The organism is Vibrio limimangrovi (genome assembly GCF_054064025.1).
The window spans coordinates 1-49,227 of sequence record NZ_JBSUGF010000020.1 but is presented as its reverse complement, the minus strand read 5'-3'; the positions used below and the strand labels follow the sequence as shown (position 1 = coordinate 49,227).

Annotated in this window: 50 protein-coding genes, 1 pseudogene and 1 riboswitch; of the genes and pseudogenes, 17 read left to right on the top strand and 34 right to left on the bottom strand. The window is 45.8% G+C overall.

What is annotated here, in order from left to right; genetic code table 11:
* The first annotated feature begins 465 nt into the window (after positions 1 to 465).
* Positions 466 to 921, top strand: coding sequence for an RNA recognition motif domain-containing protein (locus ACWYU8_RS20900; protein WP_457521668.1), 456 nt, complete (start codon positions 466 to 468; stop codon positions 919 to 921).
* Here the strand turns inward: ACWYU8_RS20900 and murI are convergent.
* From murI to btuB, 3 genes are all read right to left on the bottom strand, one after another.
* Complete coding sequence (murI, locus tag ACWYU8_RS20895; protein ID WP_457521667.1) at positions 884 to 1,690, bottom strand: glutamate racemase; 807 nt, start codon at positions 1,688 to 1,690, stop codon at positions 884 to 886. The genes ACWYU8_RS20900 and murI overlap by 38 nt on opposite strands.
* Positions 1,691 to 1,721: 31 nt before the next feature.
* Positions 1,722 to 2,414 carry a Dph6-related ATP pyrophosphatase gene (locus ACWYU8_RS20890; RefSeq protein WP_457521666.1) on the bottom strand — a complete coding sequence of 231 codons (693 nt, stop codon included), beginning with the start codon at positions 2,412 to 2,414 and terminating at the stop codon, positions 1,722 to 1,724.
* A 65-nt stretch (positions 2,415 to 2,479) separates the two neighbouring features.
* Positions 2,480 to 4,315, bottom strand: coding sequence for a TonB-dependent vitamin B12 receptor (gene btuB, locus ACWYU8_RS20885; protein ID WP_457521665.1), 1,836 nt, complete (start codon positions 4,313 to 4,315; stop codon positions 2,480 to 2,482).
* Positions 4,316 to 4,372: 57 nt separating this feature from the next.
* Positions 4,373 to 4,574: riboswitch (cobalamin riboswitch) on the bottom strand.
* A 183-nt stretch (positions 4,575 to 4,757) separates the two neighbouring features.
* Between btuB and trmA the strand changes: the two genes are divergently transcribed.
* A complete protein-coding gene (gene trmA, locus ACWYU8_RS20880; RefSeq protein WP_457521664.1) occupies positions 4,758 to 5,864 on the top strand; it encodes a tRNA (uridine(54)-C5)-methyltransferase TrmA in 1,107 nt (368 codons plus the stop codon).
* 55 nt (positions 5,865 to 5,919) lie between these two features.
* Here the strand turns inward: trmA and ACWYU8_RS20875 are convergent, their stop codons facing one another.
* Positions 5,920 to 6,291, bottom strand: coding sequence for a YijD family membrane protein (locus ACWYU8_RS20875; protein WP_457521663.1), 372 nt, complete (start codon positions 6,289 to 6,291; stop codon positions 5,920 to 5,922).
* Entirely contained in the window at positions 6,291 to 6,932 is a 642-nt protein-coding gene (gene fabR / locus ACWYU8_RS20870; RefSeq protein ID WP_457521662.1) for an HTH-type transcriptional repressor FabR, read from the bottom strand. Before fabR ends, ACWYU8_RS20875 begins: the two co-directional genes overlap by 1 nt.
* A 294-nt stretch (positions 6,933 to 7,226) precedes the next feature.
* Between fabR and sthA the strand changes: the two genes are divergently transcribed.
* Positions 7,227 to 8,627: a Si-specific NAD(P)(+) transhydrogenase gene (sthA, locus tag ACWYU8_RS20865; RefSeq protein ID WP_457521661.1), complete on the top strand. Its 1,401-nt coding sequence runs from the start codon at positions 7,227 to 7,229 to the stop codon at positions 8,625 to 8,627.
* 67 nt (positions 8,628 to 8,694) lie between these two features.
* On the opposite strand, the gene dinF is transcribed toward sthA, so the two are convergent.
* The 3 genes from dinF to lexA all read right to left on the bottom strand — a co-directional run bounded on the left by dinF (position 8,695) and on the right by lexA (position 11,685).
* Positions 8,695 to 10,038 (bottom strand): MATE family efflux transporter DinF, encoded by a 1,344-nt coding sequence (gene dinF, locus ACWYU8_RS20860; RefSeq protein ID WP_457521660.1) that lies wholly within the window; start codon positions 10,036 to 10,038, stop codon positions 8,695 to 8,697.
* Between the two features lie 55 nt (positions 10,039 to 10,093).
* Positions 10,094 to 10,888 (bottom strand): class I SAM-dependent methyltransferase, encoded by a 795-nt coding sequence (locus ACWYU8_RS20855; RefSeq protein ID WP_457521659.1) that lies wholly within the window; start codon positions 10,886 to 10,888, stop codon positions 10,094 to 10,096.
* A gap of 176 nt (positions 10,889 to 11,064) precedes the next feature.
* On the bottom strand, positions 11,065 to 11,685 hold the full coding sequence (gene lexA, locus ACWYU8_RS20850) for a transcriptional repressor LexA (RefSeq protein WP_444496483.1): 621 nt from the start codon (positions 11,683 to 11,685) through the stop codon (positions 11,065 to 11,067).
* Positions 11,686 to 12,049: 364 nt separating this feature from the next.
* Between lexA and plsB the strand changes: the two genes are divergently transcribed.
* A complete protein-coding gene (gene plsB / locus ACWYU8_RS20845; protein ID WP_457521658.1) occupies positions 12,050 to 14,476 on the top strand; it encodes a glycerol-3-phosphate 1-O-acyltransferase PlsB in 2,427 nt (808 codons plus the stop codon).
* A gap of 57 nt (positions 14,477 to 14,533) precedes the next feature.
* On the opposite strand, the gene ubiA is transcribed toward plsB, so the two are convergent.
* The gene (gene ubiA, locus ACWYU8_RS20840) at positions 14,534 to 15,388 is read right to left on the bottom strand and encodes a 4-hydroxybenzoate octaprenyltransferase (RefSeq protein ID WP_457521657.1); all 855 of its coding nucleotides are present in this window, start codon (positions 15,386 to 15,388) and stop codon (positions 14,534 to 14,536) included.
* On the bottom strand, positions 15,389 to 15,928 hold the full coding sequence (locus ACWYU8_RS20835) for a chorismate lyase (protein WP_457521656.1): 540 nt from the start codon (positions 15,926 to 15,928) through the stop codon (positions 15,389 to 15,391).
* 153 nt (positions 15,929 to 16,081) lie between these two features.
* Between ACWYU8_RS20835 and ACWYU8_RS20830 the strand changes: the two genes are divergently transcribed.
* Positions 16,082 to 16,492, top strand: a complete 411-nt coding sequence (locus ACWYU8_RS20830) for a flagellar basal body-associated protein FliL (protein ID WP_457521655.1) — start codon at positions 16,082 to 16,084, stop codon at positions 16,490 to 16,492.
* Positions 16,493 to 16,546: 54 nt separating this feature from the next.
* Here ACWYU8_RS20830 and glpG read toward each other — a convergent pair whose 3' ends face one another.
* The 6 genes from glpG to ftsY all read right to left on the bottom strand — a co-directional run bounded on the left by glpG (position 16,547) and on the right by ftsY (position 22,131).
* Positions 16,547 to 17,389: a rhomboid family intramembrane serine protease GlpG gene (glpG, locus tag ACWYU8_RS20825; RefSeq protein WP_457521654.1), complete on the bottom strand. Its 843-nt coding sequence runs from the start codon at positions 17,387 to 17,389 to the stop codon at positions 16,547 to 16,549.
* Positions 17,389 to 17,709 carry a thiosulfate sulfurtransferase GlpE gene (glpE, locus tag ACWYU8_RS20820; RefSeq protein WP_457521653.1) on the bottom strand — a complete coding sequence of 107 codons (321 nt, stop codon included), beginning with the start codon at positions 17,707 to 17,709 and terminating at the stop codon, positions 17,389 to 17,391. Before glpE ends, glpG begins: the two co-directional genes overlap by 1 nt.
* A gap of 491 nt (positions 17,710 to 18,200) precedes the next feature.
* Positions 18,201 to 19,058, bottom strand: coding sequence for an RNA polymerase sigma factor RpoH (gene rpoH, locus ACWYU8_RS20815; protein ID WP_457521652.1), 858 nt, complete (start codon positions 19,056 to 19,058; stop codon positions 18,201 to 18,203).
* Positions 19,059 to 19,234: 176 nt separating this feature from the next.
* Complete coding sequence (ftsX, locus tag ACWYU8_RS20810; RefSeq protein WP_457521651.1) at positions 19,235 to 20,203, bottom strand: permease-like cell division protein FtsX; 969 nt, start codon at positions 20,201 to 20,203, stop codon at positions 19,235 to 19,237.
* Positions 20,193 to 20,867 carry a cell division ATP-binding protein FtsE gene (gene ftsE / locus ACWYU8_RS20805; RefSeq protein ID WP_457521650.1) on the bottom strand — a complete coding sequence of 225 codons (675 nt, stop codon included), beginning with the start codon at positions 20,865 to 20,867 and terminating at the stop codon, positions 20,193 to 20,195. Before ftsE ends, ftsX begins: the two co-directional genes overlap by 11 nt.
* A gap of 22 nt (positions 20,868 to 20,889) precedes the next feature.
* Complete coding sequence (gene ftsY / locus ACWYU8_RS20800) at positions 20,890 to 22,131, bottom strand: signal recognition particle-docking protein FtsY (RefSeq protein ID WP_457521649.1); 1,242 nt, start codon at positions 22,129 to 22,131, stop codon at positions 20,890 to 20,892.
* A gap of 223 nt (positions 22,132 to 22,354) precedes the next feature.
* Between ftsY and rsmD the strand changes: the two genes are divergently transcribed.
* Positions 22,355 to 22,954, top strand: a complete 600-nt coding sequence (rsmD, locus tag ACWYU8_RS20795; protein WP_457521648.1) for a 16S rRNA (guanine(966)-N(2))-methyltransferase RsmD — start codon at positions 22,355 to 22,357, stop codon at positions 22,952 to 22,954.
* A gap of 25 nt (positions 22,955 to 22,979) precedes the next feature.
* Positions 22,980 to 23,246: a DUF1145 domain-containing protein gene (locus tag ACWYU8_RS20790; RefSeq protein ID WP_457521647.1), complete on the top strand. Its 267-nt coding sequence runs from the start codon at positions 22,980 to 22,982 to the stop codon at positions 23,244 to 23,246.
* 90 nt (positions 23,247 to 23,336) lie between these two features.
* On the opposite strand, the gene ACWYU8_RS20785 is transcribed toward ACWYU8_RS20790, so the two are convergent.
* From ACWYU8_RS20785 to ACWYU8_RS20775, 3 genes are all read right to left on the bottom strand, one after another.
* Positions 23,337 to 23,558, bottom strand: a complete 222-nt coding sequence (locus tag ACWYU8_RS20785; protein WP_457521646.1) for a YecH family metal-binding protein — start codon at positions 23,556 to 23,558, stop codon at positions 23,337 to 23,339.
* 69 nt (positions 23,559 to 23,627) lie between these two features.
* Positions 23,628 to 24,248 carry a lysoplasmalogenase gene (locus ACWYU8_RS20780; protein WP_457521645.1) on the bottom strand — a complete coding sequence of 207 codons (621 nt, stop codon included), beginning with the start codon at positions 24,246 to 24,248 and terminating at the stop codon, positions 23,628 to 23,630.
* 970 nt (positions 24,249 to 25,218) lie between these two features.
* Complete coding sequence (locus ACWYU8_RS20775) at positions 25,219 to 25,587, bottom strand: DUF4145 domain-containing protein (protein WP_457521644.1); 369 nt, start codon at positions 25,585 to 25,587, stop codon at positions 25,219 to 25,221.
* Positions 25,588 to 25,830: 243 nt separating this feature from the next.
* Here ACWYU8_RS20775 and ACWYU8_RS20770 point away from each other — a divergent pair, with 243 nt between their 5' ends.
* Positions 25,831 to 26,160 carry a DUF2500 domain-containing protein gene (locus ACWYU8_RS20770; protein WP_457521643.1) on the top strand — a complete coding sequence of 110 codons (330 nt, stop codon included), beginning with the start codon at positions 25,831 to 25,833 and terminating at the stop codon, positions 26,158 to 26,160.
* A 1-nt stretch (position 26,161) separates the two neighbouring features.
* Here ACWYU8_RS20770 and ACWYU8_RS20765 read toward each other — a convergent pair whose 3' ends face one another.
* The 7 genes from ACWYU8_RS20765 to rhtB all read right to left on the bottom strand — a co-directional run bounded on the left by ACWYU8_RS20765 (position 26,162) and on the right by rhtB (position 32,742).
* Positions 26,162 to 27,175: an acyltransferase gene (locus ACWYU8_RS20765; protein WP_457521642.1), complete on the bottom strand. Its 1,014-nt coding sequence runs from the start codon at positions 27,173 to 27,175 to the stop codon at positions 26,162 to 26,164.
* 228 nt (positions 27,176 to 27,403) lie between these two features.
* Entirely contained in the window at positions 27,404 to 28,621 is a 1,218-nt protein-coding gene (gene arsJ / locus ACWYU8_RS20760; protein WP_457521641.1) for an organoarsenical effux MFS transporter ArsJ, read from the bottom strand.
* Positions 28,622 to 28,876: 255 nt separating this feature from the next.
* Entirely contained in the window at positions 28,877 to 29,371 is a 495-nt protein-coding gene (locus tag ACWYU8_RS20755; RefSeq protein ID WP_457521640.1) for a cyclin-dependent kinase inhibitor 3 family protein, read from the bottom strand.
* 12 nt (positions 29,372 to 29,383) lie between these two features.
* On the bottom strand, positions 29,384 to 30,385 hold the full coding sequence (locus tag ACWYU8_RS20750) for an ArsJ-associated glyceraldehyde-3-phosphate dehydrogenase (protein ID WP_457521639.1): 1,002 nt from the start codon (positions 30,383 to 30,385) through the stop codon (positions 29,384 to 29,386).
* A gap of 50 nt (positions 30,386 to 30,435) precedes the next feature.
* A complete protein-coding gene (locus ACWYU8_RS20745) occupies positions 30,436 to 30,771 on the bottom strand; it encodes a metalloregulator ArsR/SmtB family transcription factor (protein WP_014233324.1) in 336 nt (111 codons plus the stop codon).
* A 102-nt stretch (positions 30,772 to 30,873) separates the two neighbouring features.
* A complete protein-coding gene (locus tag ACWYU8_RS20740) occupies positions 30,874 to 32,097 on the bottom strand; it encodes an EAL and HDOD domain-containing protein (protein WP_457521638.1) in 1,224 nt (407 codons plus the stop codon).
* A 27-nt stretch (positions 32,098 to 32,124) separates the two neighbouring features.
* Positions 32,125 to 32,742: a homoserine/homoserine lactone efflux protein gene (gene rhtB / locus ACWYU8_RS20735; RefSeq protein WP_457521637.1), complete on the bottom strand. Its 618-nt coding sequence runs from the start codon at positions 32,740 to 32,742 to the stop codon at positions 32,125 to 32,127.
* Positions 32,743 to 32,807: 65 nt separating this feature from the next.
* Here rhtB and ACWYU8_RS20730 point away from each other — a divergent pair, with 65 nt between their 5' ends.
* The gene (locus ACWYU8_RS20730) at positions 32,808 to 33,809 is read left to right on the top strand and encodes an alpha/beta fold hydrolase (RefSeq protein ID WP_457521636.1); all 1,002 of its coding nucleotides are present in this window, start codon (positions 32,808 to 32,810) and stop codon (positions 33,807 to 33,809) included.
* Positions 33,810 to 34,002: 193 nt separating this feature from the next.
* Positions 34,003 to 34,839, top strand: a complete 837-nt coding sequence (locus ACWYU8_RS20725) for a Cof-type HAD-IIB family hydrolase (protein ID WP_457521635.1) — start codon at positions 34,003 to 34,005, stop codon at positions 34,837 to 34,839.
* 44 nt (positions 34,840 to 34,883) lie between these two features.
* Here the strand turns inward: ACWYU8_RS20725 and ACWYU8_RS20720 are convergent, their stop codons facing one another.
* A complete protein-coding gene (locus tag ACWYU8_RS20720; RefSeq protein ID WP_457521634.1) occupies positions 34,884 to 35,363 on the bottom strand; it encodes an EVE domain-containing protein in 480 nt (159 codons plus the stop codon).
* A gap of 124 nt (positions 35,364 to 35,487) precedes the next feature.
* Between ACWYU8_RS20720 and ACWYU8_RS20715 the strand changes: the two genes are divergently transcribed.
* Positions 35,488 to 36,084: a tRNA-uridine aminocarboxypropyltransferase gene (locus ACWYU8_RS20715; protein WP_457521633.1), complete on the top strand. Its 597-nt coding sequence runs from the start codon at positions 35,488 to 35,490 to the stop codon at positions 36,082 to 36,084.
* Between the two features lie 310 nt (positions 36,085 to 36,394).
* Here the strand turns inward: ACWYU8_RS20715 and yigB are convergent, their stop codons facing one another.
* From yigB to lptM, 6 genes are all read right to left on the bottom strand, one after another.
* Positions 36,395 to 37,111 carry a 5-amino-6-(5-phospho-D-ribitylamino)uracil phosphatase YigB gene (gene yigB / locus ACWYU8_RS20710; RefSeq protein WP_457521632.1) on the bottom strand — a complete coding sequence of 239 codons (717 nt, stop codon included), beginning with the start codon at positions 37,109 to 37,111 and terminating at the stop codon, positions 36,395 to 36,397.
* 9 nt (positions 37,112 to 37,120) lie between these two features.
* The gene (xerC, locus tag ACWYU8_RS20705) at positions 37,121 to 38,053 is read right to left on the bottom strand and encodes a tyrosine recombinase XerC (RefSeq protein WP_457521631.1); all 933 of its coding nucleotides are present in this window, start codon (positions 38,051 to 38,053) and stop codon (positions 37,121 to 37,123) included.
* Positions 38,019 to 38,750: a DUF484 family protein gene (locus ACWYU8_RS20700; protein WP_457521630.1), complete on the bottom strand. Its 732-nt coding sequence runs from the start codon at positions 38,748 to 38,750 to the stop codon at positions 38,019 to 38,021. The genes xerC and ACWYU8_RS20700 overlap by 35 nt, the downstream gene beginning before the upstream one ends.
* Positions 38,744 to 39,574, bottom strand: coding sequence for a diaminopimelate epimerase (gene dapF / locus ACWYU8_RS20695; RefSeq protein ID WP_457521629.1), 831 nt, complete (start codon positions 39,572 to 39,574; stop codon positions 38,744 to 38,746). The genes ACWYU8_RS20700 and dapF overlap by 7 nt, the downstream gene beginning before the upstream one ends.
* Positions 39,575 to 39,584: 10 nt before the next feature.
* On the bottom strand, positions 39,585 to 40,838 hold the full coding sequence (gene lysA / locus ACWYU8_RS20690; protein WP_457521628.1) for a diaminopimelate decarboxylase: 1,254 nt from the start codon (positions 40,836 to 40,838) through the stop codon (positions 39,585 to 39,587).
* A gap of 61 nt (positions 40,839 to 40,899) precedes the next feature.
* A complete protein-coding gene (lptM, locus tag ACWYU8_RS20685) occupies positions 40,900 to 41,016 on the bottom strand; it encodes an LPS translocon maturation chaperone LptM (protein WP_457521627.1) in 117 nt (38 codons plus the stop codon).
* 74 nt (positions 41,017 to 41,090) lie between these two features.
* On the opposite strand from lptM, the gene cyaY reads away from it, so the two are divergent.
* Positions 41,091 to 41,405, top strand: a complete 315-nt coding sequence (gene cyaY / locus ACWYU8_RS20680; RefSeq protein WP_457521626.1) for an iron donor protein CyaY — start codon at positions 41,091 to 41,093, stop codon at positions 41,403 to 41,405.
* Between the two features lie 73 nt (positions 41,406 to 41,478).
* Here cyaY and ACWYU8_RS20675 read toward each other — a convergent pair whose 3' ends face one another.
* Positions 41,479 to 44,004 (bottom strand): class I adenylate cyclase, encoded by a 2,526-nt coding sequence (locus tag ACWYU8_RS20675; protein ID WP_457521625.1) that lies wholly within the window; start codon positions 44,002 to 44,004, stop codon positions 41,479 to 41,481.
* A gap of 347 nt (positions 44,005 to 44,351) precedes the next feature.
* On the opposite strand from ACWYU8_RS20675, the gene hemC reads away from it, so the two are divergent.
* The 5 genes and pseudogenes from hemC to ACWYU8_RS20650 form a co-directional block, all read left to right on the top strand.
* Positions 44,352 to 45,290, top strand: coding sequence for a hydroxymethylbilane synthase (hemC, locus tag ACWYU8_RS20670; protein ID WP_457521624.1), 939 nt, complete (start codon positions 44,352 to 44,354; stop codon positions 45,288 to 45,290).
* Between the two features lie 2 nt (positions 45,291 to 45,292).
* Positions 45,293 to 46,021, top strand: a complete 729-nt coding sequence (locus ACWYU8_RS20665) for a uroporphyrinogen-III synthase (RefSeq protein WP_457521623.1) — start codon at positions 45,293 to 45,295, stop codon at positions 46,019 to 46,021.
* A gap of 17 nt (positions 46,022 to 46,038) precedes the next feature.
* Complete coding sequence (locus ACWYU8_RS20660; protein WP_457521622.1) at positions 46,039 to 47,253, top strand: uroporphyrinogen-III C-methyltransferase; 1,215 nt, start codon at positions 46,039 to 46,041, stop codon at positions 47,251 to 47,253.
* Positions 47,253 to 48,434 carry a heme biosynthesis HemY N-terminal domain-containing protein gene (locus tag ACWYU8_RS20655; RefSeq protein ID WP_457521621.1) on the top strand — a complete coding sequence of 394 codons (1,182 nt, stop codon included), beginning with the start codon at positions 47,253 to 47,255 and terminating at the stop codon, positions 48,432 to 48,434. The genes ACWYU8_RS20660 and ACWYU8_RS20655 overlap by 1 nt, the downstream gene beginning before the upstream one ends.
* A gap of 175 nt (positions 48,435 to 48,609) precedes the next feature.
* A pseudogene (locus tag ACWYU8_RS20650) lies at positions 48,610 to 48,763 on the top strand (IS630 family transposase); the annotation flags it as partial.
* Positions 48,764 to 49,227: the final 464 nt, after the last annotated feature.

The following is a 49,227-nucleotide window of genomic DNA, read 5'->3' as shown; positions in this document are numbered from 1 at the left end:
AGTTCATTGAAACCTAATTTGAAACCGAAGTTTCTAATTGGATTATCATCAACGAGTGCCCACACAGATTGATAGGTTCTTATTTTTAAAGAGCTATTCTGACTCGCTCGCCGCTTTCGCGTCTCGGTGTCAGGGGTGCGTATCTTACGCTTCCCGATTTGAGAGTCAAGCATTTTTTCAAACTTCTTTTTCTCTCGTTTCCGACTCGCTGCGTGACTTTCGTCTCACTCCGTGTCGGTGGATGCGCAGTATAGGGAGTTGAGAAATTAGCACAACCTTTTTTTTAAAAAAAACTTTCAAACGGTCACTTGTTAATCAATACGATAAAAATCGCATATTTCTTCGTCACATTTGAGACATATCACAGCAATTGGTTGGAAAAACACCAACCATATACGTAAGATTCATGTGTCTATTATGTTAATAGGCAAACGATCTCTTTATCATCTATGTGTAGTAATCAAAATGACGTCTAAAAAAAATCTGATTTCATGTGCCGGATTGGCCGTCATTGGGGGAGTGATATTCTCTCAATTCGCCATTTCACCCGCGCTAAGCTTTCTTATCGGTGTTGTCGCTACTGCTTTTCTGTTTTCATTTTCTAGCCAAACACCAACCGATCAATCAACCGACGCTGAACCGTCAACGAAAACTTTGTATGTAGGCAACCTACCTTATAAAGCCAATGAAAATCACGTGCGCGACTTATTTGCAGAATATGGGCAGGTCTATGCTGTGCGCCTGATGAAGGATAAACGCACCGGTAAAAGAAGAGGATTTGGCTTTGTTGTAATGGCAGCGGAAGATGCTAAGCCTGCCATCTCTAAGCTAAATGAAAGAGTCTACCTGGACAGAACGCTTAAAGTCCGTATTGCTAACGATCCTAAACATCCTGAAGACGATAAACTTGAACAGGACTAAATCCTAACTTCGCCAGACAGGTATTCAGTGCATCTTCTTGCCAAGGAGGTGCACTGGCATAAATTTGCTTTTCCCCTTCTTCGAACGTTTCGTTCATTTGTTCACTGCACAGTAATGCTTTCACTCGGCGTGCAATTGCCTCCCCTGAATCAACTAATGCAACGTTTCCACCCAGAGCCTGATGGATCTCTTCTTTAATAAGAGGAAAGTGTGTACAGCCTAGTACCGCGACATCGACTTTATACCGTAGTGGTTCGAGGATACTTTCCAGCTCTGAAATACAAACTTCTTTACCACGTAGCTTTTCTTCGGCGATGTCGACTAAACGGGTTGAGCCAAGTAGCTCCACAGATTTACCCTGAGCATAATCTCGAATCAATTTGTGGGTATATTGCCTAGTGACAGTGGCAGGTGTCGCTATTAATCCCACCCCTTTGGAGGCAAGTAATGATGCAGGCTTAATGGCTGGCACGACACCGACGACAGGGATAGACAGCTTTTCACGCAATGATGGCAGAACGATGGTACTCGCGGTATTACAAGCTATAACGACGATATCAACCTTATACTCATCGACTAACGCAGAGACGAACTGGTTCACACGCGAGATAAGAACACTCTGTTCCAGCTCACCATATGGGTAAGCCTGATTGTCGAATATATAGAGATAGTCCAGTTGAGGCAAAAGGCGATGTATTTCTTTAAATACAGATAGCCCGCCAACACCAGAGTCAAACACTAGAACTTTTTTCTTATCCGCTACTCGCACGAGTCTTACCTAAACAATACAAACGCTGCGATCATACTCTCTGGATTTGTTTTGGCAATGCATTGGCTTGGTATCTTTGATGACTGAACCTCTCCCCTATCTCGACGCCTAACTTAACCAGTTCTATATGACCTTGAAATGAAGGGGTGGATGTCACTAAGGTATGGAACTCGCCATCTTCCCCACAGGGATCGACATGACTTGGTAGCGACTCGACTAACGTTTTGTCATACCAACGACCGCACCAATCTGATGATAGTACTTGACCATCCGTCGTTATCAGCATGGTTTGAATACCGCGAACAATGATTTCCAACGCCAATGCTTTGCTGTCTTCCCCCATCAAAGGAAAGACACATTCCCACCCTGCTGGCTCAATGTAGCTACGTCGATAGTCGGCGATACCATTACAGAACATATCTCCAAAAGCGACTGCTTCTATGTTTAGCCCACTCTCAGTCAATGCATTAACAATGGTGGATTGATACACCTGATTGCTTGGAAAGACTTCGGGTAGCTCGATTTTGATAAGAGGTAAGTGCAATAAGTCAGCTTGCATCTGCACAACTTCAAGAGGTGTCGCTTGAAAGGGAACTTCGTCGTCGACATAAGTTGTGTAGAGTCCAACAACCTTATAATTGGGGTTTTCTTGCAACCTTTCTAACGTCAATGTGGAATCCTTGCCACTCGACCAGCTAATCATGACTCGTTTAGGTTTACACATGATGTCTCCATACCGATTAGAGATAGAAAAAACCGCCCGAAGGCGGTTTTAGTACATCAATACGGTTAGAATTGGTAACCGATGTTTAAGTAGTAAGCACGTTCTGCTGCTGGATAACCCAACGCCATTTCATACTCTTCATCAAACAAGTTATCGATTCGCGCACTAATGGTTGTTGACTCATTTGGGTAGTAAGTGACAGCCGTATCCACCAGTGAGTAAGAAGGCATGTACACGTCCTGAGACGGCCAAGAGTTGTAGTCAACATCTGGGCGCTTGCCTACGTATAGATAGCTAATTGCCCAATCAACTTTGTCAAAGTTCACAACCGCGTTCCACTTATACATTTCTTTGGCACGACGTTGCAGCTGCTCACCATTATCATCTTCGGCGTCTTTGTAATCCGCACTCAATTGATGCTGCACAATACCAGTTTCGAACTCAGCAACCAACTCAACGCCTTGAATGTGAGTTTCACCGTCAACATTCAGATACTTGTATGTCGTTGGATGGTAGTCAATAAGATCAGTGATCTTATAGTCATAACCCGTTAGTGACCAGAAAACGCCTTGTACATCACCACTAAAGCTGATTTCCCATGCATCAGATTCTTCCGGCTTAAGGTCTGCTTCACCGTAAGTTGGGTCGTATTGCTGATAAAGGTTAGGCGCTTTAAATGCGGTACCGAAAGAGGCTTTAGCACCAAACTCTGGAAGGAACTGGTAACCTGCTGCCAGACTGTAAGTAAACTCACTGCCGTACTCTTCGTTATCATCGATACGGGCACTACCTTCGAACATAGCATTTTCAATAGTGGTTGTTGCCATGCCAAATAATGCGCCATTGGTGCGATCGAACGTTTTATTTGCGTTCTTATCAACATAAGACTCGTCACGCCAATCAATACCACCAGCAAACGTTGTATTGGTGTTTAGAAGATAACTGTTAGTCCACTGCACATTTTGCTGCTCTAGCTCGTCTTCTGAACCCGAGTGCTTACCTGACGCTTGCTCGTAGTCCCATGACTTCTGCTTTTGAGCCGTAACTTGTAACTCGGACATCAGGTTGTCAGATTGGTATTTACCTCCAATCGTTGCTGAGAAGTCAGCTTTCTCTGCTTCATAGTAACCACGACTGCCGTAGCTACTGTCATACTGATAGACATTCTCGTACGCACGAAGGTTACCAAATGCAGACCACTGTTCATCAAAGTTATGTACGTAGCCAATCAGGCCATTCTTACTTTCAAAACCATGGCGGTCACCATCGTTTATCCCAGCGACAGGACGAACGTTGTAGCCTTCGTCGCTTTCTGTCCCCAATGCAAGATTTAACTGGCCACTGTCACCGACTTTAATACCAGATGCGACACTAAGCTCCTGATAATCCAGACTGCCGAGGCCTGCGCTCAACTTAGTTCCTTCATCTTCAGTACGAGCCACCGTGATGATATTAATAACACCGCCAATCGCCTCGGAGCCGTACAACGACGCCCGCGCACCGCGCACATACTCAATGCGCTGAACATAAGTCAGAGGGATCTGGTTGAAATCAACCGCACCTTTTGCTGCACGCGCAAAACGAACTCCATCCACCAGTACCAAAACTTGGTCTGAACTAGTACCACGTACATACAGAGAGGCCAACTGACCACGTCCACCATTTTGTGATACCTGAATACCCGTAAGTCGACGCAGTACATCTGGAAGCGTCTTCGCTTGGATACGGTCTATATCCTGACGGGTCACCACTTCCACGTCGGCAAGCGTATTGCTTTGCGCTTGCTCAAAACGGTTAGCAGTAACAACGATGGTTTCGTCAGCGGAGGTTTCTTGGGCCTGTAGAGAAGAAACAGGTGAAAGCAGCGATGCCAGAGTGATCGCCAATGCAGATTTTTTCATTGTATTGTCCTAAATCGCGTAATTACATCTGAGCCCTACCGTTGTCGGCAGTCCAGTGCTATGGCTCAGTTGCTGGCAAGTATTCGGACTTAAGAGCCTGGCTTTTACCCCACCTACTCGCTCGACTTCCCACATCAAACCATGCAGTGTCTAAATAAGCTTTCGTTCTCTTTTACCGCTGCGCGTCAGTTCTGGACTCTCACCAGATTCCCATTTCAGCCATCTAGATTGCTAGATAGCACCAGCTTGAGGCAAATACTATTCAGCTATGGATTATTTGTCCAGCCAATATTGCCCTTAGTAATATTAATGTTTTCTGATTGGTTTTCTCACAGCGTTATACGCACTATCTTTAAACCAATTCCGGTACAAAGCTGGACATAACGATGAGATTGAATAAAATCTGCGCTCTTAAATTGAATGCACCATAAAAGGTAAGATCATGGCGACTCTTGATGTAAACCCACAACGCTACCAAGAACAACTGGCTGAAAAAGTCGAACGTCTCACTGATATGTTCACGCAATACAACGTGCCAGAGCTGGAAGTGTTTGAATCACCAGAGCAGCATTACCGTATGCGTGCTGAGTTTCGTGTCTGGCATGAAGGTGAAGACCTGTACTACATCATGTTTAATCAGGAAACTCGTGAAAAATACCGAGTTGACCAGTTCCCTGCAGCCAGTCGCCTGATTAATGACTTAATGCCTCTATTAATTGAAGCGATGAAAGACAATGATTCACTGCGTCGTAAGTTATTTCAGGTGGATTTTCTTTCTACGCTTAGCGGCGAGATTCTGGTTTCTCTGCTTTACCACCGTCAGCTTGATGATGAGTGGATTGAAAATGCCAAAGCGATGAAGCAACGCCTGAATGATGAAGGATTCAACCTCAACATCATCGGCCGCGCACGTAAGATGAAAATCATCCTCGATCAGGACTACGTAGTTGAGAAGCTGGACGTTAACGGCCAAACCTACATTTACCAACAAGTTGAAAATAGCTTTACGCAACCAAACGGTAAGGTAGCTGAAAAAATGCTGGAATGGGCGGTAGACTGTACCCAAGACAGCACGGGCGACCTACTTGAACTTTACTGCGGTAACGGCAACTTCTCACTGGCATTGGCGCAAAACTTCGATCGCGTGTTGGCAACCGAATTAGCGAAACCTTCGGTACATTCTGCACAGTACAATATCGCTGCCAATAAAATCGACAACGTGCAAATCATTCGTATGTCGGCAGAAGAGTTTACTGAAGCGATGGAAGGTAAACGCGAATTCAATCGTCTGAAAGAAGCGGGTATCGATTTAAAGAGCTACAACTGCAACACGATTTTTGTTGATCCACCTCGTTCAGGTATGGATATGGATACCTGCAAAATGGTGCAAGGTTACGAGCGCATCATGTACATTTCTTGCAATCCTGACACTCTGAAAGAGAACTTAGACATCTTGAGCGAAACACACAAAATCACGCGTTTTGCTCTGTTTGATCAGTTCCCATACACCCACCATATGGAAGCTGGTGTACTGCTGGAGCGCAAGTAAGCGATGTAAAAAAAGCGAGCTCAACAGCTCGCTTTTTTATTTAACCTCTGCGGTGTTATTCCGCTGAAGTTTTGCTTTTGTGTTCCATAAAGCCAAGCTTCTTACCGATCCATACAAGTAGGAGCATAGAAACCATGATGGCAAAGAAGTTTGAACCTGCTTCTGGGTATTGCGCTTTAACAAACGCTGAGTGACCAAATGCACCTACAAAGAAACACGCCAGTCCAACCAATGGGATATCTTCCGATACCGGGTTGTTAAGGTATTCTTGGTAAAGCGCCTGTACTGCCAGCACAAGTGCAATCAATGGGAAGATTGAGAAAGAGACTTCGCTCATCGTCAACCATGACAACAGAGCATCACCACACACACCTGCAACCAACGCTAAAATCAGCGTTTTCTTTTCAGATTTATTTCCATTCGACATTATTCTATCCTGCCTTTTAATCGGTTACGTTCACGTTCTTTGCGATACCAATAAGCCCCTTTGGCTATCATTCGCAATTGCATAATCAATCGTTCCGCGAGTTCATCTCGCTCACGTCGATCTAAATCTAAAGCTTCAGCACCCGAGCTGAATACCAAAGTCACCGACGCCTCTGCTTGAGTATACGCCTCGTCTCTGGTCACGCCGGAGCTCATTAAGTACTCGGTTAATTCTGCCGCAAAATGCTGAATTTCTCGAGCGACGGCAGTCCGAAATTCAGAGGAAGTGCCAGAACGCTCACGCAGCAATAAGCGAAATACGTTTGGACTACTTTCAATGAATTCCATAAAGGTTTCAACCGAAGTTCGAATCACACTCCCTTCTTTGACAATCCGCTGACGCGCCTGGCGCATCAATTGGCGTAACAGCAACCCCCCTTCATCGACCATCGTTAAGCCTAGCTCGTCCATGTCTTTGAAGTGGCGATAAAAAGAAGTGGGGGCAATTCCGGCCTCTCGGGCAACTTCTCGCAAGCTGAGACTGGAAAAACTGCGATCCGCACTTAATTGACTAAATGCCGCATCGATCAGTGATCGACGTGTCTTCTCTTTCTGCTGTGCGCGGATTCCCATCGATTTCATTCTTAACTTGCTCTTTTTCTGTAGGGTACAAGAGCCTCAATATAACGCAATTCTCCCCTACGGAGAAAGAGATGTTGCCTCGACTGGAGTGAGTCGCGCAAACGTTACTATTGGCAAGCATCGAATTGCAATATTCTTACTGCAATTTATAGACATCCAACAAGCCATTTCGTTCTTTTGATTGTTTCTGCGTGATCACTTCCACTCTCTAGTGGCCATTAGCTGTACCTATAGCGCAAATGGGTTAAAATTGCGCTAAAGCAATGTTAAGCAAATATAACAAGGAAATACATCATGGCGCATGTTAATCACTTTGACGTGATCGTAATTGGTAGTGGCCCAGGTGGAGAAGGGGCTGCGATGGGATTAACCAAAGCAGGACTGAATGTCGCCATCATCGAAAAAGAGAGTAGCGTAGGTGGTGGCTGCACGCATTGGGGGACCATTCCATCAAAAGCACTGCGTCATGCGGTTAGCCGTATCATTGAATTCAACAGCAATCCGTTGTTCTGCCGCAATAACACCAGCCTGCATGCAACATTTTCTGACATTTTGGGCCATGCAAAGTCAGTTATCGACAAGCAAACGCGTCTGCGCCAGGGTTTCTACGACCGTAACCAATGTACGCTGCTTTTTGGTACCGCGCGTTTTATCGACTGTTATTCTGTCGCGGTGATGCAAAGTGATGGCACCGAAGAAATCTACTCAGCAGATAAATTTGTCATTGCGACTGGTTCACGCCCCTACCAACCAGATGATGTCGATTTCCTGCATGAGCGCATTTATGACAGCGACTCAATCCTGAGCCTGAAGCACGACCCTCGTCATATCATTATTTATGGTGCTGGCGTCATTGGTTGTGAATACGCATCAATCTTCCGCGGGCTTGGTGTGAAAACCGACCTTATCAATACCCGTGACCGCCTGTTGTCATTCTTAGATAACGAAGTTTCTGATGCGCTGTCATACCATTTCTGGAATAGCGGTGTCGTGATTCGCAATGATGAAACTTACGAGAAAATTGAAGGCACTGAAGACGGTGTAATTATCCACCTGAAATCCGGCAAGAAGATGCTCGCCGATTGTCTGCTGTACGCAAACGGCCGAACAGGTAACACGGACAAACTCAACCTGGGTGCAGTTGGTCTGGAAGCAGACTCTCGTGGACAATTAAAAGTAAACCGCAACTACCAAACGGTAGTTGAAAACATTTACGCAGTTGGTGATGTAATTGGTTACCCAAGTCTGGCAAGCGCAGCCTATGATCAGGGACGCTTTGTGGCCCAAGCCATTACTAAAGGTCAGGCAGATAATTACCTGATCGAAGATATCCCGACGGGCATCTACACCATTCCGGAAATCAGTTCAGTTGGTAAGACAGAGCAAGAATTGACGGCTGCGAAAGTGCCTTACGAGGTCGGTCGCTCTTCCTTCAAACATCTGGCACGTGCACAGATCGCAGGAAAAGACATTGGCAGTTTGAAGATTTTGTTCCATCGCGAAACCAAAGAGATCCTTGGCATCCACTGTTTTGGTCAACGTGCAGCGGAAATCATCCACATCGGTCAAGCCATTATGGAACAGAAAGGTGAAGCGAATACCATCGAATACTTCGTTAACACAACATTTAACTACCCGACCATGGCCGAAGCCTACCGCGTAGCAGCGTTGAATGGATTGAACCGACTGTTCTGATTCGACGAACAACAGTAACTAACAAAACAGCAGACATCATGTCTGCTGTTTTTGTTTGCAGTAAGCGTTAAGCGAGAAATGTTCCCTTGCGCCACTGATTGACAAAAATCACCCCAAGTCCGATGCCGCGCATTACCATAAAACTGGTCATCGCCAGCCAAAGTGCATGATTTTCCAATCCCGAGAAAAGATAAAAGATAACAAAGAAGCTGCAAGTTGCCACAAACATGCTATTGCGCATGTCTTTGCCCTTGGTCGCTCCGACAAATATCCCGTCTAACAAAAAGCACCACATTGAAGCCAGCGGCATCACTACCAACCATGGCAGATACATAGCAGCTTGCTGCTGCACTGCATCTATCGAGGTGATCGTGGCGATCAAGTACGATCCTGAAAAAGCAAAGACTGCGGTTAAAGCCAAGCAGATAAGAAGACTCCAAAAGAAGGTGCCAATCAATGAGGCACTCAGCTGCTGTCTGTCTTTCGCCCCGATGGCTTTGCCTACCATGGCTTCCATAGCGTACGCAAAACCATCCATACCGTAAGATATAATCATCAGAAAGCTCATCAGCACCGCATTCGCTGCCACGACATCATCACCAAAGCTCGCCCCCTGAAACGTCATAAAGCTAAATGCCGCTTGCAGACATAACGAGCGTAAGAAGATATCGCGATTGAGTTTTACAAAGCGCCCCAGCCCATGCTGAGTCTCTCCAAGTAAACTCTTCGGTATTGGAAGCTGCCGCTCTTGCCACGTTTTCCACACACAGACTAAGCCAAACGCCATGCCTGAGTAGTCGGCAATCACAGACGCTAATGCTACCCCTTCTACTTTCCAGTCAAAACCAATGACGAACAAAACATCCAGTGCAATGTTAGTGAGGTTAGTAATGATCACCATCCACATCGGCGCTTTGGCGTTTTGTGTACCCAACAACCATCCCAGCAGCACGAAGTTCATCAATGCCGCCGGTGCACTCCAGACTCGAATAGAGAAATACTGCATGCCGTAATGTTTGACTTGGGTACTAGCTTCACTCCAGCCAAAAATAAGATCGCCAATTGCGCTATGAGCTAATAAAAACAGCAGCGCAAACAGCAACGCCATCAAAGCCCCTTGCATGAAGACTAAGGCCAACTGCTTTCGGTCATCACCACCATAAGATTGCGCGGCTAATCCGGTTGTCGACATGCGTAAAAAGCCGAGCAGCCAGAAGGTCACGCTAATCATCGTGCTACCTAAAGCGACACCGCCCAAATACCAAGCATGTTCAAGATGGCCAATCACAGCCGCATCAACCAGACCAAGCAGCGGAACGGTAATATTCGACAGCACCATAGGAATGGCAAGCGCCAAGACCTGACGGTGCACCTGAGGATTAGATAAAGGAGAGAAAATAGAGTTTGTCACAGGCACCTCGTTAGCTAGGCTAACGAGTGTACCTGAGTGCTGAATGACTAGCCAATCACCACTTGATATGCACGAGAACGGGCGTAAGTCGATGCTTCAATAAGGGGATCTTATTGAGCCAGCGTTGCCAGGCTTTCCAGCGTGAGCAAAAGCGGTCAAAAGGCGAAAACACTTTTACCCATTGTGCCCAGGGCAGCCATTGCAGGATCTGTTCTGCAGGAGCTTCAAAACCATGCGCATAACAATCAGAGCCGAGTTTCTGTCCCCACTTGCTTTCGGTCAGATCCCCAGCCAGAACCATACACACTTCAGCGGACACAAAGTAGCGGCCGAGAGTTTGAATAAAACGGGCAATAAGCGATGCTGAACAATCCAGTAATGCCATTTCACAGACAACCAGAACAGGTGCTTTGTCTGGAATAGCAAGAGAGTCAAGCCAACACATATCTTCCACATTGCCTATGTGGTGCTCGTAACGTTCGTTTTTATGGAACAGTCGCTGGCGCCAAACCAGATTCTCCGTAACATCGAGCTCAATCCAATGGCAACGTCCATTATCCAAACGGTAGAAACGAGTGTCGAGACCTGCGCCAACGTTGATGACCCATGCATCAGGATGTTGCTGCAAAAACTGATTGACCTGTTGGTCACAGAGCTGCGTTAACGTCACATGCAACAACTGCTTTTGTGCCACATCACCACTCAGGCAATCTGGCGCCATTTTACAACTCAGGCAGGCTTTCGCAGCAATGGGATCATAGACCAATCCATTGTCGACCATACTTTCACGGCTACGTAACAACAAAGGTTTCAACAAATGATTGGGAACTTGATGTTTAAACTTAGACATGGCATTTCCTGCGCCAATGGAAATAATGGTTATGGAATCAAATGATAATGAATATCAATTACAGTATCAAGCAGGAATGCTATTGAGCAACAAGGAAGTGTGAAATGGGGCAAGATATAAAACAGAAAGACGATCAGACACAACAGCCCAGTATGTCTGGGCTGTTGTTAAAAAGTTTACATCCAGTCGGTATTACGAATGATGCCGACCGCTAAACCTTCAATCGTCAGGTGTTGAGATGTCAGATCCACCTGAATAGGTGCAAACTCTTCATTCTCAGCGTGCAGTAATACAGTAGAACCTTTACGTTCCAAGCGTTTTACCGTCACATCGTCATCGACTCGGGCAACGACAACCTGACCATCACGTACATCTTGGGTTTTATGTACAGCCAGCAAGTCACCATCCATAATACCGATGTTTTTCATACTTTCGCCATTTACGCGCAGCAAGAAATCAGCTTGTGGCTTAAACATCGCTGGATCGACTTGGTAATGGGCTTCCACATGCTCTTGAGCCAAAATCGGCTCACCTGCCGCAACCTGACCAATCAGAGGCAAGCCCTGATCATCATTTGCAGCGTCTTCAAGCAGAATGCGAATCCCGCGAGATGCACCTGGAATAATTTCAATCGCTTGCTTACGAGCAAGTGCTTTTAGGTGTTCCTCTGCAGCATTTGCAGAGCGGAAGCCAAGCTCACGCGCAATCTCTGCACGGGTTGGTGGCATTCCGGTGTCATCGATTTTACTTTTGATCAAATCGAAGACTTGTTGTTGGCGTGGCGTTAACGGCTTCATGTCTCACCTGTCTTTTTATACAGTTAACTGTGAGTATATCCAGTAAATGGTTAAATGGAAACCCAATTGGTTGTTTTTTAATTTATTTGCCTAACTTCCTGACGTTCTCCACAATCCTTCATGTCATAAGTGTTTAAAACAGCACGCTTAAAGTTAACTAAACTAAAGCACGGCTTGGCCTTTTGACCAAAATCCATTCAATAAAATTAAAAGGTTCGACCAGTTTCTGTTATCCTTGCTGCGCTTAAAATTTATTGTCTGGGCTTATTTCTATTGCTGTACTCATCTTCTAAAAAAGATGGGGTAACGCGGACAAAGAAATAAGCCGGGGCCTGTTTGAATACCTATCGAGGCTGTGAACTTTATGTCTTCTGGACAATCATTTTCACGTTCATTACTAAAACTACCTTTATCGGTACTGGTAAAGGGCACCACAATCCCATCGAATCCAATTGAAGATCTCAATATCGATCTGGCAAAACCGATTGTGTATGCCTTACCGTTCCGCTCGAACGTGGATTTGCTGACACTGCAAAAACAAGCCATGAGCCTTGGTCTGCCTGATCCGCTCAGTCCACTGGAAATCAATGGCAAAACGTTAAACCGTTACGTCTTTATTGCTGCCCGCCCAACGGTGATGGGGAACGATAATGATGTACCGACGGAATCTGATTCTCTGTTCACTCAGTTATTAGAGCTGCACAAAACGGACAGCGGTCTCGACGTACAGATGATCCCAGCGACTGTTCTGTGGGGGCGTAAACCAGGTAAAGAGGCAAGCAGCAAACCTTACCTGCAACCTATGAATGGTGTGCAAAAAGCCCAAGCGGTTGTGGCGTCAGGTCGTGACTGTTTAGTTCGCTTTAGCCCAGTGGTATCTTTGCGCTACATGGCAGATTCTCATGGCACCGATAGTGCTATTGCCCACAAACTGGCGCGTGTGGCTCGTATCCACTTCTCTCGTCAAAAGTTGGCAGCATCGGGACCGAACCTTCCGCAACGTCAGGTTTTGTTTGCGCGCTTAATGAAGTCACCTGCTATCGAACAAGCGATTGAAGATGAAGCAAAGAGCAAAAACATCTCGATCGAAAAAGCGCGCAAAGAGGCCCATGACATCATGGACGAAATTGCGGCGAACTTCTCTTATGGGTTGGTGAAAAATGGCGACCGTATTCTCGGCTGGCTGTGGAATAAACTTTACCAAGGTCTGCACATAAACAACGCTTCGACGGTCCGCCGTCTGGCACAAGATGGCCACGAAATCGTCTACGTACCCTGCCATCGCAGCCACATGGATTATCTGCTGCTTTCTTACGTTCTTTACCATGAAGGTATGGTGCCACCGCACATTGCTGCAGGTATTAACCTTAACTTCTTCCCGGCAGGCCCTATTTTCCGCCGTGGTGGTGCGTTCTTTATCCGTCGTAGCTTTAAAGGCAATAAACTCTACTCAACGATTTTCCGTGAGTATCTGGCCGAGCTATTTGCCAAGGGTTACTCCGTTGAGTACTTCAGTGAAGGTGGTCGCTCTCGAACTGGTCGTTTGCTGCAAGCAAAAACAGGTATGTTGGCGATGACTATTCAGGCAATGCTGCGTGGTCTAAACCGTCCGGTAACTCTTGTGCCGGTGTATATCGGCTATGAGCATGTAATGGAAGTAAGCACTTACGCTAAAGAACTGCGTGGCAAGCGCAAGGAGAAAGAAAACGCCGGTCTGGTATTGCGTACTCTGCGTAAACTTCGCAACTTTGGTTTGGGCTACGTAAACTTTGGTGAGCCAATTCAGCTCAACCAATACCTCAACGAGCATGCACCTGAGTGGACTAAAGACATCGACCCGATGGGTGGCAGCAAACCACAGTGGATGAACCCGGTAGTAAACGGGCTAGCCAATAAGATGATGACACACATTAACGATGCGGCAGCGGCCAACGCGCTGACACTCTGTGCCACCGCTCTGCTGGCTTCCCGTCAGCGCGCTTTGTCTCGTGATTCTCTGATCAGTCAGATTGAATGTTACCTGAAGCTGCTGAAGAACAATCCATATTCAAGCACTTCGACCATTCCAAGCGAAAGTGCTGAAGAGTTGGTTGATCACGCCATCGCACTCGATAAGTTTGTGATTGAAACAGACAGCATGGGTGACATCATTTCACTGGACCGCAACCAGTCGATTCTGATGACTTACTACCGTAACAACATCATTCACTTGTTTGCGCTTCCTTCACTGATTGCTCAGATGATCATTCGTCAGCGCAACTTAACGGTTGAAAAGGTTCAGCAGAACGTCGCACACATCTATCCATTCCTGAAAAAAGAGCTGTTCTTAAGCTATCAGGAAGACGATTTGAATAAACTGGTTGAGAAAATTCTTAGTGAGTTTGCCGAGCAGAAAATGATCTGTCTGGATGGCAACAAGCTGGAGATCAACCAGTCCAACAACCAGCCGTTGGTTCTGTTAGGTCGCACGATTACTGAGACGCTGCAGCGATACTCGATCGCGATGAATTTGCTGGTTGCCTATCCTGAACTGGGCAAGTCAGATCTGGAACAGAAGAGCCAAGATATCGCACAGCGTTTGGGACGTTTGCACGGCATTAACGCGCCAGAATTCTTTGATAAAGGCGTGTTTACCGCAATGTTCAATACTTTGAAACAGCAAGCGTATCTGGACAAAGATGGTAACTGCGATACCGAAAAGACAGAAAAATTCGCCAAACTGTTGTTTGCTTTACTTTACCCGGAAGTAAAACTGACCATCGAAGAAAGTATTCATCAGCTTCACGCGTAACAAAGCGTAAAAAGCAAAAAGGCATCCAATCGGATGCCTTTTTCATATTTCGAGTTTCTACCAAAACGCCACTAACAAACCAATGGCGATTACCATGCCGACATAGTTGTTGTTCAAAAACGCTCTAAAACACAAGTCGCGCTCACGATGACGAATCAGATGCTGCTGATAAACAAACAGCGAAGCGGCAACCAGAATCGTCCAGTAATAACTCTGGCCCAGCTGATAAAACTGCCCTAACCCAACCAGCATCGCTAAGGTTATCAGCTGCAAAATGCCGATGATTAACTTGTCATGACGGCCAAACAAAATCGCCGTCGATTTAATACCAATTTTTAAGTCATCATCACGGTCAACCATAGCGTACTGGGTATCGTATGCAATCGTCCACAAAGCATTAATGACAAAAACAAACCACACGATCAGTGGCAACTCACCAGTTTGCGCAGCCCAGGCCATCGGAATTGCCCAGCTAAAGGCCAGCCCAAGAAACAGTTGTGGCAGATGGGTATACCGCTTCATGAACGGATAGATAAAGGCGAGCACAACACCCGCGAATGAGAGCTGAATCGTCAACGGATTCATTGTCAGAACCAGTAAAAACGAGCTTACGGCTAACACCAGGAACAGACCTATCGCTTCTTTCGCTGTAACTTTACCCGATGGCAGTGGACGCTGTTTGGTGCGCTTTACGTGGCCATCGACCTTACGATCGGCAAAATCATTGATAACACACCCTGCACTTCGCATTAGGAACACACCCAACACAAACACGAGCAACACATTCCAATTCGGCATTCCCTGAGCTGCAATCACAAGTGCCCAAACGGTTGGCCACAATAGCAATAGTGAACCAATAGGCCGGTCCATTCGCGTCAGTTGCCAATATGCTCTGGCTTTCTCTGCAGACATTTACACCCTCTCCTTAGCGTAAATCGGTGAATGAGGTAAGAATAACTCGGCAACTAACATGGGTTTGTGATTCATCCACAACCTTGAACGTCGCGCTAAAAAACGGCCTTGTGGCAGCGCCACCCACCCAATTTGCAGTGAGTCACGCTCTACGTTATCCGCGCTAAATACCGTCAGCCCCAAAGGGATATCCCCTTGCTCTGCCAGATCGTATTGCTGGTCCACCAGCGTGGAGCGCGGGATCAAGGTACGACCGACAATCCAGGGACAGTCATCACCGGACAAGACAACCTCCCGCAACAGACAGTCTTGCTCAGACAATAACTCACTTTCATCGAGATTTAATGTCTTGGCAGTGACGATTTGATTTTGTAGCAATTCCACTGTCAATTCCTGACAGTGCTGCTTTAAACGACGTGACAAAGACCCTTGTTCTTCAAGCCAATGCTTGACAAATTCATCAGGAAATTCAAATTCTTCGGGCTTTTGCCACGCAACTTCCAATAAAGAAGCAAGATAGAGTGATGTTGACTGATTCATACTAGTATTCAATTGGAGGCTTTATGCATACAATAAAGCCACAACTTACCGTCTTATTAAAACCGTAAGTTCTGTTATTTGTTATAGACGGTCTATTGTACCAAGACTGAAGCGATTCGAATATCGCGATCCAGAGAAAGAAAAGTTAGAAATATGTACAAACGTTATATAGCCCAAACTATTTTTGCCTTCACCATGCTTATTTCCACACCAATTTGGGCTGAAACGGAACAAGCAGAACCTCAACTGGCATACTTCACTCTAGAGCCAGACCTGACAACCAACTTTTACACCAAAGGGAAAAAGCTAGGGTACGTACAGGCTCGTATCGATATTATGGTCATGAGCCAGCAAGATTTGGCGATTGTTGAACATCATCAACCTTTGATTCGCGACGCCGTCATCGAATTACTAGGCAGACAGACAGAAGACACCATCAAGTCCCTATCTGGTCGGGAAGAATTACGCAAGACGTTAGTGAAGACATTAAACGAAACACTCCTACCAGAAACCGGGAAAACCGTAATTTCAGATTTGTTGTTTACCAAGTATCTCTATCAATAGAACGGATAGAAACAAAAAGACCGCTTAGTAAGCGGTCTTTTTTCATCTTAGATCTTAGGCTTTTTGCTGGTACTTCATCTTTCCGGAGTCAAATAACGCTATCGCCATTCCCGCTAGCAATCCCACTAAGTGCGCAGTATTAGCAATCGCCATAAACGGTTGGACAAAACCAAGCACTAACCACACCAACATAAACACGATAATTGGCTTTGGTAACGTCAGACCTAAATGTGGTAAGCGATATCCTAAGACCCACAAGTAACCAAGTAGCGCATAAACAACCCCAGACAACCCGCCGAAGTTTGCTCCTTCAACATAGAACTGACCTGCGCCAGACAAAGCTGCTGAAACAACAAAGAGTTGAAGTAACTTTCTGGATCCAAGACGACGCTCGATGTCGCCACCAAGTTGCCACCACCACAGTAAGTTAAAGATGATATGGGTGGCGGAAAAGTGCAGCACAGCATGGCTAAGCCAACGCCACAATTGCCATTGTTGACCTTCAAACGCAGGGAAATGCAATAACGCAAACACCCCTCGGCCAAAACCTATCATCTGTAAACCATAGATAACCGCACACACGATCATGATCAATAGGGTCACAGGACCCGCTTTAGACTTGATCATGCTAATGATGCTCGGGCTTGAGTAATGAAATTGACTCTTTCGAGTGTCGGCAACGTTCCACGATGCGGCGCTGTATTTAGAATCCGAAGGGTTAGCCAGAAAATGTTTCAGCTCTGCCTCTGCTTCGACTTCATACTGGCTGTCTGTCAGCCAAAGCGCAAACTGCCCCTGACCTTCTGGCATCACCTGAATGTCTATCTGACGAGAAGCCATATAGTCGATGAAGGCCTGTGCCATGCGTGGGTTGTTTAACGTTACCAATCTTTTCATTAACTTCTCACTATCGGTAATTGTGCTCGCTGCCAGGCTTCAAAGCCACCATCTACACTGTACACCTGCTCAAAGCCTTGGTTTAACAGGTATTGCGCCGCCCCCTGACTACTAATCCCGTGATAGCACATAACAAGAACTGGTTGTTCGAACTCTGCATCATCCATAAAAGAGACGATAGAATCGTTAGTTAAGTGAAATGCTGACTCTGCATGCGCAACGGCAAACGATTGAGGGTCACGGATATCTACAAGCTTTGCTTCGCCCCGCTCAAGCAGTGCTTGGGCACCTTGTACATCGATATGCTGAAACTGGTCCATTTACTTTCCCATTGTCTTATTAATATACCCAAATAACCTAAAGGTGCTTGATGGAAGCAGCGCCAGCCACTGGCTGATAAGCAGCATCATAAGTCACTTGGGTATATGCTGCCATTGTAACCTATCCAACGCCAAATTTAGACACAAGAATAATCAGGGAATTTAAAAGTGTACACAATACAACCAGATGTAGATAAATCTGTGGATTGCGTTGATAAAGTATTTTTTGATCTTTTGATCCACAATATGTAGTGATGATCTTGATCTAACTGTGTGTATATTTCTAACTATCCCCAAAGACAAAAACGCTCAGACGCCTTATTTTGCCCCGCTTTCGAACAGCTGATAAATAATTACTTCACAGAGTTATGCACAGGTAGCACATAAATTTAAGATCGCAAACGCTATCGATTTTCGTTCGACAATAAAAAAGCCGAGATCACATGATCTCGGCTTTCTATGAAAATTTTACTTTCGCCTAGAAGTGGGAGTTAGAACTCACCAACAGCAAGTTTCAGTTTCTTCATTGCGTTCTTTTCTAGCTGGCGAATACGCTCGGCGGAAACGCCAAATTCATCAGCCAAATCCTGCAATGTTGCTTTCTCATCATCTAACCAGCGAGAACGCACAATACGTTGACTACGCTCATCCAGACTTGCCAGTGCATGACCAAGACGATTGTTGGTATGCATTTCCCAGTTAGCCGCTTCAATGTTATCTGCAACATCTGACGATTTGTCTTCCAGATACAGCATCGGAGCTGTGTAAGCGTTTGAGCTATCGTCTTCGTCAGTAGGCATATCGAAAGTAGAATCTACTGCCGCCAGACGGGACTCCATCTCACGCACTTCTGAAGGTTCTACTCCTAACTCACGAGCAACTGTTTCGACTTCACCGTTGTTAAACCAACCCAAGCGCTTTTTCGACTTACGTAAGTTAAAGAACAATTTACGTTGTGCTTTGGTTGTTGCGATCTTAACAATACGCCAGTTACGCAGCACGTATTCATGGATCTCAGCTTTGATCCAGTGAACCGCAAAAGAGACAAGACGCACACCCACTTCTGGGTTAAATCGTTTAACGGCTTTCATTAGACCGATGTTACCCTCTTGCACTAGATCTGCCATTGGCAAACCGTAGCCTGAGTAACCTCGAGCAACGTGAACAACGAATCTCAGGTGCGACAGGATCAGCCCTTTCGCGGCTTCAATCTCACCTTTGTAGTGTAATCGTTCTGCTAGTTCACGCTCTTCGTCTACCGTCAGCATTGGATAGCTGTTAACGGAGCGAATATAGCTATCAAGGCTATCTTGCGTGACTAGAGCCATCGGATACGCTTCTTTTGTCATTCAATTCCTCATCAATCTCTGATCTGGAGCATTACATTGCAATTTAGCTTCGATATCTTGAACTCAAAATGAACAAGTTTCAAGAAGGGGGGAGCAATTATCCATAAACAATCGGTCTATACAAGGGCTAAAAATTAGCTTGTACTAATAAATTCCAAGTATAAGACCGCTATCACTTAAACTGGTTCAATTTCTTTTAAATGACGCTGTGCAGAAATACGCGCAGCGATACAACCTATCAAGCTGCCAGTAATGATAAGCAGCAGAGATTCATCCCAGTTTAGGCCATTCAAACGGAACTGGCTGTCGTACAATGCCGCCAAATCTTCCACTGCACTGTTCATTACATAGGTCATGACCGTTGTAACTAACCAGGCCACGGCGGCACCCAACACTCCAAACCACATTCCGGTATATAAGTACGGGCGCAGAATGAAGCTGTCTGTCGCACCGATCAGTTTCATGGTTTGAATCTCTTCTTTATTCGCCAATACATTGAAACGTAATGTATTACCAACAATGAGAAATACCGCGCACAACATGAGTACAGACAAGGTGACAACGACAATACCAGCTAGAGTTTTAATCGCATCAAGACGAGCCAGCCAGTCTTCATCGAGCCTGACATCGGTTACGTCTTGCTGCTCGCGAACTTCTTTGGCAATCGACTGAATAGCGCTTTTTAATTCAGATTCCGGAGTAATCACCAGCACGCCAGGAAGCGCGTAACCACTCAATAAGCTCAGCGCTTTATCAAAACCAGCATATTGGCTGAGATCGGCCAATCCTTGCTGTGGAGAAATATATTCTACTTCTTTCACCAGAGGCCAGGTTTCAATTTCATCCTTTAGTACCATAACACGCGCATCAGGCATGTTTTCGACTAAGTAAGCACTTACTTGAGAGGGTGAGGCCACCTCTTCCGCTGCGCCCGCGACGTTTTTACCTAATAAGTACAAGCAAGCGGGCATCGCAAGAGCGATTGAAACCACGGCAAGAGTAAGAATGTTCCCTAAAGGTCGTTGCCACAGCGCAGAAAACGAGGACTTTGCCTGTTTAACATGCACGGAGAAAAAGCCATCGGTATTAACTCTCTTGACACTGCCGCCTTTGTCTTTCTTTTGCGAGTGCTTTTTACCTACCATAGTCTTCTACCTCGCTCAGGAAGCCTTGATTCAATTCAAAATGACGATACTGTGGGCGAGTGTTTACTAACCCGATATCGTGCGTTGCAAGAAGGATCGTCACACCAGCACGATTAAATTCTTCAAACAGGCGCAGCACACGGTTGGACAATTCAGGATCGAGGTTACCCGTTGGTTCATCCGCCACCAGCAAAGTTGGCCTGTTCACCACTGCACGGGCAATCCCAACGCGTTGCTGTTCACCGCCCGATAACTGACTTGGTAGACTGCGAGCTTTATCGAGCAATCCCGTTTTATCTAACGCTGCAGAAACACGACGTTTAATTTCATTTTCAGAAATTGATTCGATGCGCATCGGCAGTGCGACATTATCGTACACACTGCGATCCATCAGTAAACGGTGATCCTGAAATACAATTCCGATATTGCGACGCAGGAATGGAATGTCTTTGTTCGCAATGCGAGTGATGTCATGACCGTTAAAATGGATTTTTCCGTCGGTCGGACGCTCAATCGCACAGATCAATTTCAGCAAGGTACTTTTACCAGCGCCGGAATGCCCGCCCAAAAACGCCATCTCTCCACGCCTCAGGTGAAAATCGACTTTTTGCAGTGCTTGTCGACCACCTCGGTAAGCTTTACTCACTTGCTGAAATTTGATCACCGTTGATTTCCTCTAACTTAAATTACTCTTCACGGCTGAACAGTGCGTCAATGAACTCTTGAGTTTCAAACGGACGCAAATCTTCGATGCCTTCGCCTACGCCAATGTAACGAATTGGAATCCCAAACTGATCAGCAATAGCGAAGATTACGCCGCCTTTCGCTGTACCATCCAGCTTAGTTAATGTAATACCAGTAATAGGTGAAACATCACTGAAAAGTTTCGCCTGACTGATCGCATTTTGACCAGTTCCGGCATCAAGCGTCAGCATGATCTCGTGTGGTGCAGAATCATCAATCTTCTTCATCACACGTATAATCTTGCGTAACTCTTCCATCAGGTTCGCTTTGTTTTGCAGACGGCCAGCGGTATCGGCAATCACCACATCTACACCACGCGCTTTTGCCGCTTCAATCGCATCATAGATAACTGAAGCGCTGTCAGCACCAGTATGCTGAGCAATCACAGGGACGTTGTTACGCTCACCCCATACTTGCAGCTGTTCTACCGCTGCGGCACGGAAAGTATCACCAGCTGCCAGCATCACTTTCTTACCCTGATTCTGGAACTGCTTCGCCAGCTTACCGATTGTCGTGGTTTTGCCCACACCGTTTACGCCAACCATCAGGATAACGTAAGGCGTTTTGCTGCTGTCGATTTCAAGTGGCTGCTCAACTTTAGACAGAATCTCAGCCATCTCTTCTTTCAACAAGCCGTAAAGGGCTTCGCCATTCTTAAGATCGCCACGCGTAGCTTTCTCAGTCAGGTTGTTGATGATTTTCGTTGTGGTGTTCATGCCCACATCGGCGATAAGCAGTTGCTCTTCCAGCTCTTCAAACAGGTCATCATCGATCTTTTTACCACTGAACAGGCCAAAGAAGCCTGCGCCGATGTTTGCTTTGGTTCGGCTTAAGCTGCGTTTAAGACGTGCGAAGAAGCTTTCGGTCGGTTTTTCCTGCTCTTGAATACGAGGTACAACTGGGGCTTCTGCTTCTGCTTCTGCTTCTGCTTCTGCTTCTGCTTCTGCTTCTGCTTCTGCTTCTGCTTCTGCTTCTGCTTCTGCTGGAGCAGCTTCGGCCTTCTCTGACTCTTCTTCAACTACTGATTGCTCTTCTTGTTCCGCAACCTGTTCTACATGCTGCTCTTCAGAAGGCGCATCCACTGCTTCTTCTTTAACTGTTTCTTCTGTTTTTGGTTGTGAGCTTTGCTCTTCATCACCAAAACCTAGCCACGAAAGTAATCCGCGCTTCTTTTTTTCCGTCATCTGGGGCTATCCTAGATTATCTTTTTATCTATTAATGACTCTTTTTTGACAAGATTATTATCCGTCTAAAAAAGGCTAATGACAAAGATGTGAAAACTTTTCAATTAGGTGAATCTAATCTTATTAGTGTTACACTCTGTCATCTTGAATATTCTGGGCTGTATCCAAGCTCAACGCCTGGGCGATTGGATATAGTATCACTTTATTAGCGGTCAAAAAATCTATGGTAAGACGTCGCCAGCAAAACTCATCACAAAAAAAGCCAACAACGGGCTTCGTTCGTATTATTAGTGGCTTATGGAGAGGCCGAAAACTCCCGGTTCACGACGCTGAAGGATTACGTCCAACCACTGACCGCGTGAAAGAAACGCTGTTTAACTGGCTGGCACAAGATGTGCCACAAGCAAAATGTCTCGACTTGTTCGCCGGTTCCGGTGGTTTAGGTTTTGAATCTGCCTCGCGCCAGGCTGAGCAAGTGACGATGGTTGAACTAAACCCACAAGCCTTTCAGCAGTTACAAAAAAACGTGGCGTCGTTAAACGCAAGCAACATCCAGATAGTGAATACCGATGCGCTAAGCTTCTTAAAGCAACCCGGTAGCCCATACCATGTGGTGTTTATTGATCCGCCATTTCGTAAGGGCTTACTGGATGAAACCGTGACCTTACTAGAACAAAACGGCTGGCTTGCTGAAGATGCGATGATTTATATTGAAACCGAAAAAGAACTGAATATCATCGACCTGCCAGAGAGCTGGCGGCTATACCGAGAAAAAACGGCTGGTCAGGTTAGTTATCGTCTGTATGAACGCACATCAGCGTAATGCTTCTATATAAAAGGATACCAAAATGAAAGCACTACTCATCTTAGCGAAAGCGGCCATCGCTTTTGTTTGGTTGGTATTAATCATCAATATTATTATGCCGTTCCCGGGCAATGCCACCATCGCACTTTACATCATGACCGCATTCCTGTTCATCATGCACGGTCTGCAAATGGCCATTTTCATCGGTGCATTTGGCGATAAGATAAAAATGAGTAGCTGGGAGAAGTACTCCATCCTTATTTTTGGCATCTTTGCCCTGCTCGACATTCGTCGCAAGCATATGATGTAAACGCCAGATAATAAAACAGCCGCTCACAAGAGCGGCTGTTTTGTATTGGTCATCAGTAGTTATCTGGGAGCGTGTTATGCTCTTCGCGACTTAGTGGTTGCAAATACGTTCCATGTTAACGACAAGCTTGCCGTCTAGTTCACTTACTTTTTTATTTTTTAGCAAAAACTCAAGTAATGAATCTAAATCTAGATCATTCAGTTTGCAGGTGTGAAAGCGTGTTTCTAACCCGAAATGGGCTGCAAGCTCATCACGATTCATCGGGGTTTCATGAAGCAGGTTTAGTAGGTCATGGCCATGAATGTTACTCATCATCAACTCCAGTCATCATATTGAATACGGCCAGTTTACAGAAATCTTCCCGGACTGCTTTGACCTAGATTAGTAAATAATAGAAGCCACAATGAGCGCATGCGCCATGAAATAGCTGCCACTGACCCATACATAGGCGCGCTTCATAGGTTTACGATAACCGTGAATCGCATATGCAAGCGCTGAATAGGTCATTATCAAGGTCCCGCAGAACCCGATAGCATTCGCGTAACTTGGTGACTGTAACCATACTTCTCCGGCAGCCCAAGCCATTTGCACCAGCATCATACCCATGATGACAACTGGAAAAACCAAAGAGTCGAGTTGCGGTAACAACAAAAAGAACGCCACGATACTGGCCGCTAACAGCAAAGCCAGAAGCCACCAAATAATTTCTCCGTTAAACTGCATCCAGAATGACTTGCTATAGCAAACCTGAGCCACTAAGTAACCGCAGAAATAAATCAGTTTACGAGTGCGCAACGAATGCAACGTATCTGCAAGTATGGAAACACCCAGTCCAGCAGCAATCCAATAGGAAGAGGCTGCAGGCGCTCCCTGAGTTAATACCAGGACGAGAAGGAGTAACAGAGTAAAGATTTTAAATACGAGAGATTGTGTCGGATTGGCTTGTTTCGCCCCCAACACGGAATACACACCTGATAGCCCAATAGCCAGCCAACTCCACATGCTGTACATACCTTTTACTTAAACTCGCCGCTAGTCTAGGTAGACCAGTTTTGATGTAAAGACGTAATCTACGAAAGTTGGATCTCGCTAGCGATTCGAGTCACTTAACCACCACTTAAAATCAACCAAATACACAAATAAACAAATAAACAAAACTCAACTTGATACATCGAAAGTGATAAGTAAAAAGCCAACTTGCTTGCTCATCCATCGATACGAGCAAAGAACCATCACAAACACAAGATGAGCCTACTTACGGCATAAAATAGCATAAACCCAGCAACTATATTAAAGAAAAATCTTGAATAAGCGCTATATCGTAGATAATAAAATTATCAATCAATCTCAGTAACATAATGATATAAAAGAACATAAACATCACCAAACCAGTAAATTCAGAGTTAATGCACTCCACACTTGCAAACCCCTTTTCTCACTGCCATTTTCTCATCATATAAGAAATTCTCTTTTTAAAACTACCACCTCCGTAGCTAGATAACGGAAACGAAGCGAATTTTCTCAGTTTTTGAGAAACACAATCCAAATGCCCAACGAACCCTAACCCAGACACAAAAAACAATAATTAAACAATATGTAATCCATTTCTTACACATAAAAATCAACAGGTTATAAAAATTAAGAATAATAAAGGAACAAACAGGACACTTTCAATACAGCTCAAAAAACACTGTTTCTTTAGTCAAATCCACGCAAAATAGGTTAGTTAACTGTGAGTTTTAAAAACTTATCATAAGATGCGTTGATCAAACCCAAAAAAGAGTGCTATATTAACTTCATCGCGTTCATCAAGATTAAGGGGTAGTGTTATGATTTCGTCTTCTCAAAAACAAGGGCTGGTAATGATTGCAGTGGTTGTGGGTTTAATGACACTGCCACTGATGTACTAAGCTGCTGATTAAAAATAAAAAAGGACGCAATAGCGTCCTTTTTTATTTTAGTTTTATTAGTACTACTTAATGTGTTTAGACAGTATGTCCCAGTGCATATAGTAAAAACCAAGAGCTGCAAGTGTGATCAGCACCATTAACAAAATTGCAGCCCGCCAAATAAAGCGTGAGCTCCTCGGTGTCAGCTCTTTTTCACAATCATCACACACCGCCATAAAATTCTTTCGATCGTCCAGCTTAAAATCTTCTTCATGGACAATCTTATTGCGTATGGTAGCGATATAACGTAGCTTTGCGATTACGTCATGCGGAAGCCGTTCTTCACAGCTATTGATAAGCTGGTGTAACCCTTTCCCTTCTGCATGATATTGAGTGCGCAGAAGTTTTTCGATCGTTCGGGTACGCATGACTACTTTTTCAATATCCGACATCGTAACCCTCCCCTTACCAGATCCTTTCTTTATTATTCATTTTACTTCCCTATAAATTTAGAGCTTTTTCGACCAGTTAAGTACCATTTTCAATTCAAACTGTGTCCTTGTACGCATATAAACTGTGAAGTGCGCCGAATAAAAAACCATCGTTTTTTGATGAATCGCGAATACTTTACCTTATCTCATTGCTTAATCAGCGAGTACGGTAAAATAGTCGCCACTGAAACATTGGAGGTCCTCATGCCAGTCTCACTCATTTTGGCTCTTTTTGCCCTGATTGCACTTGGCGCCTGGGTATTCTTCCGCTTCTATAGTAAACACTACGTTGGCGAAGATGCCCCCGAGCAACGTGTACAAGTCACCATTTTAGATAAACAAGCAATCGAGATTCCGGATGCCAAGCCGGGACAAGACGATCAAGAGTATTGGATATACGTACAGCGCGGCTCTGTCGGCCCAAAACGCGAGTTCCAAATTGGTGTCCACTATTACCATTCTCTAAACCCGGGAGATAAAGGCACATTGACTTACCGAGGCGATAAGTTTCTACACTTCGCCCTTAAACGCTGATTTATGGTAATAACCAACGAGTCTTGTCTGATCGGGAGAACAAATAACTCATCGTCAAGGCTCCAGCTCCACTCAATAGTATCCACAAAGGGATAACCCATAGCGGATGCCCTTCATACCAGCCGAACTCTTTCATCGGCCATAAGAAAATAGGGTGAAGTAAATAAATGCCTAAGCTGTGCTGGCTAATAACGCTCACCACTTTCTGAACCTTAGCCGATAGCCCTTCGCCAAAATAACGGCCCAACATGAAAATCATCGATGCTGCTAAAATCACGTTAAGCGTTTTGTAAGATAGCCAACGCCCTACGGTGTATTTTTCAGCCTCTAAACTGTTTGTGACTACCATCGCAAAGGTGACCGCCAAGGCGACCAGACCTAAGCAAGTAAATAGAGTGACGCTCGAACGGTTCAGAGGCAGCTTTTGGTACAGTACATAACCCAGAGGTAAGTAGCCCATATAGAGCCAGATTTGATTACTCCAAGGGCCATCTATTTTGAAGAGGAATAACGTACTAGTGAAAAGCCAGAATGCCAGATACGTATAGACAACATTATCGTCAACGTTTCGTACCATCCACTGAAACAACGGAATCACAAAATAAAGCGGGATAAAGTAATAGAAAAAACCTAAGTGGTAATAGGTTTCATGATGAACACTGTTGCTCAGTACCTCTTTGACCGTTTCAAAGTCAAAGCCCTGAGCCGTCCAGCCGGAGAGATAAGCATAAAACACCGACCAAATAAGGAAAGGAATCAAAACCTTACCCAAGCGTCTTTTTATATAGTACTTGCCATCAAACGGCCGGGTATCACTGAGCATTAACGCGCCGGTGATCAGGATAAAAACAGGTACCGCCCATCGGGTAGAACTATTAACGCCAACGGCCGTTAGCCATTGATCGAACGGAATCACACCCAATTCATTACGATAAGGCGCTAAGACATGAATGGCGATCACTGCGACTGCTGCCACGCAGCGTAATAGATCAAAAAACAGAACCCTTTCTCTCATACCTCTCCCTACCTTGAGTCGCTTATCGTTTATAGCATAGGGCAATTTCCAGTGAGTGGAACATTTAACAGACTGTTTTTGCTTATTTTTAACTCAGCCACGCGAAACAACCAATGTTGATCCATCGAGTGACAGCAAAAGAAAATCTGAGAGGAAGAACAGAACGAACAAGACAGGGACAAAAAAGGGCTCCATGTTAGAAGCCCAATGAGAAATGAATGAGTGTATTTAAGCAGTGGCAATCTTGGCTTTAGGCAGCTTGATTGAAATCAGTGTGGTCAAAGCCAGGAACGCGAAAGATACCCACAGACAGGCCGCTAATCCGGCTTCCTGATAAATCCAGCCTGACAGCACTGTGCCGATTAAACGTCCCATTGCGTTGGCCATGTAATAGAAGCCAACATCCAGCGACACCCCGTCCCCTTTGGCGTAACTGACTATCAGGTATGAATGAAGTGAAGAGTTAATCGCAAATACCGCACCAAAAATCATCAAACCAGCCACAATCACAATTTCTGGCTGCCAGCCAACTTGCACTCCGTAAGCAATCCCACCTGTGATGAAAGCCAGTATCCCCGCCCAAATCAGTGCTGCACTGCCATCAGGCACACGACCTTGCGCCTTACCAGTAATACGTGGGGCGAAACCTTGTACGAAGCCATACGCGATCACCCATGTCGCCAAAAAGCCACCAACCCACAAGTGATCCCAACCAAACACACTACCCAGATAGACAGGCAACGCGACAACAAACCAGACATCACGAGCTCCGAACAGGAACATGCGAGCAGCTGATAAAATGTTCACTGACTCTGATTTAGAAAAAATATGGCGAAACTTGGGTTTGCTTTTCGCTTTACCCATATCGGCTTCTAACCAGATCATGCTGCAAACAAACACCACGGTCAGAACGGCAGCCATAAGGAACATGGCATTTTGGAAGCCCACCCAAGACAGCAATAAGCCACCAACAAAGAATCCTGCTCCTTTCAACGCATTCTTCGAACCGGTCAAAATAGCTACCCATTTATACAGCGCCCCTTGCTGCTCATCGGGAACTAAGGTTTTTATCGCACTCTTGGCACTCATCTTGTTCAGATCTTTAGCAATACCTGAAAACGCCTGTGCTGCCATAACCCAAGGGATAGTCAACCAAGCACTTGGCACGGCAAGCATCAACAACGCAAAGACCTGCATGGCAAGACCGATATTCATGGTTTTGTTCAGACCTAATCTCGCCCCTAGCCAACCGCCAATCAGGTTAGTGACCACGCCAAAAAATTCATAGAAAAGGAAAAGAGACGCGATAGCCAGAGTTGAGTAACCCAAATCATGAAAATAAAGCACCACCAGCATGCGTAATGCGCCGTCGGTAACGGTAAAGTTCCAATAATTGAACGTCACCAACATGTACTGACGGATACTTTTGCTCAGTTGTGAAATCATTTTGACCTCAGATGTACAGCAATAAGAGTATTTGGATCATGATGTTCCAAATACTGTATAACCTGAACACCAATCTTTAGCTATTGGAACATTGGTGTACATTCGTAAGTTCAGCAAGACTAAGATAAGTAAATATAATTAAATAAAATCATAAACATAGATTTAATTTTATTTAAATCCACCTATCAGAGTCATGGTCTAAACTGCTAAACAAGAGCTTTTGGATCATGATATTCCAAAAGCTCTATAAGCTGATCAGTCCCCTTGAGCAACACGCTCGATGTACTCAACTTGCACCGGTTTAGTAAATGCGCCAGGACGCAATGCCTGCACTTCACGCACGATATCGTCGAGTGCCCACTCTTTCTCAAGCAACAAGTGCGCAGCCAAAAGACCAGTCCGGCCGGAGCCGCCCATACAGTGCATCGCAACCTTACCGCCCTCGGCAAGAATCGCATGCAGTTCTGGACTTGCCAGCTGCCATTTCGTCATGAATTCAGTGTCAGGCGCGCAGTCGTCTTCAATCTCGATCTGGAACCATTTCATTCCCAACTGTTGAGTGATTGCACCCAGTTCGGCGACGTTTTTGGCCGCCAGCTCTTTATTATCCAATGCAGTCACCACGGCCTGAACGCCCTGCTCTTTCAACTGCTCAAGTGATGCTTGTAGCGCAACATCTTTCGTTCCCGGACAAGGTGTTAATACCAATGCGCCCGACTCTAACTCTAATTGCCATGTAGGATGAGACATGTTCAAACCTCTTTATGCCAGACCAACATTACGTACTAACTCTGCGGTACGTGTTGCGTAACCCATTTCATTGTCGTACCACGCGTAAATCTTCACCATACGTGAACCCACAACCATGGTTGATTGGGCGTCGACAATGGTAGAGCGTTGGTCGCCTTTGTAATCAATCGATACCAATGGGCGCTCTTCAAAACCAAGAATGCCTTTCAGTTCACCTTCAGACGCTTCTTTCAGTAATGCATTCACTTCTTCTGCTGTGGTATCACGCTTAACATCGAAGATGATGTCAGTCAGAGATGCATTCGCTAAAGGAACGCGTACGGCGTGGCCGTTAATTTTGCCTTTCAGGTCAGGGAAAATTTCCACAATCGCAGTCGCACTGCCTGTTGTGGTTGGGATAAGGCTCATGCCACAAGCACGGGCACGACGCAGGTCTTTATGTGGCGCATCCAGAATAGTTTGCGTGTTGGTTAAATCGTGAATAGTGGTGAAAGAAGACTGCTCGATACCAAGCTTTTCATGAATCACTTTCACCACAGGTGCGATACAGTTGGTGGTACACGATGCTGCAGTCACAATACGGTGTTTTTCAGGGTCGAAGATATGGTCGTTCACACCCACAACGATGTTGGCAATGCCTTCTTCTTTTACTGGCGCACTCACAACAACTCGCTTAACGCCTTGGTCAAGGTACTGATCTAAGTACGACGTTTTACGATGTACACCTGTCGCTTCGATCACAACATCACAGCCAGACCAGTTCACTGCGTCAATGTCTCGATGCTGGGTGGTCGCAATACGTTTACCATCAATAATGAGTTCATTGCCTTCGACCTGAACTTCATGGTGCCAACGCCCCTGAACTGAATCGAACTCCAGCAAATGCCCTAGCGTTGCCGCATCACCAGCAACATCATTAATCTGAACAAATTCCAATTCAGGCCAGTCAAACGCCGCACGCAATGCCAAACGGCCAATTCGGCCAAAACCGTTAATTCCTACTTTAATCGTCATAATTTTCCCTTCAAATCTTCTGCGTTGAAATATTTATCCGTTGTGTGCTGTTAGCAGCAGGCCTCACGATTTTTATCGTGCAGGCGCGAAATATCTTGCTGGTACTCTTGCTTCAAACAGTTCGATGCCACTAAATCGTTAATCACTTTTCTCATCCAACCTGGCAACTCTTGTGACAACTGGTAAAACACCCATTGTCCCTGGCGCTTATCAACTAAGATGCCATTGGATCGTAACTGGGCAAGATGACGAGAAACTTTCGGTTGGCTCTCTTGAAGTGCAAACGCTAAATCGCCCACACAAACTTCTCCTTCACGAGCCACCAGCATTAAACAACGCACGCGAGTCTCGTCAGATAAAAGTTTGAAAAACTGATGTGGAAGCATAGTAAACATACCTATATATGGATATGCGTATATGTTTATTTAAAACCACGACAGCGTCAAGCACTCAGCACTTAACGTCACAAAAGTTTAATAATGGAAAAGCTAGGCGTTAGCGACGCTTTGGCTCCAACGAACCGCTTCACCCAAAGAGGCCTGTACTTGCTCGAAACAAAGGCCCAACTGATTAGAAAATTTTTCCACGCCGGGCCAGTCAGCACGCTCGTAGCATTCTTCCAGAGAAATAAGCGCACCATATTCCCCTTTTCGATGCAGCAACGCTTGTTGAACAGGCTCACTGAGCGGTAATTGCTTGATTAATGACTCAGTCGACAGATCGAGAATGGCATCTAGAATCGACAACAAGCCGACCATAAAACCTTGCTCGTTCAAATGAGAGAATGGCTGGTGACGAGACATCAACTGACAAAATTGAGCTCGTTGAAGTGAGAGGTTAAACAGTTCACGTGGTTTGTTAGTCGAGATATAAGACGCCACGACAAGTGAGACGAACTGCTTTAGATTATCCTGCCCCAGGTAAATCAATGCCTGACGAAACGAACGGATCTCCACTTCCAGCTTGGTCGCTTGCATATTGACGAAACGTAGCAGCTTATAAGACAACGCGACATCTTGAGTAATGATGGTTTCGATACGCTGGAAATCAGGTTCAGGCACACACACTTCACGAAATAGCTGCAAAGCCACGACTTGTTCCGGGCTCACATAACGCGTTTTAGAAATCAGAGGCTTACTAAAGAAATATCCCTGAAAGAACTTAAAACCCGCCGCTTTTGCCTGATTAAATTCCTCTTCAGTCTCCACACGCTCAGCAAGAAAATGGTATTTGACCCGTTTTTCAAGCTGTGTTTTGACCAACTCGCAAGCCGTCTCCAAACCCATCGCCATTATATCGAGTTTCACAATATGTACGTAGGGTAAGAAACGTCGCCACTCTGGCGTTGATATAAAATCGTCCAGCGCGATCAGGTAGCCATCGCGATGTAACTCTCGAATAGCCTCTAGCAACTCATCAGTAGGCTGACACGTTTCTAGCACTTCGACGACGATTTTATGTTTCGGTAAACTTCGCGGCAAACGGCGCAGCAAACTCTGATGAGGAAAGTTAATGAAGCATCGCGACGATGCGATCACTGGATTGATGCCAACAGATAAAAAGTTTTCGACAATCAAGCGGTATGTCGCCCGGTCTGCATCCATATGGGCAGGGTAAACATTACTCTCCCCATCCCGAAACAACAGCTCATAACCCAGCGTTTGTCTTTTACGATTAAAGATCGGCTGGCGAGCGACATACGTGGTATTCATACTAAAAAGCGACCTATTATTAGCGACTTATGATTTTGCTGCCGCCAATAGTGCACCACATCCCATAAACATGGAACCAAAGACTTTGTTTATGTTGGCCATAATTTTATCTGAACGAATAAAACGGCCCATCTTTGATGCCAGTGATGTGTAGCCAAGCATCACACAGGAGTCCACCGCAACCGTCGTCACACCGAGAACCAGTAACTGAGTCAGCTGGTCTCTGGCCGGATCAATAAACTGCGGAAACAGCGCCACCAGAAAAACAATCGATTTTGGGTTGGTAAGATTAATGAGGATCGCTTTGTACATCAGCGCTGTTGCAGACATCTCTTTTTGACTCTCTGCAGCCACCAAACCAGAGGTATCACGCCACTTCTGAAAACCAAGCCAGACAAGATAAGCTGCCCCCACCCATTTAATGATGGTAAACGCTGTCGCCGATTGTGCCACCAGCGCACCAATACCCGCACCAACCATCGCAATATGAATGGCTAATCCAATTTGCAAGCCCATAATCGCTCCAAGTGACTTACGCGTGCCGTAACTCAATCCATTACTGATCGAATTGACGGTGCCTGAGCCCGGAGCAAGACTAAAAACGATTGCAGTAACCAAATAGGCCAACCAAACATGGGTATCCATTGCATTTCCTCACTAATTCTTTGATGATACATTGCGTCTACAATGTATTTTCAGGTAATCGACCAATGGCTACTCACCATTCACCTACGACTTATACTCAAGAGAACTTATTTGAGCAAGCAATAGGTGGTCCGATCGCTGAACTCTGGCAAAGTCGTCAAGAAGGCTTTGTGAAAGGGACAGAAAAAAAGAAAATCTACTGGTGCAAGCTCACCAATCCTGAACACAAAAAAGCGGTGCTGGTTGTCAACGGACGTATCGAATCTTCCTGGAAGTATCAAGAGTTGTTCTATGACTTCTACCGCCAGGGGTATGATGTCTATTCATTTGACCACCGTGGGCAAGGCTTATCAGAGCGCCTGCTGTCGGACTCAGACATGGGTCACGTCTACGACTTTGCAGACTATATCGAAGATATGGATGTGGTGATCAAAAAGCACGATCTCAGCCACTATCAGCAATGCTTTATCGTTGCACATTCGATGGGAGGTGCCATCGCTACACGTTATCTGCAAACTCACGCAAAACATCATTTCACGGGTCTGATATTAAGTGCGCCAATGTTCGGAATTAACCTGCCGTGGTACTTGTCACCCATTGCGCTCCCGGTAACACAAATTTTATCCGCTGTATCGCCATTACCACGCTACGCTCCGGGTCATCAGCCTTACTTTCCCAAACCGTTTGAAAATAATCTGCTCAGCCAGAGCTATGATCGCTATCATTGGTTCCGTAGCCTCTACTCAGACATGCCGGAGCTGCAAGTCGGTGGGCCAAGTACGCGTTGGGTATGGCAAGGACTCATGGCGGCTAAGCAGTGCTTCTTATTGACACGTCAGGTCAAAATTCCAGTATTACTCATTCAGGCCGAAAAAGACCGGATAGTCAGTAATCTCGCCCAGAAACGTTTTATCGATAAGCTGAGCAAGACCAATCCAAATGCGGAGCTGTTATCAATAGAAGGGGCTCATCATGAAATTTTGTTCGAAGCCGATAAGTACCGAAATCAGGCTCTGGATGCGATCTTCCGCTTTATGAACGCCCCTAAATCGGCTTCAAATCAATAGAATAGCGATCATCGACCATAAAGGATTTAAAGAGGAAATGCCTGTGAAGCGATTTACCCTCTTTTTCATCCTTATTTTGACGTACACTGCTTCACAGTTCCCCCGCATTCGGAGCAGTATGATCTAGTCAATCTGCTGTACTCCGTTTGCACTTAACTTATGTCACCCTATCCAAACCGTTTACGAGGACTTCATGAGCACATCGCTACCTTGCAAAGAGATCACTAAAATCGTTGCCTCAGATCTGGATGGCACCTTACTCGCGCCAAATCATCAGCTCAGCGCTTACTCAAAGATGACACTAAGAACGCTGCATGAAATGGGCTACACCTTTGTCTTTGCAACAGGTCGTCACCACGTTGATGTCGCAGGTATTCGTGCTCAAGTAGGGATTCCGGCTTACATGATCACCTCGAATGGCGCACGTGTACACGATCAAAACGATAACCTGATGTACAGCGAGAACATACCGGAAGAGTTAGTTCAAAGCGTGATCGACACGATCAAAGACGATCATGAACTACTTATCCACATGTATCAAAATGATAACTGGTTAATGAATAAAGATGACGAAACGTTGCGTGAGTTCCATGAAGAGTTTAGCTATAAATTATTCGATCAAGACCATGTCCCAACAGACGGTATCGCTAAAATCTTCTTTACCCATGCAGGAAAAGATCATGAGCGTCTGGTCGTGTTTGAAAATAAATTGCGTGAGCAGTTTGGGAACAAGTTGAACATCGCTTTCTCAACACCTTGGTGCTTAGAAGTGATGAACGGAGAAGTGTCTAAAGGTCATGCCCTGGAAGCTATCGCGGAATCACTCGACCTGAAACTGGAAAACTGCCTTGCATTTGGTGACGGCATGAACGACGTAGAAATGTTATCTATGGCAGGTAAAGGTTTGGTAATGGGAACTGCACACGAAAAAGTGATGAAAGCACTGCCAAACAATGAAGTCATTGGCAGTAACGCCGAAGATGCAGTAGCGCGTTACCTGCAAAAGCATCTGTTATTAGACGTGCAATAATCGAAGAAAACGCGAAGGGCTGCATGATGCAGCCCTTTTTTATCTTATCTGGTTGAGCGATGGCTGGGTAAATTCTCCCGACCAAGGATCGCTTCCCACTCTTCCTCTGTCACCGGCATAATCGATAAGCGATTTCCGCGTTTTACCAAAGCCATGTTCTCCAGCTCCGGCATCGCCTTCAATACTGATAACGGAATCACACGCTCTGTTTTACGTACGAATTCAACATCGACCATGACCCAGCGAGGATTCTCCGGGTCTGATTTCGGGTCGTAATCATCGCTTTCGGCATCGAATTGGAAATGGTCCGGATACGCTTCACGTACCACTTTGGCAATTCCTGCCACCCCAACATTTTTACACGACGAATGGTAAATCAGGACTAAATCCCCCAACTTCACCTGATCACGCATCATGTTGCGCGCTTGATAATTACGGACGCCCTCCCAACATGAAACCTTTTGGGTTCTGAGCGTGTCAATAGAAAAGGTATCTGGTTCTGTTTTAAATAACCAATATGCCATAATGCCATCCGATGCCAATTGAGTAACAATACTGAGGAAGATATACCATGAAGGCTTTGAAAAACCCAGACGTCCGTTTGCTCTCAGATGGCATCAGTCCTATTCGCGAAGGAGTCCGTTTGTAATGTCGCAGCCATGCCCAAACTGCGGTTTTCGCTTCAACTGCATTTGCCCACTGTTACCTAAACTCGCCAGTGAGCATGCGTTGATGCTATTGATGCACCCGAATGAACTCTCGCGAGATACCAACACAGGTAAACTACTGCTGCAATGCCAGCTGAATGTGGAACAAGCCGTGTGGGATCGAAAACAGCCACCACAAGCGTTGATGATTCGCCTTGAAGACGCAAGTCTCTATCCAGTGTTGCTGTTTCCGAGTGAAGAGAGCCTGACATTAGACCAAGTCGTGGAGCAAAGTCAGCAACAAAGTAAAAAACCGTTGTTTATTATTTTGGATGCCACCTGGCAAGAGGCGCGTAAGATGCTCAATAAAAGCCGTTGGCTGGAGGGCGTTCCAATGATGGGGCTATCCACACAGGGAGACTCGGATTATCAGCTGCGCCGTAATCAGCAGCAAGGCAACTTATGCACTTTTGAAATCGCTGCGCAGTTACTGGGACAGTTAGGCGAAGAAGATAACCAGCAGCAGATGCAGAATTTCTTCACTCACTATCTTGCTGTCTTTCAGGCAGAGAAAAGTGGACATGCACTGAAGCAATAATATTGAGCAGTGAGATTAGAAAGCGCGAATTTAGCTTAATGCCAGATACTTAACGATTCTTATAGGGTCATTCCAGCGAGCCTTAGCGAGACTAGGAATCTAATATCAGCGTGCTGAGAATATAGAGAAATATCTTTGACAACAAAGTGCTCGGATAGAAGATCCTGAATCACGCTCCTTCGTCGCTGTTCAGGATGACGGTAGACTAGAATATTCCGATGACTATTAAGTGAACGGTATTACAGCCTGAGCTACGCTTTTTACACGTGTTTCACGTGAAACAACAATGCGTGTTGTAACTTCCGTCGAACTAAATAAGTGTCAGCAGCGGCTGCAAATTGTGAATTTCCATATCTGGTAAAGTGCGAGCCCTTGGATGCTGAACGATATTTTTGTTCACATCGTTGAACCAGCATGCGGCAAACCCAGCCAGTTTCGCACCATGAATGTCTGTCACGATGTGGTCACCAACATGCAAAATATTCTCTGCTGGTAAATCCAGGATTTGCTGCGCTTTCACAAACATATCGCCAGCTGGCTTTGCTAAACCATCAGGTCCCGCTTTCAGTACACTTTGGAAGTATGGTGTCAGACCAACTTTATCTAAATCAACGTTACCATTGGTTATCGCCACCAACGGAATTTGCTCGCCTAATTGAGTCAACACATCAAGGCTTTGTTGTGGTACTTCAAAACGGCTACGCCAATCCAAAGCCACCTGCAAACCCTCTTCTGCTGCAGATTGCGCCTGCTTGTCATCATAGCCGACGTCGAGAAAACCTCGTGTAAGCTGAACCAAACGACAAAGAGTTACATCACTTTTCAGCTCCGGATCTTGCTGCAAAACACGCCTTTTCACGTTAAGCCAATCCAGCTTATCCATGTGTGCGACCGCCGGATGCGTTTGCGCTAACCAAGACAACAGTTCACGCTCCATACGAGTTATTATCGGATAGTTGTCGTAGAGGGTGTCATCAAGATCAAACGTCATTGCTTTGATTGGTGCGATACGGCGGTAAAATCTCATGTCATTTTCTCAGTCTTCGTTCTTTTTGCGTGCACGTGGGTGCGCCTGATCATAGGCTTGTGCCAGGTGTTGGAAATCCAAATGGGTATAGATCTGGGTGGTCGAAATATTTTCGTGACCTAACAGCTCTTGTACCGCACGTAAGTTATTACTCGATTCCAGCATATGGGTTGCAAACGAGTGACGCAATTTATGTGGACTGATGTGGCTCGCTACTGACTGCTTCTGCCCCCATTCAGCCATACGCTTTTGCACGCTGCGATGAGAGATACGAGTGCCGAGCTTAGAGACAAACAATGCGGGCTCACCCGGCGCCGCAAGACTGCCCCGCACTTTGAGCCATTTGCCGACCCACTCTGTCGCCATACCAGAAAACGGAACTTTGCGCTCTTTGTCCCCTTTACCAATGACACGCAGTTCGCCGCTGCGCAGATGCACGTCACGCACATCCACACTGACCAACTCAGCCAAGCGTAACCCCGCGCCGTACATCAACTCCATCATCGCACGATCTCGTACTGATAACGGGTCATCTTCATTCACTTCCAATAACTGATTAACTTCATCAACGTCGAGGTTCTTTGGCAATGGACGCTGCTTACGCGGTGCGGAAACACCTTTAGCCGGATTCGCCGACATTTCGCCACGCAGGATAAGAAAATCGAAGAAACTGCGTAGTGAAGACAGACGAGTTGCAAGACTACTGGCTTTCATCCCTTCACGCATGCCTTTACCCGCTAACTGTCTTACCCAGCCCGCATCGACCTGAGACCAGTCTTTCAGCCCCATTTCGTCTAGGTGGTGCGCCATGGTTTCCAGTTGCTGTTTGTAATTGCGCTGCGTGTGCAAACTTAGCCCCTTTTCACTTCGCAGAAATTCATAGAAGCGCAGAAGAGGCTTTTGCAAACTATTTGGCAGAGGAGTGTTTGGAATTGTCGTCATCGTAATGTTGCCATACCAATGTTTGAGCAAGATGTGCCACTACTAAGGATAGATGACGCAAAAACAAGGTATCCATATCTGGTTGAAAATGACCACCATCCTGGCTCGAAAAAGCCATTACGCCAAGCGTCTGCTTCTTTACCAACGGCAACACCACGTAAGAACCCATTTCTGGCATATCCAGATTGCCAAACAAAGTTTCACGATCAACCTTACGTAATCGACCCAAATAGGCATCTTTGCCATTGAGGTGCGTAGTCGCAAAGCGCTGGTAATTTTCTTTGCTCAGTTGAACCGAGGCATCACACTGACTAAACAATCTCACGTACGCACGCAGGCCCAAATCCTGACCTTTCTGCTCAATGGCATTGATCACCTGTTTGAAGTCGGAACATTTGAGGATCTGCTCCTGCAACTCCATAAACTCGTAGAAGGTTCGATCGTTATTCGCCGCCAGTGACATCAGCGTTGTGATCTCTTCTTCGAGCTCTTCAATACGCTGACGCTGACGGTTCATCTGAATGTGGACCAATGAGACAACCCCTAAATCCGCATGCGGAAATGACATACGGTCAACGAGTTCTGGACGCTGAACAAAAAAATCCGGGTGATCTTTCAGATATTCAGCGACCACTTCAGCCGTTAGCTCATCGGGCTCAACCGCGGACAAACACTTTCCTTTCTTCTCTACTAGCACGACAGTTGCCCATCAAATACATGAGTGGTTGGGCCGGTCATATACAGCGGCTTGCCCGGTCCCTGCCAAGAAATATTCAGCTCACCACCAGGCAGTGATACTTTGACATTCTCGTCTAACAATCCTTGCAGGATACCAACTGCAACCGCGCCACAGGCACCACTACCACAAGCTTGTGTTTCTCCCGCACCGCGCTCATACACACGCAGACGGATGTGATTACGATCAACCACCTGCATAAAGCCTGCGTTGACACGTTCCGGAAAACGCTCGTGCGATTCAAGCAGCGGCCCTAACGTCTCAACGTCTGCAGTATCTACATCATCTACCACAGTAACGACATGCGGGTTGCCCATGCTAACCGCGCCACAAAACAGAGTACTATCCCCAGCACGCATGATGTAGGTTTTCTCTTTTTGTTTCGCTTTGAAAGGAATCTTATTCGGTTCAAATTCAGGCACGCCCATATTGACCGTCACCTCATCATCGTCTTCGACGTTGAGGATCATTTTTCCTTTCTTGGTGCTAACGCTGATGCTGTATTTGTTGGTCAAACCTTTGAGACGAACAAAACGCGCAAAACAACGCGCGCCATTACCGCACTGCTCGACTTCACTACCATCAGCATTAAAAATGCGGTAGTGGAAGTCAGTTTCCGGGTCGTAAGGCGCTTCAACCACCAATAACTGGTCAAAACCAACACCAGTATGACGATCCGCCAAGCGGCGGATCAACTCTTGCGAGAAAAACACGTTTTGGGTGATGCAGTCTACGACCATAAAGTCATTGCCCAACCCGTGCATTTTGGAAAAATGGAAATGCATTTGTTGTATCTTACTCCGGTAGAATCTGTTCCAGCTGCCACAAACTGGTCAGCTCCTCACGCTGGCGTACAAGATGGCTTTGTTTACCGTCAACCATCACTTCCGCCGCTCGGGTACGAGTATTGTAGTTCGAAGACATAACAAAACCATAGGCACCTGCTGAACGAACCGCGAGTAGATCACCTTCTTCTAATACCAATGCACGATCTTTACCCAGGAAGTCGCCTGTTTCACAAATTGGACCTACCAAATCGTAAGTTTGCGCTTCGCCTTCGCGAGGAGAAACTGGCACGATCTCCTGCCATGCCTGATAAAGCGCAGGACGCATCAGGTCATTCATCGCAGCATCAATGATGGCGAAGTTTTTGTGCTCGGTGTGTTTTAAAAATTCAACACGAGTCAGCAAGATACCCGCATTCGCAGCAATCGCACGACCAGGCTCAAAAATCAGCTCCAGCTCTTTATGATTTTCCAGACGGCCCAACAGCGCTTTTGCATAATCAGATGGCTGAGGCGGCAACTCATCACGATATACCACGCCCAGACCACCACCTACATCCAGGTGGCGAATATCGATGCCTTGCGCTTTCAAATCATCAATCAGTGTCAGCAAACGATCAGTCGCGTCGATAAACGGATCAATATCTGTCAGCTGCGAACCGATATGACAGTCGATACCTTGTACCTTCAAGTTCGGCAAGCTTTGTGCAAACTTATACACCTGAGGCGCACGATCGAAAGCGATACCGAATTTGTTGTCACGTAGACCAGTCGAAATATAAGGGTGCGTTTTCGCGTCAACATCTGGGTTGATACGTAGCGAAATCGGAGCAATCACGCCCAGTTCACCCGCTACTTTGTTCAGACGCTCAAGTTCTGGCTCAGATTCAACGTTAAAGCACTTGATGCCTAGCTCTAGTGCGCGCTTCATTTCTGCGGCGGTTTTACCTACACCGGAAAATACCACTTTCTTCGCATCACCACCTGCAGCAATAACGCGTTCCAGTTCTCCACCAGAAACGATATCAAAACCTGAGCCCAAACGAGCCAGTGTGTTAAGTACACCTAAGTTGGAGTTTGCTTTTACTGCATAACAAACCAGATGTGGATGCTGACCCACTGCACTATCAAACGCCTTCCAGTGTCGCTCTAGCGTGGCGCGAGAGTAGACATAAAGAGGAGTGCCATATTGCTCTGCCAGAGTTTGAAGTGAGACGTCTTCGGCCCAAAGTTGGCCATCATCCTGATAGTTAAAGTAATCCAAAATTCGCTTCCCTTATTTTATTCGACTGCTGAACCCTAATTTCACCCTAAGGTGCGGACATTTATTGTGATTGCTCGTTTTGTTGCGTGTCATCTGGAACGTACAGTGGGCCAGACTGCCCACACCCTGCCAACGTCGCGGCAGCCATCACAAACAACACAGTAACTAATTTTTTCATTTGGCATATCGTGATTATTGAATCAATGCCCCCTATAATCGCACCACATTCAGGAAAAGCAATAGGACAGACGGATGAACGATACTGAATTTCATCAACTGGTGGATAAGCAGATACAAATCATCGAAGAATCCATCGATGATTCAGGCGCAGACATAGATTACGAAGTGTCTGGCAACGTAATGACATTAGAATTTGAAGACCGTAGCCAGATCATCATCAACCGCCAGGAACCGATGCATGAGATTTGGTTGGCATCAAAATCTGGTGGTTTCCACTTCAAGCTCATCGAAGACAAATGGACCTGCTCAAAAACCGGCATGGAACTGTTTGAGATGGTAAAACAAGAGTGTGAAAAACACGCAGGTGAAGAGATCGACTGGGCGTAAGCCGGCTTTGTCCTTACCAATACAGAAAAAGAGCACCGCAGTGCTCTTTTTGTTTTTGTGTTCTTTTTACTTCCTAACCATTCACCGCTTTGTTCGGACGATGAGGAGGACAGTCGTTACGATAAGGGATAATGTACGCATTCCCCTCTTCAGGATGAATGATTTGATAGTACTGAGGCAGATTGAAGTTAATGAACTTCGAGGCCACACGGGTATCATCTTTCACCGACGTGTAGAAACTGTTGACCGAAGCAATCATCTCATCTTTAGAACCACTGAACTGGTGATACACTTCCACCTGATTCGATTCATCTAACACGTAGATGTTAAAGCCCTTTTCACTGTCTTCGAAGAAAAACTGCACCAGACCTTCACTAGCGAAACCATCAACCGCTTCCGGCATTTGATATTCCTGCTCACGATCGAGCATTAATAACGGCGAGCCATTCAGCTTGTTGGTTGAAATACTGCGATAAAAATCGACGGAGTTTTCTAGTTTCTGCACGGATACGCCGCGACGCTCGAAGAACAACCCATAAGTTTGAGCGCCAAGACGCATCGCTTTAAAGCGGCGACGTTTTTCCTGCTCCACTGGTTTCAAGCGTAAGTCGATACACTCCGCTAACAGTTGATACACTTTATTACGCATCACACCGCGCATGTTTTTCGCATAACAGAACACATCGACTGATTCTGGAGGTAGTGCATCCTGATGCATTTTGCCCAAAATGGTTTTCAGCGCATCCAGCATCGCCGTCTCACCTTTAAAGTGTAACGTTCGTACTTCATGCCAGGAATTTCGGTATACCAAATCGACACTGCCAACTAAGTTTTTATGCTCAGGCCCAAAACTGAATATATCGGTATTCTTCACATCTACTTTCAGCGAACGGCCAGATAACTCTTCCGTCGGGTCGCTTTCAAAGTTGATGAACATGGCGAGTTGACTGATTTCACATGGGCTTGCCAACGCCTGCATCGTCGGGCGGCGTTTGCGCAAGGCAAAGGTGTTACGTAAGTCGCTTACCATTTGGTAGAACTTATCGATGTCCAGTTGCGCTTCACGCACTACTGCATGCAAACGGGTTGATTCCGTGATGAGACCATTAAAAAATGCCCATGACACCAATTTGCTCAAATACTCATGATGTTCAAGGTATGGCTGACCGAGAATACGGTGTGCTACCAGCGGCTGCTTATACAAATACCAGCCCGACTTGTTCACACCACCGCTTTTCACTTCGATAAAGCTCAGATCCGGTTCGTGCAAATCGGGCGAAATTTGAGGATTCAGCAGCGTCACTTTACCCGGAAGCACCTCAAAAGCCGCATAAAGCTTACGAGCCAGAATACTGATGTCTTGCGGACTGATCGCCGAAGTGATGTCATTACGTCGTGCAAATTGGATAAGGTTACGGTAACTCTGCATCAGCGCATCTAACAGCGCATGATGCACCACTTTCACCTGCTCGACCTTCCAGTTACGACGATTATCGAGCTCGACGATGACACTTTCATCCCAGTTCCATTTCGCAATCATGTCACCCAGAGCTTCACGACGCCATGCAACAGAACCGACATCTGGCTGACGAGAAAGCTTTTCATGGGTTTTGAGATAAAAACAACGACGCACTAAATCGAGTCGTGTGTCATCTTGAATACGTTCTAGGTAGCGGGTTACTTTTTCAAGCATCAAGTAATACGCGTCCATGCCATAGAGATCAGGCTCATGAGCAAAGAAACGACGCTTGGTATCGATACTTAACAGTTGAGTGTGAGGGTATTCCCACGAGTAAGCTTCAAGCAGAATGGCTTTTAATACCGATTTGTACGGTGAGTCGATACTTTTATAAAGCTGCCATAAATTCGAGCCAAAGTACTCTTCCGCTGGAATTCGGTTCAGTTTGCCAAAGTCGATCCACTCTTTACAATCAATGTAGCCATCGCGACAAAGTTGCGAAACGTACTCGTCGTAAGACTCTTCCATCTCAGGTGGCACAATTTGCCACAACAATCGTTGCCCAGCGATACGTACTGCGCTGCGATAGAATTCATCAAGTAATAGTAAGTGCTGAGATGAACCACAGTTATCGCCCGTCATCTCTTCAGAATGGTTACTTCTGAAACGCCCTTCATCCATAAGGAAGAAATTCGCTTCAACACCTTTACTCTGAGCCCAGTCCGTAATCAGCAAGCATTTGTTAGTAAGTAACTCACGCGCATCGTTGCCCATCTCTGGAGAGATACACACCCAAATGTCTAAGTCACTCGATGTACTTTGTCCAATCGATGAAGTACTGCCCATGGTATACAAACCCAGAATCGCAGGTTGCTCAGCATTTTCAAGCAGCTCGCTGATGGTCAGTTGAGTATCGTCGATGAATTGCTGTTGAACATCGTTCGGCGCCAGACCATAAACACCGAATGGTACATCGGCATCGTAGTAACCTGGAATGACGGGATGGTTGTAGTTCAATAAGACCGGAATCAAGTGGAAAACTTGCTGGCTTTGCGAATCCATAAGTGCCAGAGCACGATCAACGCGCTGCTGATTCAAAGTGTCTAATCGCTGAATTATTTTTTTGGTGTAAGCCTGCAAGGGTAATTCCTTGGTTGAACAGTCACAGATACCTGATGATATTTTAAGCCAAAAAGGCCAAAAAACGTGATCAATTTAACACTTTTATTGGATGTGGTAAAGTTCCCGCACGCGAAATCGTGTCATGGAAAAAACCATACTCTAGTCACAAAATTGAAGACGAGGTAGTGTCGCTCGTAATCGCCTCTAATTAATAATAGTCCTTAGTCTAATTGAGAATCTAGTCACACTATTTTCATAACATCATGTAATTCCATTCATAGCGACGCCAGATAGCCAACTAACAGTAAGAATTTCTGAATGAGGATGGTAGGATAAAGCCAAATCCAAACAGCATTGAGAAGATCATGACCCAATCCACACCAATTCGCATTGCAACTCGAAAAAGCCCACTTGCTTTGTGGCAAGCCCACTTTGTCAAAGATGCCCTTCAGGCCACTCACCCGGGTTTAGAAGTCGAGTTAGTAACCATGGTGACCAAAGGTGACGTGATTCTGGATACACCACTAGCCAAAGTTGGCGGTAAAGGCTTATTCGTTAAAGAGCTGGAAGTCGCGATGCTGGAAGGCCGTGCGGATCTGGCTGTGCATTCGATGAAAGACGTTCCTGTCGATTTCCCTGAAGGTCTTGGCCTAGTCACCATCTGCGAACGTGAAGACCCACGCGACGCGTTTGTTTCTAATTCCTATAGCAACATTGATGAGTTACCACAAGGTGCTGTTGTCGGAACATGTAGCCTTCGCCGTCAATGCCAACTGAAGGAATACCGTCCAGACCTTATCATCAAAGAGCTAAGAGGCAACGTTGGTACTCGCCTTGGTAAACTGGATGCTGGCGAATACGACGCGATCATTCTTGCTGCCGCAGGCCTGAAACGTCTGGAACTTGAAGAGCGTATCCGCTGCTTTATTGAACCTGAACAATCACTGCCTGCAGTTGGTCAAGGTGCTGTTGGCATTGAATGCCGCTTAGACGACGAAAGACTACATAAATTGCTCGAGCCGTTAAACCATAAAGATACCGCAGACCGCGTACTTTGTGAGCGTGCAATGAACCTGACTCTGGAAGGCGGTTGTCAGGTACCTATCGGCAGTTATGCTCTACTTGATGGTGACGAAGTTTGGCTACGCGCCTTGGTCGGAGAGCCAGATGGTAGCCAGATTATCCGTGGTGAAATACGCGGTCATCGTAATGATGTTGAAGCGCTCGGAATCAAACTGGCAAACGAACTGCTGGACAATGGCGCTCGCGATATTCTCACTAAGCTGTACGCAGACCACGACTAATCATGGCAGTGTTGGTCACTCGGCCGGGAGAGCAAGGCATCGAGCTTTGCTCTCTGCTCGAAAGGCACGGCATTACCGCATACCACCATCCATTGATCGACATTGTTGCCGATCTTTCGGATACACACTTCTCCGAATATATTAATCACGCTCACTTCATCATTGCTGTCAGCAAGCATGCGGTACAATGTGCGCAGCAAATTTTATCAAACAACGGTATACCATGGCCTAAACGCGCCATTTACCTTGCCGTTGGTCAAAAAACAGCACACTATTTAAGCAAATGCACGCAACAAAAAGTACACTATCCTCAAGTCAGTGATAGTGAACACTTATTGCAACTTCCAGTGTTAGAAAATGTAGAACAACAGAACGTTGTTATTCTGCGAGGAAACGGTGGAAGGGAACTCATTAAAGATGCATTGGTGAGACGTGGTGCAAAAGTTCACTATAGTGAGACTTACAAGAGAGAATTCATCCCATTCGATCCAGTAAGCTGTGTCTCACTATGGAAAGCCCAACAAATCAATCAAATCATCGTCACCAGTGGTGAACAACTTGATTATTTGTGCAGCCAATTGACATCAGAGCAATTAGCTTGGCTTAATCAACTAGAGTTGTACATCCCCAGTCAGCGTATCGCCGACATCGCAATTCAAAAGGGGTTCACTCAGGTGAGATGCACAGGAAGCGCATCCAACCAAGAATTACTGGCTGCTCTCCAGCCCTAGCTACACAGGATAAAGGCATGACAAGTAAAAATAACGACCAAAAAAATAACGATAAAAACCTTGCCGAAGAAACCCCATCTTCGGCACCGCTAGCTGAAAAAGATGCCCCTCAACAGGACGCTGAGCCTAAACAGGAATCATCCAAACCTGCTGACACAGATAAGCCAAAGGAAGAAAAGAAAGCCGAATTCGAAGAGAAGCAAGGCAAGCGTGGGGTCAAACTCGGCACCACAGCCATCATCCTCGCGATCATTTTTGGCGGCGGTTTAGCTTATAAACTTCATGAGCAACAAACCGATTATCAAGCGCAAATCGCCCAGCTGAAAAGCCAACTAGAACAAACTCAAGCCTCAATGAAGCAAGAGTTGGCCCAAGTAAAAGAAGAAACCATCGAAAAAGCGACAACGGTTACGCACAAAGCAGAAGTCGTACTTGGTCAGCAGCAGAAGAGTATCGAAAGCCTGCAACTTGCGGTGGCGGATGTGAAAGGTCGCCGTCCAAACGACTGGCTACTGGCAGAAGCAGATTACTTAGTCAAACTGGCTGGCCGTAAACTTTTCCTTGAGCACGACGTAGAAAGTGCCACTCAATTGATGGAAAGTGCCGACCAGCGTATTGCCGCGCTGAATGATCCTAGCTTGGTTAAACTACGTAAAGCGATGGCCAACGACATCACCAAGCTGCGTACCGTGCCTTTAATTGATCGAGACGGTTTAGTGCTACGCCTGACAGCCTTGCAACAGCAAGTCGACAAACTTCCATTAGCTAACGCCCTTCTTCCAGAAGCAGCTGCTGTTGCAGAACAAGAAGTATCTGAGGATATTTCTAACTGGCAAGATAACCTGATGACGTCGCTAAAGGACTTCTCTGAAAACTTTATCACTTTCCGTACTCGCGACGGCAACGTAATCCCACTGCTTTCTCCTCAGCAGCATTTCTATCTTAAAGAGAACATCAAAGCCAAGCTAGAAACGGCAATCAAAGCGGTTTATCAAGAGCAAGGCGAGGTGTACACAACCTCTCTTAAAACGGCAGATAAGTGGGCTCTGGCGTTCTTTAACCAGGACAATAACTCGGTAAAAGAATTCAATAAAACCGTGAGCCAGTTAAGCGAGCAAAACATCCAAGTTGAATACCCGGCTAAACTGGAAACTCAGTCTCAGCTATCTGATGTTATTCGTGAGCGCCTACGCCGTGAAGTGACGACTATGACAGGTTCGGGGGATAAGTAATGTTTCGTCTTATTTTCCTATTTGCCATTTTAGGAGCAGGTCTGTTTGTTGGAACACAATACTCGGGCCAACAGGGCTATGTGCTGATCTCGATCGCAGACAGAACCATCGAGATGAGTGTAACGACACTGGTCATCTTTGTAATCGCAGCCCTTGCTGGACTCTTCATTTTAGAATACCTAATCAAGAAGCTGGTTTACGCAAGTTCAAGTACGTTGAACTACTTCAGTGTGCGTAAAATGCGTCGTTCTCGTCGTTACACCAACGAAGGCATCATCAAGTTGCTAGAGGGCGACTGGAAAGGTGCAGAGAAGAAAGTGACTCGCTGGGCTAATCATCACGACATGCCGCTTCTATGCTACCTAGTCGCTTCAGAAGCTGCTCAAGGTCTGGGTGATAAAGAAAAGCGTGACAAATACCTAGAGCTGGCGAGTCAGCAGGAGAACTCTCAGTTAGCCGTTGAACTGACACGCGCTAAACAGTTTATTCGTGACAACGAGTTTGAAGCCGCATTTGATACCTTATCGGCGCTGAAAGGCCAGTATGCCAATAATCCTATTGTTCTGAATCTTCTCAAGACCACTTATATGCAGCTGAAGCTATGGCAACCATTGATCGACTTAGTGCCTCAGCTCAACAAAGAAAAACTTGTCAGTGAAAACGAACAAATTGAGCTGATTAAAACAGCTCAAGGCGGATTACTGCATGAAGTCGCTCAACAGCAAGGTAGTGAAGGGCTTATTTCTCACTGGAACAGTTTGGCTCGTAAAGTAAAACAAGACCCACATTTGATCGCGTGTTTTGCTCGTGAGTTAATTGCCCGCAAAGCCGATAATGAGGCGTTTACCGTACTCAAAGAGGCATTGAATAAGACTCCGGCACCAGAGCTATACCAACTTCTGCCAGAGCTAAATGTGCCAGATATCCATCCAGTGGTCGTATTGCTCGAAGACGTAGTAAAGAAAGAGTCTGATAACGCAGCAGCACATAGTGCTCTGGCGCATTTCTACTTCCGTCAGGAGAAGTGGCACGAGTCTCAACAGCAGTTTGAGGCAGCTCTAAAACTACGCTCTGACGTCTCTGATTACGCTTTCTTAGCCGACACACTAGAGAAGCAAAACCTGACTAAAGCAGCGCATGAAGTGTCTCGTAAAGCTCTAACACTTGTTCAAAGTGATTAAGTAGACCTACATTTGATACCTAACAGGCCGACATTCCCATGTCGGCCTTTTTATTGCTATTAAACAATAGAACTGATTCGCTATTTATCGACTTTAAAAATCTCACAAGCCAGCAGAGAGCCATCCAGATGAAAATGAGATTATTGGCTCTGACTCAATCGATTATCTGCTCGACCATATGGCTCTAGAGTGTGTCGATGTCTGGTTTCAGGATGAAGCCAGATTTGGGCAACAAAACATAACAACCCATTTACGGGCTGAACAAGGAACGCACCCAAAGCTGGAAGCAAGAGCAATTTGAGTATGCCTATCTGTTCGGTTCAGTCTGCCTTGATGAGGCTACTATCGCTGTCCTTGGGTCAATAAAGACATCACAATCAGCCTCTTGCGGATTGATAAAGCCGTCGCATCCAAAGGGTATGGAGCTTGGAATAACTTCTGGAGTGTCCTACCAGAGTCAGCAACAAGATGTGTTCACGAAGATAGATAGACCTGAGCTATTGATTGTTCAGATCAGTATGACGAAGCGGCTGGGGTTGCTTACAGTTGAACTCGCACACAAGCTATACTCGATTTCCCAGAAAAGGAAACTAGAAACCAAGTTCCATAAACGACAAAAGCCTAGTCATTTAGACTAGGCTTTTTAATAAGTGGCGGAGCGGCCGGGCTTGCGAACAAGCGGGACTCATTGGTCGAAGACCAACTTAACTCTTCACAAACAAAAAGACCTCAGCATTTTGCTGAGGTCTCGAATAAGTGGCGGAGTGGACGGGACTCGAACCCGCGACCCCCG

Bases quoted from the DNA above. Each gene is read 5' to 3' on its own strand.
- ACWYU8_RS20790 (WP_457521647.1), top strand. From the start codon at position 22,980: ATGAAAGCACTACTCATCTTAGCGAAAGCGGCCATCGCTTTTGTTTGG.
- ACWYU8_RS20665 (WP_457521623.1), top strand. From the start codon at position 45,293: ATGGCAGTGTTGGTCACTCGGCCGGGAGAGCAAGGCATCGAGCTTTGC.
- dapF (WP_457521629.1), bottom strand. From the start codon at position 39,574: ATGCATTTCCATTTTTCCAAAATGCACGGGTTGGGCAATGACTTTATG.
- xerC (WP_457521631.1), bottom strand. From the start codon at position 38,053: ATGACGACAATTCCAAACACTCCTCTGCCAAATAGTTTGCAAAAGCCT.
- lexA (WP_444496483.1), bottom strand. From the start codon at position 11,685: ATGAAGCCGTTAACGCCACGCCAACAACAAGTCTTCGATTTGATCAAA.
- ACWYU8_RS20755 (WP_457521640.1), bottom strand. From the start codon at position 29,371: ATGTCTCATCCTACATGGCAATTAGAGTTAGAGTCGGGCGCATTGGTA.
- ACWYU8_RS20715 (WP_457521633.1), top strand. From the start codon at position 35,488: ATGTCGCAGCCATGCCCAAACTGCGGTTTTCGCTTCAACTGCATTTGC.
- ACWYU8_RS20830 (WP_457521655.1), top strand. From the start codon at position 16,082: ATGTACAAACGTTATATAGCCCAAACTATTTTTGCCTTCACCATGCTT.
- sthA (WP_457521661.1), top strand. From the start codon at position 7,227: ATGGCGCATGTTAATCACTTTGACGTGATCGTAATTGGTAGTGGCCCA.
- ACWYU8_RS20730 (WP_457521636.1), top strand. From the start codon at position 32,808: ATGGCTACTCACCATTCACCTACGACTTATACTCAAGAGAACTTATTT.
- ACWYU8_RS20855 (WP_457521659.1), bottom strand. From the start codon at position 10,888: ATGTCTAAGTTTAAACATCAAGTTCCCAATCATTTGTTGAAACCTTTG.
- ACWYU8_RS20770 (WP_457521643.1), top strand. From the start codon at position 25,831: ATGCCAGTCTCACTCATTTTGGCTCTTTTTGCCCTGATTGCACTTGGC.
- rsmD (WP_457521648.1), top strand. From the start codon at position 22,355: ATGGTAAGACGTCGCCAGCAAAACTCATCACAAAAAAAGCCAACAACG.
- trmA (WP_457521664.1), top strand. From the start codon at position 4,758: ATGGCGACTCTTGATGTAAACCCACAACGCTACCAAGAACAACTGGCT.
- ACWYU8_RS20765 (WP_457521642.1), bottom strand. From the start codon at position 27,175: ATGAGAGAAAGGGTTCTGTTTTTTGATCTATTACGCTGCGTGGCAGCA.
- plsB (WP_457521658.1), top strand. From the start codon at position 12,050: ATGTCTTCTGGACAATCATTTTCACGTTCATTACTAAAACTACCTTTA.
- ACWYU8_RS20775 (WP_457521644.1), bottom strand. From the start codon at position 25,587: ATGTCGGATATTGAAAAAGTAGTCATGCGTACCCGAACGATCGAAAAA.
- rpoH (WP_457521652.1), bottom strand. From the start codon at position 19,058: ATGACAAAAGAAGCGTATCCGATGGCTCTAGTCACGCAAGATAGCCTT.
- ftsY (WP_457521649.1), bottom strand. From the start codon at position 22,131: ATGACGGAAAAAAAGAAGCGCGGATTACTTTCGTGGCTAGGTTTTGGT.
- ACWYU8_RS20745 (WP_014233324.1), bottom strand. From the start codon at position 30,771: ATGCTTCCACATCAGTTTTTCAAACTTTTATCTGACGAGACTCGCGTG.
- ACWYU8_RS20900 (WP_457521668.1), top strand. From the start codon at position 466: ATGACGTCTAAAAAAAATCTGATTTCATGTGCCGGATTGGCCGTCATT.
- yigB (WP_457521632.1), bottom strand. From the start codon at position 37,111: ATGAGATTTTACCGCCGTATCGCACCAATCAAAGCAATGACGTTTGAT.
- ACWYU8_RS20785 (WP_457521646.1), bottom strand. From the start codon at position 23,558: ATGAGTAACATTCATGGCCATGACCTACTAAACCTGCTTCATGAAACC.
- rhtB (WP_457521637.1), bottom strand. From the start codon at position 32,742: ATGGATACCCATGTTTGGTTGGCCTATTTGGTTACTGCAATCGTTTTT.
- ACWYU8_RS20780 (WP_457521645.1), bottom strand. From the start codon at position 24,248: ATGTGGAGTTGGCTGGCTATTGGGCTATCAGGTGTGTATTCCGTGTTG.
- ACWYU8_RS20740 (WP_457521638.1), bottom strand. From the start codon at position 32,097: ATGAATACCACGTATGTCGCTCGCCAGCCGATCTTTAATCGTAAAAGA.
- lptM (WP_457521627.1), bottom strand. From the start codon at position 41,016: ATGAAAAAATTAGTTACTGTGTTGTTTGTGATGGCTGCCGCGACGTTG.
- ACWYU8_RS20655 (WP_457521621.1), top strand. From the start codon at position 47,253: ATGTTTCGTCTTATTTTCCTATTTGCCATTTTAGGAGCAGGTCTGTTT.
- btuB (WP_457521665.1), bottom strand. From the start codon at position 4,315: ATGAAAAAATCTGCATTGGCGATCACTCTGGCATCGCTGCTTTCACCT.
- ACWYU8_RS20890 (WP_457521666.1), bottom strand. From the start codon at position 2,414: ATGTGTAAACCTAAACGAGTCATGATTAGCTGGTCGAGTGGCAAGGAT.
- hemC (WP_457521624.1), top strand. From the start codon at position 44,352: ATGACCCAATCCACACCAATTCGCATTGCAACTCGAAAAAGCCCACTT.
- cyaY (WP_457521626.1), top strand. From the start codon at position 41,091: ATGAACGATACTGAATTTCATCAACTGGTGGATAAGCAGATACAAATC.
- ACWYU8_RS20720 (WP_457521634.1), bottom strand. From the start codon at position 35,363: ATGGCATATTGGTTATTTAAAACAGAACCAGATACCTTTTCTATTGAC.
- ACWYU8_RS20725 (WP_457521635.1), top strand. From the start codon at position 34,003: ATGAGCACATCGCTACCTTGCAAAGAGATCACTAAAATCGTTGCCTCA.
- arsJ (WP_457521641.1), bottom strand. From the start codon at position 28,621: ATGATTTCACAACTGAGCAAAAGTATCCGTCAGTACATGTTGGTGACG.
- glpE (WP_457521653.1), bottom strand. From the start codon at position 17,709: ATGGACCAGTTTCAGCATATCGATGTACAAGGTGCCCAAGCACTGCTT.
- glpG (WP_457521654.1), bottom strand. From the start codon at position 17,389: ATGAAAAGATTGGTAACGTTAAACAACCCACGCATGGCACAGGCCTTC.
- ACWYU8_RS20875 (WP_457521663.1), bottom strand. From the start codon at position 6,291: ATGTCGAATGGAAATAAATCTGAAAAGAAAACGCTGATTTTAGCGTTG.
- ACWYU8_RS20660 (WP_457521622.1), top strand. From the start codon at position 46,039: ATGACAAGTAAAAATAACGACCAAAAAAATAACGATAAAAACCTTGCC.
- fabR (WP_457521662.1), bottom strand. From the start codon at position 6,932: ATGAAATCGATGGGAATCCGCGCACAGCAGAAAGAGAAGACACGTCGA.
- ACWYU8_RS20835 (WP_457521656.1), bottom strand. From the start codon at position 15,928: ATGAATCAGTCAACATCACTCTATCTTGCTTCTTTATTGGAAGTTGCG.
- ubiA (WP_457521657.1), bottom strand. From the start codon at position 15,388: ATGTCTGCAGAGAAAGCCAGAGCATATTGGCAACTGACGCGAATGGAC.
- ACWYU8_RS20750 (WP_457521639.1), bottom strand. From the start codon at position 30,385: ATGACGATTAAAGTAGGAATTAACGGTTTTGGCCGAATTGGCCGTTTG.
- ftsX (WP_457521651.1), bottom strand. From the start codon at position 20,203: ATGGTAGGTAAAAAGCACTCGCAAAAGAAAGACAAAGGCGGCAGTGTC.